The sequence below is a fragment of the Bradyrhizobium yuanmingense genome, assembly GCF_029167105.1.
GTDB classification, from domain to species: Bacteria; Pseudomonadota; Alphaproteobacteria; order Rhizobiales; family Xanthobacteraceae; genus Bradyrhizobium; species Bradyrhizobium yuanmingense_A.
The window spans coordinates 1-57,671 of record NZ_JARFML010000025.1 but is presented as its reverse complement, the minus strand read 5'-3'; the positions used below and the strand labels follow the sequence as shown (position 1 = coordinate 57,671).

At 57.9% G+C, this 57,671-nt stretch carries 40 protein-coding genes and 2 pseudogenes (1 of these 42 running past the window's edge); 29 read left to right on the top strand and 13 right to left on the bottom strand.

Annotation, left to right across the window (positions count from 1 at the left end; translation table 11 throughout):
- From P0R31_RS27870 to P0R31_RS27855, 4 genes are all read left to right on the top strand, one after another.
- Positions 1–536, top strand: the 3' portion of a protein-coding gene (locus P0R31_RS27870; RefSeq protein ID WP_157286115.1) for a hypothetical protein. The gene continues 214 nt to the left of window position 1, outside the view; the window shows 536 of its 750 coding nt (coding positions 215–750); its start codon lies beyond the left edge, outside the window; the stop codon is at positions 534–536.
- Between the two features lie 59 nt (positions 537–595).
- Complete coding sequence (locus P0R31_RS27865) at positions 596–1,309, top strand: hypothetical protein (protein ID WP_275501659.1); 714 nt, start codon at positions 596–598, stop codon at positions 1,307–1,309.
- Positions 1,310–2,924: 1,615 nt separating this feature from the next.
- On the top strand, positions 2,925–3,509 hold the full coding sequence (locus P0R31_RS27860; RefSeq protein ID WP_275501577.1) for an LLM class flavin-dependent oxidoreductase: 585 nt from the start codon (positions 2,925–2,927) through the stop codon (positions 3,507–3,509).
- Between the two features lie 27 nt (positions 3,510–3,536).
- Positions 3,537–4,292 carry a hypothetical protein gene (locus P0R31_RS27855; protein WP_275501576.1) on the top strand — a complete coding sequence of 252 codons (756 nt, stop codon included), beginning with the start codon at positions 3,537–3,539 and terminating at the stop codon, positions 4,290–4,292.
- 15 nt (positions 4,293–4,307) lie between these two features.
- On the opposite strand, the gene P0R31_RS27850 is transcribed toward P0R31_RS27855, so the two are convergent.
- Together P0R31_RS27850 and P0R31_RS27845 are read right to left on the bottom strand one after the other, a co-directional pair.
- Positions 4,308–4,625, bottom strand: a complete 318-nt coding sequence (locus P0R31_RS27850; protein WP_275501658.1) for a pilus assembly protein N-terminal domain-containing protein — start codon at positions 4,623–4,625, stop codon at positions 4,308–4,310.
- A 258-nt stretch (positions 4,626–4,883) separates the two neighbouring features.
- Positions 4,884–5,573, bottom strand: a pseudogene (locus tag P0R31_RS27845) (response regulator transcription factor).
- A gap of 2,041 nt (positions 5,574–7,614) precedes the next feature.
- Between P0R31_RS27845 and P0R31_RS27840 the strand changes: the two are divergent.
- On the top strand, positions 7,615–7,809 hold the full coding sequence (locus P0R31_RS27840; RefSeq protein WP_275501656.1) for a hypothetical protein: 195 nt from the start codon (positions 7,615–7,617) through the stop codon (positions 7,807–7,809).
- Positions 7,810–8,221: 412 nt separating this feature from the next.
- Here P0R31_RS27840 and P0R31_RS27835 read toward each other — a convergent pair whose 3' ends face one another.
- The 4 genes from P0R31_RS27835 to P0R31_RS41115 all read right to left on the bottom strand — a co-directional run bounded on the left by P0R31_RS27835 (position 8,222) and on the right by P0R31_RS41115 (position 12,505).
- Complete coding sequence (locus tag P0R31_RS27835) at positions 8,222–8,704, bottom strand: hypothetical protein (RefSeq protein ID WP_275501575.1); 483 nt, start codon at positions 8,702–8,704, stop codon at positions 8,222–8,224.
- Between the two features lie 955 nt (positions 8,705–9,659).
- Entirely contained in the window at positions 9,660–10,577 is a 918-nt protein-coding gene (locus P0R31_RS27830; protein ID WP_275501574.1) for a DMT family transporter, read from the bottom strand.
- Positions 10,578–11,327: 750 nt separating this feature from the next.
- The gene (locus P0R31_RS27825; protein WP_275501573.1) at positions 11,328–11,705 is read right to left on the bottom strand and encodes an ABC transporter substrate-binding protein; all 378 of its coding nucleotides are present in this window, start codon (positions 11,703–11,705) and stop codon (positions 11,328–11,330) included.
- Between the two features lie 401 nt (positions 11,706–12,106).
- Positions 12,107–12,505, bottom strand: coding sequence for a transposase (locus P0R31_RS41115; RefSeq protein ID WP_369292638.1), 399 nt, complete (start codon positions 12,503–12,505; stop codon positions 12,107–12,109).
- 1,007 nt (positions 12,506–13,512) lie between these two features.
- On the opposite strand from P0R31_RS41115, the gene P0R31_RS27815 reads away from it, so the two are divergent.
- The 5 genes from P0R31_RS27815 (at position 13,513) to P0R31_RS27795 (ending at position 19,439) form a co-directional block, all read left to right on the top strand.
- A complete protein-coding gene (locus tag P0R31_RS27815) occupies positions 13,513–14,433 on the top strand; it encodes a DUF692 domain-containing protein (protein ID WP_275501571.1) in 921 nt (306 codons plus the stop codon).
- Positions 14,433–15,377 carry a hypothetical protein gene (locus P0R31_RS27810; RefSeq protein ID WP_275501570.1) on the top strand — a complete coding sequence of 315 codons (945 nt, stop codon included), beginning with the start codon at positions 14,433–14,435 and terminating at the stop codon, positions 15,375–15,377. The genes P0R31_RS27815 and P0R31_RS27810 overlap by 1 nt, the downstream gene beginning before the upstream one ends.
- A complete protein-coding gene (locus tag P0R31_RS27805) occupies positions 15,364–17,139 on the top strand; it encodes a class I SAM-dependent methyltransferase (RefSeq protein WP_275501569.1) in 1,776 nt (591 codons plus the stop codon). The genes P0R31_RS27810 and P0R31_RS27805 overlap by 14 nt, the downstream gene beginning before the upstream one ends.
- A 171-nt stretch (positions 17,140–17,310) precedes the next feature.
- Entirely contained in the window at positions 17,311–18,675 is a 1,365-nt protein-coding gene (locus P0R31_RS27800) for a radical SAM protein (RefSeq protein WP_275501568.1), read from the top strand.
- Between the two features lie 23 nt (positions 18,676–18,698).
- Positions 18,699–19,439 carry a methyltransferase domain-containing protein gene (locus tag P0R31_RS27795; RefSeq protein WP_275501567.1) on the top strand — a complete coding sequence of 247 codons (741 nt, stop codon included), beginning with the start codon at positions 18,699–18,701 and terminating at the stop codon, positions 19,437–19,439.
- A gap of 362 nt (positions 19,440–19,801) precedes the next feature.
- Here the strand turns inward: P0R31_RS27795 and P0R31_RS27790 are convergent, their stop codons facing one another.
- Positions 19,802–20,365, bottom strand: coding sequence for a helix-turn-helix transcriptional regulator (locus P0R31_RS27790; RefSeq protein WP_275501566.1), 564 nt, complete (start codon positions 20,363–20,365; stop codon positions 19,802–19,804).
- A 2,171-nt stretch (positions 20,366–22,536) separates the two neighbouring features.
- Here P0R31_RS27790 and nodU point away from each other — a divergent pair.
- Positions 22,537–24,285 (top strand): nodulation protein NodU, encoded by a 1,749-nt coding sequence (nodU, locus tag P0R31_RS27785; RefSeq protein WP_275517587.1) that lies wholly within the window; start codon positions 22,537–22,539, stop codon positions 24,283–24,285.
- Between the two features lie 466 nt (positions 24,286–24,751).
- The gene (locus P0R31_RS27780) at positions 24,752–25,441 is read left to right on the top strand and encodes a methyltransferase (RefSeq protein WP_157287242.1); all 690 of its coding nucleotides are present in this window, start codon (positions 24,752–24,754) and stop codon (positions 25,439–25,441) included.
- A gap of 496 nt (positions 25,442–25,937) precedes the next feature.
- Here P0R31_RS27780 and P0R31_RS27775 read toward each other — a convergent pair whose 3' ends face one another.
- On the bottom strand, positions 25,938–27,731 hold the full coding sequence (locus tag P0R31_RS27775; protein ID WP_275517585.1) for a sigma-54-dependent Fis family transcriptional regulator: 1,794 nt from the start codon (positions 27,729–27,731) through the stop codon (positions 25,938–25,940).
- A 382-nt stretch (positions 27,732–28,113) separates the two neighbouring features.
- On the opposite strand from P0R31_RS27775, the gene P0R31_RS27770 reads away from it, so the two are divergent.
- The 3 genes from P0R31_RS27770 (at position 28,114) to P0R31_RS27760 (ending at position 31,780) form a co-directional block, all read left to right on the top strand.
- Complete coding sequence (locus P0R31_RS27770) at positions 28,114–29,589, top strand: benzaldehyde dehydrogenase (RefSeq protein WP_275501563.1); 1,476 nt, start codon at positions 28,114–28,116, stop codon at positions 29,587–29,589.
- Positions 29,590–29,673: 84 nt separating this feature from the next.
- The gene (locus P0R31_RS27765) at positions 29,674–30,774 is read left to right on the top strand and encodes an NAD(P)-dependent alcohol dehydrogenase (protein ID WP_275501562.1); all 1,101 of its coding nucleotides are present in this window, start codon (positions 29,674–29,676) and stop codon (positions 30,772–30,774) included.
- A 112-nt stretch (positions 30,775–30,886) separates the two neighbouring features.
- Positions 30,887–31,780 (top strand): alpha/beta hydrolase, encoded by an 894-nt coding sequence (locus P0R31_RS27760; RefSeq protein WP_275501561.1) that lies wholly within the window; start codon positions 30,887–30,889, stop codon positions 31,778–31,780.
- A gap of 466 nt (positions 31,781–32,246) precedes the next feature.
- On the opposite strand, the gene P0R31_RS40905 is transcribed toward P0R31_RS27760, so the two are convergent.
- On the bottom strand, positions 32,247–32,534 hold the full coding sequence (locus tag P0R31_RS40905; RefSeq protein ID WP_338025323.1) for a GNAT family N-acetyltransferase: 288 nt from the start codon (positions 32,532–32,534) through the stop codon (positions 32,247–32,249).
- 18 nt (positions 32,535–32,552) lie between these two features.
- Entirely contained in the window at positions 32,553–32,954 is a 402-nt protein-coding gene (locus P0R31_RS40900) for a hypothetical protein (protein WP_338025322.1), read from the bottom strand.
- A gap of 53 nt (positions 32,955–33,007) precedes the next feature.
- Between P0R31_RS40900 and P0R31_RS27750 the strand changes: the two genes are divergently transcribed.
- The 8 genes from P0R31_RS27750 (at position 33,008) to P0R31_RS27715 (ending at position 43,393) form a co-directional block, all read left to right on the top strand.
- Entirely contained in the window at positions 33,008–34,561 is a 1,554-nt protein-coding gene (locus P0R31_RS27750; protein ID WP_275501560.1) for a Wadjet anti-phage system protein JetA family protein, read from the top strand.
- A complete protein-coding gene (locus P0R31_RS27745; protein ID WP_275501559.1) occupies positions 34,554–35,195 on the top strand; it encodes a DUF4194 domain-containing protein in 642 nt (213 codons plus the stop codon). The genes P0R31_RS27750 and P0R31_RS27745 overlap by 8 nt, the downstream gene beginning before the upstream one ends.
- On the top strand, positions 35,195–38,632 hold the full coding sequence (locus P0R31_RS27740) for an SbcC/MukB-like Walker B domain-containing protein (protein WP_275517639.1): 3,438 nt from the start codon (positions 35,195–35,197) through the stop codon (positions 38,630–38,632). Before P0R31_RS27745 ends, P0R31_RS27740 begins: the two co-directional genes overlap by 1 nt.
- Before the next feature lie 34 nt (positions 38,633–38,666).
- Complete coding sequence (locus tag P0R31_RS27735; protein WP_275517637.1) at positions 38,667–39,809, top strand: Wadjet anti-phage system protein JetD domain-containing protein; 1,143 nt, start codon at positions 38,667–38,669, stop codon at positions 39,807–39,809.
- 1,476 nt (positions 39,810–41,285) lie between these two features.
- Positions 41,286–41,540: a FitA-like ribbon-helix-helix domain-containing protein gene (locus P0R31_RS27730; protein WP_157287250.1), complete on the top strand. Its 255-nt coding sequence runs from the start codon at positions 41,286–41,288 to the stop codon at positions 41,538–41,540.
- A complete protein-coding gene (locus P0R31_RS27725; RefSeq protein ID WP_157287251.1) occupies positions 41,537–41,959 on the top strand; it encodes a type II toxin-antitoxin system VapC family toxin in 423 nt (140 codons plus the stop codon). The genes P0R31_RS27730 and P0R31_RS27725 overlap by 4 nt, the downstream gene beginning before the upstream one ends.
- Positions 41,960–42,195: 236 nt before the next feature.
- Positions 42,196–42,633, top strand: a complete 438-nt coding sequence (locus tag P0R31_RS27720; protein WP_275517584.1) for an ImmA/IrrE family metallo-endopeptidase — start codon at positions 42,196–42,198, stop codon at positions 42,631–42,633.
- Between the two features lie 115 nt (positions 42,634–42,748).
- Positions 42,749–43,393 carry a hypothetical protein gene (locus tag P0R31_RS27715; RefSeq protein WP_275517582.1) on the top strand — a complete coding sequence of 215 codons (645 nt, stop codon included), beginning with the start codon at positions 42,749–42,751 and terminating at the stop codon, positions 43,391–43,393.
- A 604-nt stretch (positions 43,394–43,997) separates the two neighbouring features.
- On the opposite strand, the pseudogene P0R31_RS27710 reads toward P0R31_RS27715, so the two are convergent.
- Both P0R31_RS27710 and P0R31_RS27705 read right to left on the bottom strand, forming a co-directional pair.
- Positions 43,998–44,275: pseudogene (locus tag P0R31_RS27710) on the bottom strand (hypothetical protein); the annotation flags it as partial.
- A 52-nt stretch (positions 44,276–44,327) separates the two neighbouring features.
- Complete coding sequence (locus P0R31_RS27705; protein WP_275517580.1) at positions 44,328–46,286, bottom strand: glycoside hydrolase family 127 protein; 1,959 nt, start codon at positions 46,284–46,286, stop codon at positions 44,328–44,330.
- Positions 46,287–48,508: 2,222 nt separating this feature from the next.
- Here P0R31_RS27705 and P0R31_RS27700 point away from each other — a divergent pair.
- Positions 48,509–48,784, top strand: coding sequence for a hypothetical protein (locus P0R31_RS27700; protein WP_275517578.1), 276 nt, complete (start codon positions 48,509–48,511; stop codon positions 48,782–48,784).
- Positions 48,785–49,162: 378 nt separating this feature from the next.
- Here the strand turns inward: P0R31_RS27700 and P0R31_RS27695 are convergent, their stop codons facing one another.
- Positions 49,163–49,780 carry a hypothetical protein gene (locus tag P0R31_RS27695; RefSeq protein WP_275517577.1) on the bottom strand — a complete coding sequence of 206 codons (618 nt, stop codon included), beginning with the start codon at positions 49,778–49,780 and terminating at the stop codon, positions 49,163–49,165.
- A gap of 406 nt (positions 49,781–50,186) precedes the next feature.
- Here P0R31_RS27695 and P0R31_RS27690 point away from each other — a divergent pair, with 406 nt between their 5' ends.
- From P0R31_RS27690 to P0R31_RS27670, 5 genes are all read left to right on the top strand, one after another.
- Positions 50,187–52,112, top strand: coding sequence for an ATP-dependent nuclease (locus P0R31_RS27690; RefSeq protein WP_275517576.1), 1,926 nt, complete (start codon positions 50,187–50,189; stop codon positions 52,110–52,112).
- A gap of 44 nt (positions 52,113–52,156) precedes the next feature.
- A complete protein-coding gene (locus P0R31_RS27685) occupies positions 52,157–52,342 on the top strand; it encodes a KTSC domain-containing protein (protein ID WP_275517575.1) in 186 nt (61 codons plus the stop codon).
- A gap of 31 nt (positions 52,343–52,373) precedes the next feature.
- Entirely contained in the window at positions 52,374–53,654 is a 1,281-nt protein-coding gene (locus P0R31_RS27680; protein ID WP_275517574.1) for a DUF2130 domain-containing protein, read from the top strand.
- 552 nt (positions 53,655–54,206) lie between these two features.
- Complete coding sequence (locus tag P0R31_RS27675; protein ID WP_275517573.1) at positions 54,207–56,417, top strand: hypothetical protein; 2,211 nt, start codon at positions 54,207–54,209, stop codon at positions 56,415–56,417.
- A gap of 1,036 nt (positions 56,418–57,453) precedes the next feature.
- The gene (locus P0R31_RS27670; protein ID WP_275517572.1) at positions 57,454–57,600 is read left to right on the top strand and encodes a hypothetical protein; all 147 of its coding nucleotides are present in this window, start codon (positions 57,454–57,456) and stop codon (positions 57,598–57,600) included.
- Positions 57,601–57,671 lie beyond the last annotated feature (71 nt).

The window sequence follows — 57,671 nt, the reverse complement described above, 5'->3', positions numbered from 1 at the left end:
ACACCCTGAACTCAGGGCTCTGCGTCACAATCATTGATGCTCGTGCAGGCTTGTTGTCCTCAGCACTGGCCTCCTTGCGCGACATCGGCTTCTTGGATGCCGCGCGATCCGGCCAAATCACCTTTGCCGTATTTCATATCTTGGGCCCCTCCATAGCTTCGCTGGATGAGATCGCCGAGACCGCAACTTTCATGGCCGGCACGAAATATTTTTTGGTCAAGAACTTCATCAACGACACTCAGTTTTTCCAGTGGGACCAATCGACCTATAATTCGTATTTCCACCGCATCAAATACGCGACCGAGTTGACCATACCGAAGCTCAACGCGATGGCATATGAGCAGGTCGAAGTCGCTTCGGTCCCATTCGTGGACTTTGTCGCAAATAAGGGTCGGCAGGATGAAGCGGCTAACTACTCCTTCGTGCTGCGCGGCTATGTACGACACTGGCTGGCGAACGTCTGGAGCGAATACGATCGCATCAACTTGACCGAACTGGCTGGCGCCAAATCGGCAACCCGCAGCGGGGAGAAATAAGCGCTTGCTTCGCAGGCAAAGAGGTGCGCCCGCATGAAACTCTCGATCGAACGCTGGCGATGTTAGCAACGCCCGTCTACATCATCTGTTCTCCTTGCCCGCAGGTTGGTAAAACACTCATCGCTCGCCTAGTGAGCGAGTTCTTGCTGCTGAAGAACGGCACGGCGGCCTCCTTCGACGTCAGTCTGAAGGAGCCGTCTTTGCTCGATTACCTACCCAAAATCACGGAGACCGCAGATGTGATAGATACTTACGGCAAGATGCAGCTGATGGATCCACTTATCTTTCACGATCGCGTCGCCAAGGTGATTGACCTCGGCTTCCATGCGTTCGATGAATTCTTCAAGATGTGCCATGAAATCGGCTTCATGAAAGAGACGGTGCGCCGGTATGTTGCGCCGATCGTCCTATTCGTCGCGGGCAGTGACCGCATCTCCTGGCGTAATTATGAGATGTTGCGGCAACAGATTCCGCCAGGAGCGCTGGTCACCGTCCACAATGAATTCGTGCTGCGCGGCGAATTACCTGAAGCCATGCTTGGCGAGCATGTGCTCAGAATCCCAGCTTTGCCGGCATTTCTAAGAGTCTACATAGACCGACTGGGTTTCTCCTTCACCGGATATCTGCGCGATGAGAAGGATTGGTCCACGGAGCTCCATCAATGGATCCGACGAAACTACACAATGATTCGCGATTTGGAACTAAGCGTGGTGACGCAACAGCGCTACAAACCTGCATCGCCTTTTGGACGGGCCAGGTGGCACGAGCGCTAGGTGCCCCGTGAGCTAACCCCGACCGCGGGACTATCGAGGCCGGATCGTTAAGTGATCTCGACCGCTCCCAAGTGCAACGTTAGGTCGATGGCTGTCGCGCCTTTGCGACAAAGGCCATCAGCATGCGTCGTTTAGGACTTGGCAGAACTTGGCCTTGTAAAGCGCAACCGACGACACGAGGCCCGCTTCGGGCTCGCGCTCTCGGTATAATCCTGGAGACTCGTGAGTGGCGCGGGGCATTGCCGCCGCGCGCTACTTGAACCGCGTGGCTCATTCCGCCCCGTCATCCGTTGATCCCGCAGCCCAGACGGCGAACGGGCCTCGATTGTGCCGCTTGAGCGCAACAAAGGTCTACATCGCCGGCGTCTATCCTCGGAAACCGTTTGCATTTTCGCGTTGCCCCTCCTCGGTTATGTTTCAATTCGCCGGTTGCTGATGAGTCCGCACGGCCGGGTCAGCTTTTAGCGCTCCGATGAGACGAGGCTCAACCAATCGGATGCGCAACTTGTGCTCCCGTCGTGCCGATCGGCATGAGAGGAACCGTGCTAGCGAGCGGCTTGTAACGCCGAAGGCGCCCCGCTCTCGTCGCTTGGCGGGGCGCGGCTGGAGCGAGGCTTACTCGCAGGCCTTGCGTGGTCGCGACCGGGGAAGCCTGCAGCCTTCGCCGCCTTCGTCAGCTTGCGTACATCGGTGCGTTTAACACGGGGCGCCGAGCATGATGTTGTCACTGACGACGTAGCGCGCTGCCGCTCCTGCAGCCGATACTAGTTGGTGGAAGCATTCTTGCGGAGCTCCTATATGCGCTGAAGATTGCGATGTTGCTGACAAAAGCCGGCTCAGGCCGGTTCGGAAGAGGCGCAGATCATTCTACATGCTCACTGGCGATCCCGGCCCACCAATTTGCAAGCAAATCACGGTCGGATGAGCAGAATTCAGACCGGCATCACAGTACTGAATGACTGGCGACTACAGGCAGGGTCAAGGAGGCGAGTCACGAGGTGGGAATTTGCCGGCTGTCGCCAGTTTAGGTGATACGTCTGCTTGACTGCGGTTTCCGCTTGTCCCCAGAACTGCACCGGAAGACCGTAACGAGAGTACGATCGGGAGCGGGTGGAGGTGGCCAATAGCTGGCATGTACTACTTCTCAATCGAGTACACACACGATCTCGATTCGAGCGGTCAGCATCTCAGCCGCAAGTTTCCTCTCTTCAAGACTAACGTCGGTGGCGCCCGGTTCGTCTATTTATGCCGCAGTGGGGTAGGGTCTTTGACAATCCAGCATTTCGGACTTGATCTATTCTGCTTAAGACACCCACCTCGCGAAACCGAACGATGACGAGCTAGTATTGCGTTTGGGCGATGCAAGGGAAGTGTTTCCATTCCGAAAGGGTCAGCATAGCGCGATGTGGCACGGCAGTTGCTGGAAGATGGAAGGATGGTTCGCGGCACTAGTGGCAGTGCAGTGGCCGCCGAGGGCTTGGATGAGACGTCGTCAGCGGGGCAAAATCGGATCGACCCATGTGCAGTGTTGCAGGCGATGCTCGATCTCAGTGTTCCCGCGAGGTCATGGATAGGTCCGGCGACTGCGGTCATTTGGTATCGCGTTCGAGCGGCAATGGGGAAGCTGGTCTATCTGCCGGCTGGGCGAACCAACACGGAGAAAATTATGAAGCTTGGACTATTTTATGAGCATCAATTGCCACGTCCGTGGAAAGACGGCAGCGAGCAGGAACTGTTCTGCAACGCGCTGGAGCAGATCGGACTCGCTGACCGGCTTGGCTTCGATCACGTGTGGCAGGTCGAACATCATTTCCTTGAGGAGTACTCCCACTCGTCGGCACCGGAAGTCTTTCTGGGTGCCGTGTCTCAACGCACAAAGAACATACGCCTCGGCCATGGCGTTTGCCTTTCGCCGCCAAATTACAATCACCCGGCGCGGGTCGCCGAACGCCTCGCGACGCTCGATGTAATCTCTGGGGGGCGCGTCGATTGGGGAACCGGAGAATCTGCCTCTCTAATCGAGATGCATGGCTTTGGAATAGAGCCGGAAGCGAAGAGCGACATGTGGCGGGAGGGTGTCGAACAGGCCGCCAATATGATGACGATGCAGCCATACCCCGGATATGACGGCCAATTTTTCAGAATGCCGGCCCGCAATGTCGTGCCAAAACCAGTTCAGAAGCCGCATCCACCGATCTAGATGGCGTGTTCACGACGCGAGAGCATCTTGCGCGCGGCACGTCACGGGCTGGGGGCTCTGGTTTTTGGCTTTGTCGAGGCTTCCCAAGCCAAAGTCTGGCGCGATGAGTATTACAATATCATCAAGTCGGAAGAGTGCGTTCCCATTGGTCATTCGGTTAATGCCAATATCGCCGCGCTCAACGGGATGATGGTTCATGACAACGCCGAAGAAGCCATGCGTCGTGGGCTTGATGGCTTTAGGTTCTTTGGCTATTCGATCGCGCATTACGCGGTGTATGACGAACACCGTCCCGGACGCACGGATCTGTGGCGGCGATTCCAAACGATCAAGGCGGACATGAAGGACACGCCAGGCTCTGGCAGCATCGGACGGCCTCAGAGTGTTCGCGAGCATCTTATGGGATATGCGGATATCGGCATCGATCAGATGATCTTTATCCAGCAGTGCGGTATGAATAAGCACGAACATATCTGCGAAGCACTCGAGCTGTTCGCCACAGAGGTCATGCCTGCACTGAAAGAAAAGGAAGACCGGCGCGTCCGCCGTAAAGAGGAAGAACTGGCACCCTACGTGGAGAGAGCACTTGCGCGAAAGTTACGGAGGCCCAAGCTGTCTGAATCGGACATCCCAAGCGTTGAGGCGATCGGCGTCGTTCTCGAGCGACGTACAGGCAAGGATTACGCTTCAGCAGGAGGTGCCTACGCAGATCCGACCCGTGGCGGCGCCATCCCGATGGTTTCGCGGGAGGCCTTTATCAGGTCGGCCAAGGGCGAGCTATAGCAATGCCGAGATGGGTTAGAGACATTGTGAATTGAGCGCCGAAGCCCTGCTTAATAGTCTCAGCACTTCAATCTCTCCGAACCTGACCATCTCCCCGAGATCTGCACAGATCACAATACGACTCGCTGTCCTTAGCTTTAAGTATAGGCGCAGATCCTCGATCGGTTGCGTTATGACAACGCGCATCTCGGCAAGAGCCTGCCCATTGTCGTTCAAGGCGAACAGGCTGGGTTCGCTCTTGCCAAAAACGAAGATCGTCGTGTTCGATGGCACCTGGTGATCCGCGATCGTCGGACCAGCAAGAAAGATGCTCGCCGCCTGTGATGCAGTCAGATGAATTGACCTGCCCTGATAGGAAAGAGTCAGCCATCCGTTGATGCCGTCCGCAGCCGCAGGCCGCGGCGCTGCTTTTGCATCACGCTTTGTCTAAACGGCGGCAGTAAGTGGGAACAGCAGAGCAAGCGCGCTTAGGATGCAGGAAAGATCAGGACGGACAGACGTTAGGGGCTGGCGAAAGTCGATCGTCCATGGCCGCCGGCAGCGCTATTAGCAGCTCAAGCGAATCGTTGCTTTCACGTTCGAGGCTAGGCGCTAGGCACCCGATGCTGCGCTATTCAGTTCAAGAGTATAACCGATGCCGCGCACGGTCTTGATGATTAGCGTCGCACCCGATTGGTTCAAATGGGTGCGTAGTCGATAGATGCCGACTTCTAGCGCATTGGTCGAGACTTCTTCGTCAAACGCATAAAGCCCGTCCTCTAATGACGCTCGCAGCACGGTGCGGCCAGCGCGGCTGAGCAGGTGTTCAAGAATGCACACTTCGCGACGCGCGATCCTTAATAGCCGACCACCAACTGAGACCTGCCGGGCGATCGGATCAAAATGTAGATTGCCGAATGTGACGACGGGCGCCGTCATTTGCGTTGACCGTCGCAGAATGGCTCGCATGCGCGCAATGAGTTCATCGATAGACACAGGTTTGGGCAGGAAATCGTCCGCGCCGGCATTGAAAACCGCAATCCGGCGGCCGAGATCGTTGAAGCTGCTCATCATCATGACAGGGATTGGACGTCCCTCGCGTCTCAACTGCTTCAGCCAATCCAAGCTGTCTCCGTCCGGAAGAACTGAATCGAGCAGGAGAATGTCTTATTTGGCGCAATCCAGAGCGGCTTTCGCCTCATCCAGGGTGCGTGTCACATCAACTGCGAATCCGCAATCCAGTAGAGCGCCCTTCACGGTGCTCGCAAAATCCGCATGATGATCAACCAGGAGCATTCGCATTTCAGCGCCTCTTCTCTATCTACTAAGACCTGAGCGCATCACAGTCGATCAAGAGGTCCGGCGAATCTGAACAGCTCCCGCTTGGCGTAGACCGTAGAGGCGAAGAGCGACGAAGGAGAGCATGTCGATCATCCACCATTCTCTGGCGAACCATTCTCAGTCGTTATTGGCGCGACGTGTCGGAAAACTTACAATCTGACGTTAGGTGCGATTCAAGTCCTTTGAGGGGCTGGGTGCATTACCTTCAAGGCTTGCGGGGCTCCTGAAGCTGCGACCAACGCAGGCGGAGCCACGCGATAGGTCAGCCGTGGAGACCTCCCAACGCGGTGAGCATTTTCCGGCTCGTTCATTGGCGCATTCATGAGGCGCTGTGAATGGAAGTGGGCGAGAAGCGCTTTGCGGAGTTCAGGCAAAGCATAGTCATAAGACATGGCCTTGATCGATTCGCGTCAGCCATTGGGAGCCGACTGTTATTTTGCGGCCACATGCCCGGAGCTGAACCACGGAATCGGCGTCCTATAAAACCATGTGGCTGCCCAGTCGAATTCATCAGCAATCGACCAAAGTGAGAGAACCATCGTCACATGACACTTCGTGAATGCTGCCTCTAAAATCAGCTTGACCATGAGTCGTCGGCAAAATCGGTTGTTGAATGGAACGCATCTATGTGGCGGATAACTATGGCACAACACACCGGATGCTGCGGCATGGTCAGGGTGACGAACGGAGCCAACTACGAGGCCTATGGCGGCCGGACCACGCTAAAAGCCGTGCCAACAGAGCGTTCAGCACGCACACGGTGGTCAGAGACCGCAGCCCAGCCCGCCGATGATGTAGAGCATCTTACGAGGTTGGGCGCTGAGATCCCACTCGTCGTTTTCTGGCTGATACCTGAAGCGCTCGTCGCGGAAACAGTTCGACGACAACCTCGAACTGACTATCCGCGGCATAGGTCTGCTCCGACGAAGACCAGGATGCTGCGCGACTTCATGACAAGCCCGTCGCGATGAGCTGCATCCAGATATCACTTGGAACATCGAGCCACTGTGCTGCCGTTCTTATCGCCGAGCCAGCTGAAGCGCCTGATGAGGTCGACCGATCGACGAACCGCAGCATGGAGCAATGCGGCACGCCTCTACAAGTTGACTGACGATGCTCAGCCCTCGTCCTAGGCTGCGCGATCACCACCTTTCGCATCCGTAACAGCTCTGACAGGACTCCTGCACTTTCAGCACCGCTAGACGAGTTAGGATCGTCGGGTTCTTCTCGCCCCGCGCGGCCAGAGTTAGAATCTTCTCGGCGAGACAAGCCTTTAACGAAGACGTTCGCTTCGCTTCGGGCACCATCCGGACAGCATCCTCCAGAGCACCTCTCAGAACAGCATACAACTTGGTTTGAGAGGCCGGATGTGTCATGCGCAAAATCCTCGGAACGATTCTAGTAGTGTCTGGCCGGCCTGCCCCAGTCCTCCTGATGGGCTTGATAATGATGCTTCGTTTTGATGGCGGTGGCCGGTGGCTCAGCTCGTCCGTGTTGAATACAATGAATATGGCGGGTTCAATGTGACAGTGGAGCTCACATACAGCTTAATTTTCTGTTCTCCTCATTCCCGGCTGATCTTGACAGAAACCGGACCGTCAAATCGACGGCTTAGGCGTTGTGAAAGCATTCTGCCCTGATGGCGTCCAGATCAAGTTGAAGTGACGCCTGAGCTTCGCGGCCTCGTCTTTGATCGGACACGCAGTTAGTGTGTGTGTGTCATTGAACGGGAATGAGGACCAGCCGAGGCCGCACCGTCTCGACAGGTAAGTATTAAGACCAGGTAGATGTTGCGGTTCAAGCGGTCCAGCGGCATTGAGGCGCGGAACCTCACCTGGCGAGGCGGAAACGGCCCCGGGGGGCCGGGGCGGCTCCGCCAGCTCGGCGGTTGAAGCAGAAGTCTCGGAGCCGACCGGCGCAGCCGTTCTGGATGGTAAGCTGGTCGATCAGAATGACTGAAACAGTGTTCGTGTTTCCTTCGACAGGATTGGCGGGGCGAAAAATGTTTGATGTCTATCGCAATGGGAAGGGCGACGTCCTCGTTCTAGGCACAGGCTCCGCGATACCCGGCACTTACTCCGCCAATAAGTGGCGCAAGAGCAGAAAAAGAATTCTCAAAGTAAGCGACGAGATTAGGTCAACCGTTGCGCGACAAGGGTATTACGTTCGTAGGTTGCGGGCCATGAAAAACGGATGATTTAGTTCGAGCGCGTCCGGCGACAAGTGTCCTCTCATCTGCCACCATCATCACGACCAGCCGCTATCCTCCTCTTGCGGCTGTAGACCGCTGTTTGGCCAAGTTGCAGCAGAGGCCGGGCCATTCCCGAGCCAATGTTTGCCGAAGTTCGATAGCGCTCATTCAGCTTGATACTAGATACCGGCTGCTCGCAACCTCATAACAACTGCTTTGGCATAAATTCCGAACACTGACATTGTACAAATGCTCGGCGCGGCCATGTGATTGTGGCGACGACCAGTCCGAGTTGGCCTGTTCCGTGTCCGGCGTGTAGCTGCATTTTCGTCGTCGCTTACTTGACTACCTTGAACGCAATCTGGCGCGAACGGCGCCAAGGCGACCTTCGCGAAAGAAGGGGGCCACCTAACTCATCTCAAACCGTATTTAGTATCTGACCGCACTGGACCAGGCGCAGCGCGCTCGTCTGGGTCAAAAGCGTGTTGGCAATGGCCGCAAGGAGCGCGGGAAGGGCGCCGACGGTCGTCAGCAGAAGACCAAGGACGAAGAAGAACGTAGCGAATTCGTAGAGGGTCAGGACCATGCCGCGCAACACCTGCGTCGCCATCACGGCTCCGCGGTTAGCGACAATCGCCAGGATGGTTCCGAACACGGGAAAGCTCGCCAACACGCCGGCCGCTTTCGCGCCGACAAAGGCGGCCGCGGTCAAAGTAAGAACGATGGTCGTCCCTATCAGCATGCGCGCAGGCAAATCCCACCAGGATGTTGGGATGGCGCTGCGGATTGCCGTGCAATGTGGAATGAGGGTAACCGCTGCGGTGAGCGTGACCAGAACCACAAGGAAAAATCCCCAATGCGCCAGCGGCAGAGGCTGGAGCAGGGAGCCGGCGAGCCGCATAGGCTGCGGCGCCGCCCAACACGGCGGGCCACCCAGCCTTTCCGGGCAAGAAGCGCGTAGCCAAGGCTGAAGCAGGACTGAGCGGCAGTGCCGATCACCAAGCCGTTGATGGCAGCTGCGGCGAAATCCGGGCCGTACTGGACGGCCAGGAACGCAGCGACCCGGCCTGACATCAGCGGCAACCTGACCAGCCAGCCGCCGATGGCATCTCCCCAACGGCACCGGGCCAGGGAGGCGGCGAAGATGAGAAGGGGCCGCAGGATCAGGTTGAGGACGACGAGGCTCATTCGTCCGGCGCAGCTTCCTCGGGCCTTGCGCCGGTGCCCGCTGCAGGGGCGAGACCGATGATGATCAGGACGACGCCAGCGCCTAAGAGCAAGAGTGTACGCCGAACATCATAGCGACCGCCGCGATGCCGAACACAGGCTGAAGGTACTGACGCTCGCTGCGACGGGAGCCGACACCGTTCTCAGGATGTAGAACACAACCCTGCGACACTGACCGTCAGCCCGAGGCCGCCGCAGCTATCGCCCCGGCCACGAGACGGACCTCTCTGTGCGACAGCTTCCAGGCATACCATGGCATCATCGCGAGAAACCCGAAGAGCGTGCTCCAGGCCACGACGGCGGCGGTATCGCACTCGCGCGTAATCGACGCTCCAGATGTAGAAGGCGATCGCGACGGCCGAGAGCAGCATCCAGAACGCGCCTACCCCGCCGGATCAAGCCACCGAGCCGGTCGCCTGATCGCTTCCGAGCGCAACCAGACCGATGCCGGCGAACGCGGCCAGGAGACCAAGCTGCTGGCGGCCGGTGACGCACTGATTCCAGTCGAAAGGTCGCGAACACCACGCCGAAGAGGCCAGCCTATCGGCCTTTCTTGACGAGAGCTTGGCGCGGACGGGCTGAACGCGGAGACAGTATTCTTGCAATAGCGGGCATTGCCCCGCACTTATTCAAGGCTTTCGGGAGTGGGATGATACTTCCGAGCCATGCGGTTGGGAACGCAAGGCCATGGGAGTTCCAAGCGCCGATAGAAGAACGGCGGCGGCCCCAAGCCACTGTGTTGCGGTCAGGGTTTCCTGAAGGAAGATGGAGGCGAAAATGGCTGTAAACACGGGAACGAGCGGTAGCAACAGTGCGGCGGCGGTCGCGCTCATTCGCTGCAGCGCAATCCCGTAGAGTAGAAAGGGGATCGAAAGGAGCAACAATCCTGATCCGACCACCGGAACAACATCGCCGATGGTCACAGAGAGCGTCGGCAATGGGCGAAAGCCAATCCACGCAAATGCGACCAGCGCAAACGCGACGATCTGGCTCGCCGTTGTAAGGCGCAATGTATCTACGCTTTCCGACATCACACGGACCACTATGCTGTAAAGTGAGGCGAATAGCACGCCGGCGAGAACGAGAGCGACGCCCAATCCCCGAGCAGCGGAAGGATCAGGGTCAGAGGTCCAGCTCAAAAAGCCGACCCCGGCAACAGCCAACAAGCAGAGGAAGATGATAGCACGGTTAGGGATCTCGCCAAGGATGAACCACGCAAGAAATATGATCAATGGCGGTTCAACTGCAAACAGCATCGCCTCCACCGAGGCCGGCAGCATCGATAGCCCAAAGATCGACAGACCAGACGCAAGCGCCGGCTGCAGGATGCCGGGGAGGCCAGCACGCCAATCGCTCAAACGAGGCGGCGCGCCTGACCAGATTGATAATACGGTCAGGCTTGCGGCACTTACAGCCAGCTGCCCTGTTAACAGCGAGAGCGGCTCGATGCAGCAGAGCGCGGCCTTGGACAGAACGTTGCCGATGCTCCAGCTCACCGTCGCGAGTGTTCCGCAAAGGAGCGGTAGGAAGAGTGGTGGGCTGCTCATTCACGGCGTTCCACTTGGCTAACCTGTTTGACACCGGGCCAGTAAAAGCAGTGCTGGACACGGGTGATGGAGGATTGTGCTATCTAAAGGCAATTCGCTAAGATTAGATCGGGCTTGTTCAGGGCCGTATCGATCGCGCGTCCGATGATCGAATGGGTAGAGTTCAGGAAGCAAGAATGTCGATGACGCCCGAGATGAATGACAGCTGCGGTAGCAATCTACTAAGCGGCAGCGATGATGTGCTGGTCACCTTGCGCACCAACAAGAAGAGCGCTGTCGTTTCAGATCCAATGTCCGCGGGGGTCTCCTTTCACCACTTGTCGTCAATGCTGCCATCGTTGAAAAGCGAGGTCCGGGACGCTGCACCAAGAGCAGCGCCAACCGCGATCCCAACAAGATCACAGATTAGAACGGCCCCATCATGTAGGCAGCCAACTTACTGACCTTCACCAGACTGGACGACTGTGACCAGTCTCCCTGGCTTGCAGCGCGTCTTGAGCTGCGCTGACTTCATATCGTCAAGGCCGCACGAGAGACCTAAAGGCAGGTCGACGGGCCGCCGATCCCCTTACTGCGTCTTCAGGAGATCGCAGGAACTCTTCGCGGCTGCCCCCCACGCATTTTCGGCAGGAATAGTCTCCGTTATCTCGTAGTAGTCGTTGATAATTCGATTCGATCGGCGCCTTTATGCGCGCGGCGTGGAGTGGCCGCATCACCTGGCCACCGGGGCGGATTCTAACATTCTTCATTTTAAAAATCTTTGATCGAGGTGTTCCTCATCTGTCGCACCACCGCCTCACCTTCATCGGTCCGTATCGCAGCAATTGCCTTGAGATAGTGCGTGACGGCACTGTACGTGCTCGCCTGCGCCTCGTTCGGGATCCTGCCATCGAATGCCGCCTTGTAACGCTTCGCGAAGGCGCGCGTCTCCTCCGTCATGTCCCAGTAGAGCCGACGCTCGCCTCGTAAATAGCCAACAAAATCGTCAACCTGCGCATGAAGCTGATCACTTCCTGAAGTAAGTGACATCATGTCTGCATGGTGTGATTTTTGCGGTCTTTGGGATGGAGCTGGCGAGGACAACGGGCAGACCAAAAAGGCTGGTCTGGTGTTGCTACCATCAGCCATGCGGCCTTGTATCTCCGACAACCTCGCGCAGGCACCTACCAGGAATGGTGGCTGCAGGTTCGCGCGGAGCACCATCCCGACGCCGCCTGCCTTCCCATGCTCGACGGCGATGTCGCCGCGATTGCGGCCGCGCCGGTGTCGATGAGTGCGCTCGATTGGGAGCTCAGGTACACAATATCTTTGGCCAGTGAAGGAAGGTGTACCTGAATGTCCGACGACAGACCCAATATCGATCCGTATCCGCTCAGCTCTTATGTCGCCTGGGTGGGCAGCCGTAATAAGGGGTCGATCCTGAAAACGTCCAACAACTGTTTTCCACGAAGGGTGACGCGCTTGAAGTAGCATCTGGGTTGCGAAAGTTTCCACCGGCTGTGCCGCCAACATCCCCTTCAGCGCGGGCCTTAGCGCAATCCACAGAACGCCCTAAGCGTCCACAGCACGGTCGAAAGCGTCCCAGCTTCACGCCTAGCTCGAGGCGGATGACCGCTCCACTCACCCTCTCGATCACCTCGGAGGGTTTGCTGGCCGAGCAGCGATCGCACAAGGCGTCGTTTGCCGTCGAAATACGCTCGGATCTGCCGGCTGTGCCGCCACCGCTTCCGGAGCCAATTTCGGTTAGCACGAAGTGCGGTGCCTTGCCGGGCACCGCAGCCGCACCTGGCGTCGCCACGCCGTGAGAGCCCGCGGGAAACGCCATTGAGCCGCGCTGCCTCGGAGATCTTCGCGCTATTCTCAAAGCTCTCCGCAGCGACCCTTGCTTTCTTCTCGCCCGTCCACCGCTGCCGGCGGCGCTCCCCCAGTGATCACGTCGAGGCGACGATAGGAGTCACCTTCCTGCTCGGCATCAAGCATGCATTTGCCATCGCTTGACCCCCACCGATCGGCTCATGCCAGGCTGTATCGCAGGCGAGCCATAGTGAGCTGGGATCTGATGCGGTTATTATCGCCCGCGAGCAGCAGTGCGCAATCGCTCCCCGTTAAATCGACTCCGTGAATATGCTCAAGCGACGCGAGCCGGTTTCGCTGGCGCAACCGGCTAGGTGGTGCCTCAAGTTGGCTAACTGTCCGCTGCAATTGGCCAATGCTGGACTCCGTCGCACGATCATGGAGACATCAATAGGGACGGTGTGAGCCGGGCAGCGATGCTGGGCGAGAACGGGGTGCGGAAGCTCGCCCGGAACTTGCATCAGCGGTTGTCCCTGGAAAAGCGTCACGAGAGAAGCTCTGACCGTGTCATGCACGAATGTCAGCTATCAGTGGACCCAAGGGAGAGTCTGCCTGACTCGCTTTTGCCGGACCTGATGTAGGTGTTTTCCGAGTATCTTTCTGTGGTGGGCTTACTCGAAGTCATATTCTGCTTTTGTGGCCGTCCTGGCAAAATAATGCTTTTCCTATCTCAAATGGGACTGGCTCCCGTGTCTGGATGGGGTAGTTCTACTAGTGATTGAGCTGGGTCCTGCCGAGAAGCGATTTTGGCAGAACTTTTATTCCAACGTGGAGAGAATTCATGGACGTTAAAAAACTGTCGGTGAAAGAAGCGGCGGCAGCGGCCGCTAAATGTGCGGCGACGGCTGCGCAATGCGCCGCTACGGCTGCCAAATGTGCGGCGACTGCAGCGCAAGCACAAGCAAAAGCCGCCGCAGCGCGATGCTCCGCAACCGCTGCGCGGTGCGCTGCGACCGCAGCGAGATGCGCCGCAACTGCGGCGAAGTGCGCGGCAGAACATCCGTGACTGACGGACTCTGATCCGGCTTGGCCTTGGCGCATCGCCGTCGGCGTGGTGCCAAGGCTATTGGAGACCTCGGAAATGAGCGTTCCCCGCTTGGGCGTTGGGCTTCAGTTCAATCCTGAATTGATTGGTTGGTTTCCGTTTCTGGACCAGCCGCTTGATGCGCTGGAAATATTGTTCGACTCGATCATGAGTCCTCTTGATGGGCCGGGGCTTATTTCTCCCCGCGCCGTCGATCTTATGCGCGATATCGCGGATAAATATCCGCTCCTCGGACATTCGAACTACGGCGGTGACTTCGGCTTCGACGATCTGAAGAGCACGGCGGCCGTGCGGCGGCACGTTCCGCTCTCTCAGAAACTAAATGTTTGCTCAGTTGCGAACCACTGTTTTTATGGCGACGCCTCCTGGTCCGATGTTTGGAGCAGTCCGTTACAGTTCTCGCGGGCTGAGGCTGTTCGTGTGGCGGCAAGGGCGCGCGCGCTTCAAGATCTTTACGGCGTTCCGCTCGCGCACGAAAATGCGGCGTACTACCGCGTGTGCCCCGGCAGCGATCTGCCCGAAGAGGAATTCCTTGCGCGAATGCTTGAGCTATCAGGCACCTACTTGCACCTGGATTTGCACAATCTGTATGCGAACGAGCAGAACCACCGCGCGAAAGGCTATTCCATTGATCGATTTCTGAGCACTATACCGCTCGACCGTATCATCACCATTCACATGGCGGGAGGGCGTTGGATCAACGGTCAGTATCACGACCTTCATGATACCCAGGTTGCGGACGCCGTTTGGGATCTGCTCGACGATGTTTTGTCGCGCGCCCGTCCTGGCGCCGTCATCCTCGAATATGAAACCCAATCCCTCTATTGCAATGGGGAAATGGCTGATACCGGCCGTACCACCGATCTAATCCTCTCGGATCTCGAGCGGGGACGTGTGGCATGGGATCGCGCCTACGGCCGGGCGAGCAGGCGCACCACCCGCAGCGAGGCTGCCTGATGGACGCACAGCTGGTTTGGGATACCTGGCGCCGCGTATTGACAGACGATCGCCTTGCGAATTGGGTCATGGATCCCAACCCAAGGGCCCAAGATCTCCATGGCTGCACGGCGACTGAGCTAGCAATACTGGCCGACTATGCGGGCACACCCGCGCCGACCGAATCCAACATTGGCATGTATCGTCGCGGATTGGTCAGGAATGCTCTTGGTGCGCTGGACCTTGTCCCGCTCACCCGCCGTCTGCTGCACGCGAGTGGACTCGATATCGAGGCAGTTGCGGCAGAGTTCGTGCAGTCGTCCGGTTACGCTGACAACGGGCCTTACTTCTGGCGGACCGCGGCGGCTTTTGTTGCATATTTGACCGGTCGTCCGGAGTTCTTCGCCCGCGCGCGTCAAGACGTGCTGGCGATCGACGCGGCGGCGATTGCGCTTGCCCGGGGGCTTGGTGAATACGCTCCCCCGACATGGCCGAATACCGCGGCGGAGGCCTTCTCGGCAGGGACGAGCCCGAGGAATTTGCGGTCAACCCGCTTCGTCGCCCATCCGGCGGCAACGATGATTTCGTCATCCTGCGACCTCACCCCATGGATTGAAAGTCCGTTCGACTTCGACCCCGGCCAGGACCTTGAAGCCTCTGAGCGACATTGGCTGATTTATCTTCCGGCTGCCGAAGCTGGCCACGAATATGCGGAACTTTCGCAGCGGGCCGCCCGCCTCTTTGACGTTCTTCGCTTCCCGAAGAGCTTGGTGGAGTTGTCGACGGCTCTGAACGATGTCCCCTACGCTAATGTGCTCTCGCTGATCGATAGTTTGGCGTCGCTCGGCGTCATCGTAGGCGAATCGGATCTGCGACAAATGTCTATGGGACAGGGAAGGCAAAAAGACGATCTCGATCTTTCTTGCCACCGGATTTGCGGCTCTGCGCCTCATGAAACTGCTTGAGCGCCTTCAGAACCCCAGTGCGGATAGCCTTTCCGGCGGACTGCCGCACGATGATTTTGTCATGCTCGATCCGGCTGTCGAGGTTCTGGACGTCGAGATTGCCGAACATCGATTGCTCAGTCACCGCTACTTCGAAACCGGCATGGTCGTACCACCCGGCGATGGCTTAATGGATTTTGTCACTACGCTCATCAACGAGCCCGTTAATCTCACGGCTCTGCGCGCTCAATTCGACGATCAGCACATTGTCGACAAGATGCTAGCTTCGCTGCGCCAGCACGGCTTTATGCACGTTACCTCGCAAGCGAGGCCGTCGGTAGAACAGCTTGAGCATCTGAGATCTATCGCGGAAAGGGCGCGCACCTCAACCTTGCGCCGCTCCATCGTGATCGACCTGGATGCCGAGAGTTCAATCGAGCAGATCTCCACACGCCTTAAGGATGAAATACATCCGCCGGAGCTGCTGCTGTGTTGCGCGCAGCTGGCGGATCATAAGTCAATTTTGGGCGAACTGGCCCGCCTTCGTCAGACCGGTATCACTCGAATGCACCAGACCGTGGTGCAAACGCGACACCTGCCATGCGACCGTGAACTCCGTCGTTCGCTTGTCCGGCTCGGCGCCTCGCTCTACCTTGATAGAATCTCTTGGCCCGTGCCGAACCACCCGATTCCCGGGCTGGAGGAGATGGTCAGCGATTGCGTTGCCGTCCATCTCATCATGACGCCAGACCTATCGATCCTGAATACGACCGAGCGGGCCCGCGTTCTGACCTGGGCGGCCTCGGCCTTCATCTCAGGTCTGTGCTTACGGTTGGATCCGGAAGCTCTCTGGCCAGTGAGCGATGCCGGCGAAGATGATTTTGTCGCCATTTTCAACGCTGTCCGGGCGATCGAGAACACGCTGGGCGATGTCCTGATCCTTGATTTACCAAGCGATGAAGTGCTGCTGGGCCATGCGGCGTCTTCTACGCCTCCCGTCGGGCTGTCTGATTTTGCCAAGCGGTTTCGCGCGGCCTATTTGCGATGGCGTTTGCCGTTGTTGAAGGCGTGCGAGAACGACAACAGCTGGAGCCAAGTACCAGAAGTCGAGGACAAACTGGTCCGCGCGCAAGAGGATCTGATCCCAAATCACCCGGAATTGCTGCTGCTCAAGCCAGGGAGCATCGTCGTCGACGTGTGCGGCGGCTTAGGACGTGTTGCACGGCGATTGTCGCCATCGGTTGGCAAAGACGGACTCGTTATTTCGGTCGAGATGTTTCGGTGCCTGAGCGATTTGGCGCGCCGATTCGCCTCCGAACGAAACTTCACGAACCTCCATTTTCGTCCTGGCCTTGCGCAGCGTCTGGCTCTGCCCGATGCGTCAGTTGACGCTGCCATCAATGAATGGACCGGAGGCATCTGGGAGCTTGGACTAGGACCGAGCATGGTCAAAGAAATGGCGCGGGTCGTTCGCCCAGGAGGGCGCATCGCGATTACCCATCGTCTCGTGCAGCTTCATCTTGCCTCGCTCGCCCAGCCGTGGGTCCAGTATAACGAAATCTATGATTGGATTCGCAAAGCCTGTGTACATCCGGACCTGACCATCATCGCGGAGCGCATTTGGGGGCAAATCGTTCCGTCGCTGGTGGGCGAGCATGCAAGCCTTTGGCGCAAGCAGTATATGCCCCGGCTGATAAATCCCTTCGACGTGATCTACAGATTCGACGACAGTCCAGATACGCGCGCCGACGTTTATCTGACGATCATCGCGCAACGGCAATGATCTATTCAAGTGGCAGGCTCGACAGCGTGAGGTCCGACAATGAGATCGCGAGAATCCGCTTTTGAGGAAGCACGCTCTTCACTGCGACGGCTCGGAATTCCAGCTTCGCTACCGGCACTTCATGCCGCCGGCATTGGCATAAGTCGTGCGGTGCTGGGCGGATCGCACTCAGTGGCGATCTACCCGCCCATCGATTCATTGGCACCGCTCGATCCAACGACCCTGGTGGATAAGATTGCGTGGAGCGGAGAAACGAGCCTGTACGTTCACGTAGCATTCTGTGAAACACGCTGTACATTCTGTCACTACACGGTCGATCACTATACCGGCCGAGCAAAAACCTCTGCCGATGACGACACTAAAGTTGCTCGTTATCTGACGGCGTTGCATCGTGAACTCGCTTTTTGGGGCGCACGGCTTGCTCGGGCTGGAACCGTCGTGTCATCGGTCTATATCGGCGGAGGCACGCCGCTCGTTCTCGATGAGCCGGCGTTGCACGGTTTGATACGTACTATTCGAAACGAGTATGACTTGCGACCCGGAGCAGAGTTTTGCATCGAAGGTAGTCCCCTGACGATCGCCGCGCCCGAGGGGGAGCACAAGCTGCGGTCCCTCAAGGCTCAGGGCGTCACGCGCCTGAGCTTTGGAGTGCAATCGTTCGATGACGACGTACTCAAATATGCGGCCCGCGGCTACAAGCGCGACATTCCCATCCGCGCATGCGCAATTGCAACGCGAATTTTTGAAAACTGGAATCTCGACTTGATCCAGGGGCTCTATAAGGGATCCAGTTCGGAAGTATGGGACAACCTCGAAGCAATTGCCGAGATTCGTCCGCCACACCTCACTTGGTATCACGGACGGTTTGGAGATCGTCCTCAAGGGCACTGGTATAAGACAGAAACAAAGCGAGCGGCGTTCGAGGACGAGTTCGCCACGCTTCTTGGCCGGATGCTTATGTGGCAGGAAATGGCAACGCTCGGCTATCACCAGACCGACGGCAATCGCTTTGTACGAGCCCATGAATTTACCGATCCGTTCAAGAAGATCCGGACCTCGGCCTCGAGCGATCTTCTTGGAGTGGGCGCGGGAGCCTATTCCCACGTCGGGGTCGACGTGCGGAAGACAGGCGACCTCGGGTACGTGTTTCGCAACGCCCCAAACATTCCGTCTTATGTTGATGCCGTTTTGACAGGCAGCGTTCCGATCGCCACCGGACGCTGCGTCGACGAAGAGGAAGTACTGGCTGGGTCTTATTCGACAGGGCTTCGGATCGGACGCATCGAGGACGAAAGCCTGCGGTCGATCCGCGCCGCTCACCCCCAGCTTTCGCGATATTACGACGCGCTTGTCAATGAGCTGAACAATGCCGGCGCATTGGAATCCTATCTCGAGACTAGCGGCCAGCCTGGACTGAGGCTTTCATCACTGGGTCAGCTGTTTGAAGATGAAGTCTTGTCCCTTTTCTTCAGTCCCGCGGTCAAAAGCGCATTGACCACAAAACCGACACGAGAACGCAAGCTGCAGCTTGCATAACCGAAAACTACAAAAGAGTTATCATGGACAGCTTGGAGCATACGACTGCACGGGAAAGAGGGCCTACGGGAGACGGCATACGGGCCGAACGGGCCGGCTGGAGCTTCGGTGGGGATACCCCTCAATATTTTGATCGCCACGTCGCAAGGTCTGTTCCCAACTACGAAGCCGGGCATAGGCTGATCGAACAGGTGAGTGACTTTTTCGTCAAGAGTGACTCCGTGGCTTATGAAATCGGTACTTCAACCGGAACGCTTCTACGGCAATTGGCGAAGCGGCATTCACAGGGAACGCGCTGGATCGGAATCGATAGCGAACGTGCCATGATCGAGTACGCGCGCAGCGCTGAGGGCAAAGCGTCGAACGTTGAGTACCTCCTCGCAAATGCGTGCGAGGTAGATTACGAAGCCAGCGATTTTATCGTCTCCTATTATACGATTCAGTTCGTTCCGCCCCGGCACCGGCAGAACCTGATCGATCTGATCTATAAGTCGCTCAATTGGGGCGGAGCATTCCTGTTTTTCGAGAAAGTCAGAGCACCAGATGCACGGTTTCAGGACATCGCGAGCGCCATCTATATCGACTACAAATTGGACAACGGTTACTCTCCGGAAGAAGTTTTGGGAAAAGCAAATAGTCTGAAAGGCGTACTTGAGCCGTTTTCCACCAAGGGCAATCTCGATATGCTGCATCGGGCAGGTTTTGTAGATACCATGACCATCTACAAGCATGTCTGTTTCGAGGGATTTCTTGCGGTCAAATAGGATTGCATAGCTTCTAGCTGCTTCGAGCAGACCGGCGCCGGGAAGAATAGCCTTGGTGTTTGAAGAGGTGCTCACCTCGCCATTTCTCGCAACATCGCGAGCGCTTCTCGATTTCACAATCATCACCGTACAAGCATGGCCTTGCGGGGATGATCAACGTGAGCTCCGGCAACTGGTCATGACGCCAAGGCACCGGTCCCGCTCATCCTGTTGATCAGCCCGCGCGGATCTCGGCTTGGGAAACATCGCCCTATCTGCCAAGGTGAGGGATTGAGCGCAGCTGCAGTGAAATGATCTGGAAAAGGACCAGCGCGAGCGTCAAACTCGAAAACGTCACATCCGGCAGGCCTGATCCAGCAAAATTATCGCAGGCGCGACAACAGAGATACCAACTCGGCTTGCCGCCTTGTCCCGGTTCGCAGGAAAACAGCCTTGAGATGATTGCGGGCTGTCCCCGGCGAAATCCTCATATCACAAGCAATCTCCTCCAGCGTTTTTCCCTCGACCAGCAGCGATGCGAGACGAGCCTGAGCTGGTGTCGTTCCGAAAATCTCCATCACTGAGCTCTGCGACACCTGATGGTTTTCGTTCAGGTCGGTGAGGAGAAGAAGAGCGCCCACATCCGGCAACAGGTTCTCGTCTTCCAACCCTGGCACAAAGGCGTCAACGACGACCGGAAGGCCCTGGCGCTTGGTAATCACGGTTTGAAGGCTTGTACGACCCGGCTTACTCAATGCGAGACGGATATGGTTGACCAGTCGCTCCAGTTTCATTCGCGATTGTGGGTCGGCCGCGAACAGACGTTTTCCTTTGATCCAGAGGTCATCATCGAAAAGCTTCAAAGCGTCTTCATTGACGTCGAGCACCATGCCGTGATGATCGATTACAATCGCGGGCCGATTCAGCAATCCAAGCGCACCAATCATTCTGCGCCGTTCCCCACTCGTGATGCGCAGTTCGGTCGAGAAAAATGTAGACTACGTTGGATTACCCCGGTTTCCTCTTCACCTTTGCGCATTTGAAATAATCAAATCGTGCTCGCCAAAATGTGCGTTAACTTACCGTGCGTGAAGTCCGGGTCGTTCAAGTCAGTTTCGGATCGCGTTCGCGTGCAGTCGAACACCCGGTGCACCGTCGGATCGTGCTGCGTTCGCTCGTTCGATCTGCACGTTATTCGGCGACATTCGATTGTAATTGATTCACAGGTGAAAGATCGAATTCATCACCTGGATGATGGGTGGCAAGTGTACAATCCTCGCCTGCATATATCAGCTGAACTTCATGCCTTTCGCGACGAATTTCATTGCAACAGGCCTCATCACGCGGAAATTCTTAGTCAAAGCGCCTGCCAGCTTTGCAAGTCAGATCCGGAATATCGACAACGCTTCGAAAACTGCCGAGAACTATAGAATCGATCTCGATGTTCTCGCACAGGACGCGGCAATGCTGGTGGATGCGGTGCGGCACGAGCCTAGGGCGGTCAGGCTGATCTTAATTGGCTGTCGGATCGCAAGCGAGGGATTACCGGGGGGCACCGAAACGGTGCCGATGGGCGTCCAGCGATCTGGCCGTCAGGGTCGCCGGCTTCCGTATCATTGGCGGTGGTGGGCCATTGCACCCGCGAGTGCCCGGTCAAGCAGCCCCGGATTTCGGACCAGTTGACTAGGAATTTCGTGCCGTTCCGTCGCAACAGCCGGAGCGAGGAACGACGCGAGAGGACGAGACGGAAGTTCGAATCGGCCCTAACGGCGCAGATCGCGCTGGAAGCACTGCGGGAGCAGGCGATGGTCGCCAATCTCGCGCAGCGCTAACCGTTGCACGAAGAGTAAGCGTCCAAGAACGTCCAGCATGAGCCGCTTGCAGATGACGAGAGATTTGACTGCCATATTGAGCAGTTTTGGACCTTGCGTGGTTGATGCCTCTGGTCAGGGCTTTGCGCTCCTGAGATCAAGAAACGGTCGGCGAGCTTGAGGACGATATTCGCGATGGGTTAAGGGAAAGTCTGCGATCCGACATAGGGATGATGAAGGATTGAATCCCAAGAGGGCAAAACAGCGAAAAGCGTCCGGCCGACGTTATCGGTGCTCCAATCTTGCCCGGCCGGATCGCAACCGGCCGATGTTGAGGAGTCCACTGGCAAAGCCCTAACGGCGGTCAGGGCGGTAAGAGGGGACTCGTCTGCGCAGGGAGTCTGTCCCCACAAGAGTGGTCTGAGATCGGTGGAGGGGCAGCAGTGGTCGCTTCAAAAAAGGTTTGATCCCCAATTTCAAGCTGCGACAGGGATCGCCGTCGCTCAATAGCTCCCAACGTCTGCGTGCCGTGACACGGCGCTGGCGCACAGGGGACTGTTCATCAGGCCATACCGCAAAAGCAGGCCGTTATCGGCGGCCGACTAGCCCATCAGCACAGCACATCTTGCAACAACTCGCGGTCGGCACCGAGCGAGGCATTACCAGAAGCCGGTCCATACGCCGGGCCTCGCCCGCTGGGCAGCTTTCGGGAGCTCAACATGATCAGGCAAGCGCAGTCTGAACTTCTGTCCGAAACCAAACGTGCCAAATGTCAGCGAATCGCCAGCATGTCTGCACACGCGACATTCGGCCAAAAATCCCGAGATATTCCTCTAGCTCGCACTGGCCCAAATCGTGCAGCTGCTACCGGCGAGGACGACAGAATGGGACACGGCCTTTGAGTTTTAATCAGCCAAGCGACGATGACGTCGCCGGTCGGCTATCACAAGGCTGCCACCGAGGATGTGAGGTAAAGATAAGTCGGGATCCGAAATCCGACCGCGACCAGGCAGGGGGGGCGAACGCGATGGCCGAAGGCCTCTCTTACCTGGTTGACATGGCTCAGATGCGTACTGGTCACCCAAAAACTAGGGCGAGCGATCACGCCGGGTGGCCATCCGTTACACGGTCGGCGCGTAATGGCTTCCGCGGGAGACTTGGCGTGACACCGCTGGTGTAGAGGCGGTTCAGCAAAGCGCTAAACGAAGGCTTGATCGTGTCGAGCGCGTCTGCTTGCTCGCCCGCTTTCAGCATCAAAGTCGATCTTCAAATCAATCGAATCGTTAGGGTCCAAACATGGAGACACTATGCGCATCTGCGGTATCAAGCTGACGCATGACGGATCAATCGCTCTTATCGAGGACGGACGGCTTGTCTTTTGTGTCGAGCAGGAGAAGCGAAACAACAATCCGCGATATCAAGCCATCGACAATCTCGATGCAGTTGTCGTGGCCTTGGCGGAGCAGGGGCTGGATGTGTCGGATGTTGATCACTTCGTCCTTGACGGCTGGTGGGGAGAGGGAGAGTCGCAGTTGCAGGTCCTCAGTGGGGCGACGCCACTCAGTCTCAAAGGTGCGCCGTATATTGAAAGTCGCGCCGATGGCCTGCTAACGTCGCGTGACGGCACTGGCCTGATGCTGGACGGCAGGTCCTTCCCATACAAAAGCTATCCGCACGTCACGGGCCATGTGGCCGCCGCATACTGCACCAGCCCCTTTGCGGAAGCCGGGCAACCTGCGTTCTGTCTTGTGTGGGACGGTGGCACCTTTCCACGTCTTTATTATGTAGAACGCCGCGGAGCCCGGTTCGTCGAATGCCTGTTCCCAATGATTGGGCACGCCTATGCTGCCGCGGGCTATCACTTCGGACCATATAAGCAGGCGAGCCGCACCAATTGGGACCTCGGCGTTGCCGGCAAGTTGATGGCCTACATCGCGCTAGGCTCGGTTGATGAAAACATAGTCACGGTGTTTCAGGAACTCTACGATGAACACTTTGGGACCAATACGGCGCTTACCCGTCCCGACACTCCGGAGTCTGCGCTTGAAGCTGTGCATGATTACGTCGATGCCAGCGCGCTGCGGTTGAAGTCCAAGGCTTGCGAAGATGTGCTTGCATCATTTCATTCTTTCCATGAACGTCTGCTCGTGCGCGAAATGGCGCTTGCTTTGCAGCGGCATTCGCATTTGCCGGCACGCAACTTGTGTATAACGGGCGGCTGCGCGCTCAATATCAAATGGAACAGTGCACTACGTGCTGCCGGTCTCTTCGATGCTGTCTGGGTGCCGCCCTTTCCGAATGACAGTGGATCAGCAATCGGTGCCGCTTGCTGCGCTATGGCGGCGGACAAAGGCTTCGTGCCGCTACGATGGTCAGTCTATAGTGGTCCAGCCCTGAAGCCGAGCGACGTGCCGCCCGAATGGGACGCAGCGCCGTGTAGCATGAGTGAACTTGCGGCCATTCTCGCCAGCAACAAGCCGGTGATTTTCCTTGCCGACCGCGCCGAGCTTGGGCCTCGAGCACTGGGCAGCAGAAGCATTCTCGCAGCCGCGACGTCGCCGCGAATGAAGGATCATCTCAACGACATCAAACTTCGCGAACACTTCCGGCCGGTGGCTCCGATATGCTTGGAAGATCGTGCCCCGGACATTTTCAGTCCTGGAACGCCGGATCCTTACATGCTCTTCGATCATCAGACACGACCAGAGTGGCGGGACAAGGTACCCGCCGTTGTACATCTGGACGGAACGGCGCGATTGCAGACCATTTCCAGAACGTCTCAGCACAAAGTCGCCAAGCTTCTCGTCGAATATGAAAAACTGACCGGTATTCCACTGCTTTGCAACACGAGTGCTAACCACCGCGGGCGTGGGTTCTTCCCGAATGTCGCAGCGGCTTGCCAGTGGGGAGGCGTTGAGCATGTGTGGTGCGATGGCATGCTGTGGACGAAACTTAGTGAACAATTGGCGGTCCAACCGCATCTTCCCGCTAAGAATGAGCGCATGTCTACGGTAAAATCCATCTTGCTGGGGAGAGATATGACGCCGAGCCTTTGACCACCGGACGTCGGCCAACCTTACGCCGGGAGAGGACTTCGGGCTGTGTCGTGCGGGCAAGAAGACGATTCCATGTATGGCCCTCGGCATAGCTACCACTGGACCAGGCAAATCACGGTGCCCGGCGAGCCAGTGCCGGCATGCCGCAAAGCGTCATCATGAGCTTGCTGCGCTTGGCGTTCTTGGCACGGTCATTGCTATTGGGAGGTAGTAACACCGAGTATGGCAGTGCATTCAGACGTGTAAGACAGATGCTCGCTAAAGCCGTGTGTCCATGTGCGAGAGAACAGGCTCGGGAACAGCCGCGCTATCGTTGCCAGTCGGTTGAGGGAGAGCACCATGAGTCCGCCTATCCGGTTTCCCAGCTTGCCTGCGGGCCGCTGTAGCAGTTCGCCCAGACCGGACTGATAGCCGGATCGGGTCCGACGACTCGCGATGTTGTTTTCGCCAAGAGATGGAGAGTTAGATGAATGCCCCGATCGCCGTATCTGTACGGCGCCAAACGACGGACGTAGATGCAATGCTAGCTGAACTGCGATTATGCGAGCGCCCGCACGACGTGGAAGTAAGCGGCCTGCCCTTACACGTCCTGCCTGGCGTTCTGTCACCGCGCCTAAGTCACGGTCCGGACGCCTTGATGTCGAAGTGGCACATCGAACCTGGTGCGACAGTCCTCGATCTGGGATGCGGATCAGGTGTGCTGGGGCTTGCAGCCCTCCGTGCCGGCGCAGGCTGTCTCGTGGCTCTCGACATAAATCCGCAAGCCGTTCTCACGACGAAGATAAACATCGAGCGATTAGGCTACTCGGACAAAGCCGAGGTGCGCTATAGCGACACCTATTCTGGGCTGCAGTCTGGAGAAAAATTCGACATCATTCTCTTTGCCGCCCCCTATTGGAATCGTAAAGCGAAAGATGACCTGGAGCGCTCTTGCTTCGATGAAGAGCACAATGTCATGGCCTCGGCGCTGAAGGGTGCGCACCTCCACCTAAATGATAACGGCGTGATGTATGTGCTTTTCTCTGATCAGGGAGATGTCGGCCGAGTCCTGAATTTGATTGATGAGAGTGAGCTGCGCGTCAGAGATATGCATATTTTCCGACCCTCGATTCCAGATGGGCACGTCCGGATCATTTGGGAACTCACGGCTCGATGAAAGCTCGTCGATCTCGGGTACCTTTCGGGCCGAGCATGCGCCCAAAAAGGAGGTCGAGACGCTACACGGCTCGGTTCGTAAAAGTCATAAAGCTCGCGGTACTTTTCCGGCCGACGAGCCGCGCTCAACATTTATGTCGCGGTAACTGACGGCGATGATGACCGAATCCGTGAAAAGCCCATTCTGGCGTACCTTCACGTAGGTAGCTGTTAATCCACGGTTAGCCTCGCGCTTCGAGTAGTCGCTCGAGACTTCAGCTTGTCTTCGAAACTCATCGCGCGGTCGTGATGCCCTGGCTCTTGGAGAGGCCGATCATGGCCTATCGCCTGTAGTGAAAAGGAGAGGAGCAAGGCTAATGTGCCTCCTTTGAAAGTTCCTGGATTATCATTGCGGACAGCCAGGTTCTTCAATGGGATCGGCTTCGCAAAACAGGAACACCACAGTTCGATACCAAGTAAAAAGCGCGTTCCACTGATGTGAGTGGAAGAATGGATCGCTATGGCTTTATGCCAAGACGGCGAAGTCTATAGTCGAGTTTTGGTCTGCTGATCTTCAAAAGGCGCGCGGCTGCCGATACGTTACCGTCTGCTTGGACCAGCGCGGAGCGATAGGCGGCGGCCTCCATTTCTGCAAACGAGCCGTCCGGCAACGATCCGCCTCCGTTGACCGAAACGGTGTTGTTGCCTTGGGCTGAAGGTGGATCCACTCCAAATAACGGCGTGCGTCCCAGTCGTCCCTCACTTGTGAGCTGGATTGCGAATGGCGGCAGCAGCTCCGATGCGCTGAACAGATGACCGATGTCTATGGTGCTGCCGTCGTCGGCATAGACGACGCCGCGCTCAACCAGGTTCTGCAGTTCGCGGATGTTGCCCGGATAGTCGTATTTGAGTAGCGCCTCAGTGGCGCGACGGCTGAAGCCGATAAGCTGCCGGCCGTGGCGCGTGCAATAAATACCGAGAAAATGCGCCATCAACAGTGGGATGTCGTCGCGCCGCTCCCTCAGCGGCGGAATCGCAATCGGAAACACGCATAGCCGGAAATATAGATCCTGCCGGAAGCGGCCGGCCGCGACCTCGGCGGTCAGATCGACGTTGGATGCCGCCACCACACGAACGTCGAGCGAGATAGTCTTCGTGCCGCCGACTCGTTCGATCTTGCGCTCCTGCAGCGCCCGCAGCAGCTTGCCCTGGGCCGAATAGGTCAGCGACGCGATCTCGTCGAGAAACAACGTGCCCCCAGAGGCGCGTTCGAAATAGCCGGCGCGCGAGGCGATGGCTCCGGTATAGGCGCCTTTCTCCACGCCGAATAATTCTGACTCGACGAGCTGCTCCGGGATAGCCGCGCAGTTGATCGCTACGAACGGACCGCTGCTGCGCCGGCTCATGGCGTGCAACTGACTGGAGAACAGCTCCTTGCCGACCCCCGATTCTCCAACAAAGAGCACGGTGGCGTCGGTCGTGGCGACGCGTTCGAGCTGACGGCGGGTGCGGACGAACGCCGCCGAGACGCCGACCGCGACTGTGCTGTCATCGCGTGCGGCGGCGGGGCTTTGGTCTGCTGCGACGGGGACCTTTCCGATCGCGTGCATCGAGCGGCTCTTCCATTCCAAGCCGAAATAGTTGCGCTCCGGCGCGTCGTCGCCCCATGCCTCGGCGTGCTGGCCGACCACGACGCAACGTGGCGCGCCCATGCCGACGCATTCGACCTCGCGGAAGATGACGGGCCAGCCGCACAGCTTGGTGGTGTAGCCGGAGGGGTAACCGATCTGAAGCCAGCAGACCGGTTCGCTGGCGAGGCCATAGCTCGCAAGGTGCTCAGCGGCTTCCGTGGAGTCCTCCCACAGGAATTCGCCGAAGTATGTGCACTTGTCGCTGTCAAATTCAAAATGCCGCGTCGTCACCTTGACGAAGCCCTCCAGCGTATGCACGCGCGGCCCGGCCGCGAGCGCGTGAGTGAGGTCCTCGTTCGGAAAGCGCTTCTGAATCAACTCGGCGTCGCGCATGCCTTGCATGTAACCCACGCGCATGAACAGCGCCTTCGCGGTCTCGACCCCGAAGGCGTCAATGATCTCGGTGCGCAGGCGCCCGAGCACCTGTGACTGCATCAGCACCATGCGCTGATCGTTGAGCCAGATGCGACCGTCGCCGAGCGCGAAATGAAGCGACTCGGCGAGATCATCGAACGTCGGCGCAGCGCCGGTCTCGAGCTCGCTGCTGGCGCCGCGAGTGAGAATCCGCGCTGCGCGGCGGGATGCTTCCGCCAGAGAAATCCGGGTTTCATCCCTCCTCATGAGGCGCCTTTGTGTTCATGAAATAGTGAATGTCTCGACGAGATCCTTCATTATTTCATAATTTTCGAGGGTGGAAGACCCTTGGCCAAGAGGAATTGTGTGGAGCGGTAAGAGAGCTAACCAGCTGGTCTGACTGGGAAATTAAACGAACTCGCTATTTGGTTGGAGTCACCCGCGTTGGCTGGCACCGACCTTGCTAATTGCTGAGCCGTTCGCGGGAGGAAGCGAAGCAAGAGAACCGGCTTACGGTCTCCTACCAGCAGTGCGGCGCGCCATAGGCCGCCGCGCGCGGGGCCGCCCTTGCACCTCTTTCTCCCGGCAAGCCGCGGTCGCAACGGCCGCACCATTAATTATTCCGCGCGAAGCGGGGGAGAAACTATCCATGAATATGCAGGCGCGCGATTTCATTGCCATCGACCGCTGGCGCGGCAAGGCGTTCTTGGGCGAGTGGAGCGTCACCGACGGCGGCGTCATGGACATCAATGACCTGGCGACGCGCGCGGTGCTGGGTTCGGTCGGCATCGCCGATCCCAAGGACATCGCGAAGGCCGCGCGCGAGGCGCGCCAGGCCCAGCTGGCATGGGCTTTGAGACTGCCGCAGGAGCGCGCAGCAATCCTCAATAAAGCGGCCGATCTGCTCGAGCAGAACGGCGAAGAGCTGATCGGCTGGATCATGCGCGAGAGCGGTTCGACCAAGCCCAAGGCTGCGATCGAGATCGAGCACGGTGCAGGGTTCGTGCGGCATGCGGCTGCGGTTGCGGTTGAGCCGAATGGCATCCTGCTGCCGTCGGTGGAGCATGGACGATCCAACACGGCCAAGCGCGTGCCTCATGGCGTAGTTGGCGTGATCTCGCCATTCAACTTCCCGCTGGTGCTCTCCATCCGGGCCATCGCCGCAGCGCTCGCGGTGGGTAACGCTGTCGTCCACAAGCCTGATCCCCGCACTGCGGTATCAGGCGGTATCATCATCGCGCGCGTCTTCGAGGATGCGGGCCTGCCCAAGGGAGTGCTGCAGGTAGTGCCCGGCGGGGCGGCCGCAGGTGAGGCGATGTGCGCCGATCCCAACATCGCGATGATCTCCTTCACAGGGTCCGCCGAGGGCGGCAGCAAGGTTGGTGAGGTTGCAGGTCGTCATCTCAAGAAGGTGCAACTCGAACTCGGCGGCAAGAATTCGCTGATCGTTCTCGATGATGCCGATGTTGACGTCGCAGCCTCCAATGCCGCCTGGGGTGCGTTCCTGCATCAGGGACAGATCTGCATGTCGACTGGCCTCGTGCTCGCGCATGCAAACATCGCCGATGCGCTGGCGATGAAGATCGCCGCGAAGGCCCGACATCTGCCCGCCGGCGATCCGTCGTCCGGCCAAGTTGCGCTTGGCCCCATCATCAGCGACGCACAAGTCGCGAAGATCCAAGCAATCGTCGATGATGCGGTGGCGAAAGGCGCGCGGCTGATGGCCGGCGGCGGCCACGAGGGGCGATATTACCAAGCGACCGTGCTGGCCGGCGTGAAGCCAGGTATGCGCGCATTCGAGGAGGAGATTTTTGGCCCCGTTGCCTGCCTCGTCAGTTTCGCTAACGACGATGAAGCCGTCGAGCTCGCCAACCGTTCCGACTATGGCCTGGCGGCCGGCGTGATTTCCGGTTCGATCGCGCGGGCGCGCGCCGTGGGCGATCGCCTTGAGGTCGGCCAGCTCCACATCAACGACCAGACGGTCAACGGCGGGCCCTTCGCTCCGTTCGGCGGGCGCGGCCGTTCCGGCAATGGCAGCCGGCTCAGCGGTCCGGCGATCTGGGAAGAGTTCACACAGTGGACGTGGACCTCGGAGAAGCCTCAGGCGACGCCGTATCCGTTTTGAGCCCCTTCGCAGATACCACACAGCTTCCGGCGCTTGCGTGCCGGAAGCTTGCGCCTCAAACCACCTGACTTTTGGAGGCTAGGCATGAAGATTCGTGCCGCCGTGGCCCGCGAAACGGGCGCGCCGCTCAAGCTTGAAACAATTGAGCTCGAACCCCCGCGCCCCGACGAGATCCTCGTCAAGGTCAAAGCCACGGGGGTCTGTCACACTGACCTGGTCGTCCGCGACGGCATGCTGCCGACGCCCTTGCCGGTCGTGCTCGGTCACGAAGGAGCTGGCGTCGTCGAAGCGGTGGGGGATGCGATCACCAAGGTGCAGCCCGGCGACCACGTCGTAATGACCTTCAATTCCTGTGGCAGGTGCCCGAGCTGCAAGGATCACGCCGCAAGCTACTGCCATGAATTCTTCCCGCGCAACTTCTTCGCCACGCGCGCGGATGGATCGAGCGCGTTGTCGGCGGACGGCGCTCGAATAAATGGCAATTTCTTCGGCCAGTCGTCGTTCGCAACGCACGCGCTTTGCCACGAGGTTAATGTGGTGAAGGTCACGTCCGAAGTCCCGCTCGAACTGCTCGGGCCGCTAGCTTGCGGCGTGCAGACCGGCGCTGGTGCGGTGATGAACGCTCTGAAGGTTACCGCCGGGCAATCCTTCGTGGTGTTCGGATCCGGATCGGTCGGATTGTCGGCGCTGATGGCGGCCAAGGTCATAGGTGCAAGCACCATCATCGCGGTAGATATCAACCCGGCAAGGCTCGAGATCGCCAGATCACTTGGGGCCACCCATGTGATCGATCCGCGCCAAACCAACCCGGTCGAGGCGATCATGCAGATCACCGGCTCGGGCCTGAATTTCGCACTCGACACGACCGGCCAGCCCGCGGTGATCCGCAACGCCGTGGAGAGCCTTGGCCCTCGCGGCACCTGCGGCATTCTCGGCGCGTCTGGGCCGGATGCGGAGATCGTGCTCAACGAGACGCATTTCATGAGCGGTGGCCGCCGCCTGATCGGCATCGTCGAGGGTGACTCCGATCCTGCATTCTTCATCCCGGAGCTGATCGATCTCTACCGAAGCGGCCGTTTCCCGTTCGACAAGCTCGTTGAGTTCTACACCCTCGATGAGATCAATTCTGCGATCTTCGATTCCGAGAGCGGCGCCGTAATTAAACCGATCGTGCGAATGGACTGAAAAAGATCACTCCCAGCGCGCGAGGCGCCGGGCCTGGCGCCTCGCCGGCCTTCAGGAAAAATGGCACAGACCGATCCACCGGCATTCCGCTCATCTTCGAACAAGAGGAAACATGTCCAAGCAGCAGCTCGCTGCGATTTTGCAAACGAGCGCGCAATTCCCGCCGCCCGGCAATGGCAGCCCGGCGGACATGCGCGCATGGTTCGAGGCGATCAACGCGCAGACGCCGATCCCAGCCGGCGCAATGATCAAGCGGGTATCATCGGGGCCTGTCGGGGGCGACCTGATCCACTATCCTAACTCGAACGACAAGTACTTGATCATCCATTACCACGGCGGCGGTTTTTTCTTTGGCTCGTCGCGCTCGCACCGCGTCGTCGCCGCTAATCTCGCGCGTGCCTCGGGCGTTGCCGTCCTCGCCGCGGACTATCGGCTCGCGCCTGAACATCCGGCGCCCGCCGCCCACGACGATGCGCTCGCCGTATACAAATGGGCGCTGGAGCATGGCTTCGCGCTATCCGCAATTTGCCTGTCCGGCGACTCGGCGGGCGGTAACCTCACCATATCGACCGCGATGCGTGCCCGCGATGAAGGGCTGCCCATTCCGGGTGCGTTGGCTCTTATGTCGCCGGCGCTGGACTTTACCGGACAGAGCAAGTCGTTCCGCTCCGCCACCGACGCTCCCCTGCTCACCCCCCAACTGGTCGAGCTGTTCAGGCACGCCTATTTCGGCGCCAGCATTCCAACGTCGCCTTATCTTAGGCCGCTGAATGGTGATCTGTCGAAGCTACCGCCGACGTTGATTCACGTCGGATCGTGGGAACTGCTGCGCGACGACAGCGTGCAACTCGCTGAGCGTCTCCGTCAGGCGGGCGTCTTTGCTGAGCTGAAGGTCTGGGATGGCATGTGCCACTCCTGGCAATTGTTTGCGCCGATGCTCGACGAAGGTATGACCTCGATCGAAGAGGTAGCGGCCTTCGCGCGAGGGCACCTTGTTGATCCCTGAAGGCGTTCACGGGATTTTGGGCGTAAGGAGTCCCCCTGAGAGACGTCAGTTCAATAGTCCGTCAAGCGGATCGCATTCGGATACATTACAGCCGCTTCACTGTAGCGACGACAGCGGCTGCATTTGATTGTGTCGTGCCGTAAATTGCCAGCTCGCTTGTCCAGTCATGGCGTTGTCCGCTTGCGGCCGCCATGGCGACGCACTCTCTTCCCGCGACTAAAAAAGTTTCTTGCGGTTGCTTCAGCTTGAGCAGAACATGGGACGCCGATAGCCTGCTGGGGTCTTGACGAGCGCGCTGTTCGCGCGATCACATGTGAGCTGCGTCGGCTCTATGCTGGCTTGGCCTCCGAGGGTACCGCGCGGAGGGTGAAGCCAATAAGCGCTGCGCCTGGCAGATCAGCAGTGGCGTGACTCGTGCGTCTTCGTGAAGCAACACCTCGGCCCAAGGAAACTAAGTGCGGAGATATCACGTCAGTTCAAGAACCATATACTTTGCCCGCGCATCATAGCTTGCGAGCTTCTGGTTCAAATCCGCGTCCAGCGTTCGGAAAGCGTGTCCCTCCCAGAACTTCACTGAATTGTTGACCGCCACCAGCGAGAGGTTGGGAAATCGCGCGTTTTTCGCGTGCCTGACCAGCTTGAGCACGGCTTCGGAAGCCGAACCATTGCTGCGTGCCTCCGGCAGCAGCGCGATGTCATGAGTATAGTAGGTGGAAGCGGGCTCGGCGACCGCGCCCAAAAGGACATTCAGCACGGGGGGCTTCTTGAAATGTCAAGGATGGCTGATGATGTAGCCGGTCAAGCCGTCCCGCGCGCGCTCGAGCACGAAACATCCCTCAGGGTACAGCTCCAGCCGTTCGGAGAAAACGGCCTCATCCTCAGGGTAGTTCAGGTGGACGCGATCTGCGATACCGCGAACTCCGGGAAGATGGTCGGGCTCCATCGCTCGCCAGGGCATGGCAAATACTTTCAATGAATCTCCCAGCGTATGGAGAACCACTAGCAGGAAATTCTTATCAATGACAGGCGCGGATCCGCCGTTAAGCTGCTCAAACCGGGTGCGAAAATACCGTCCTCCATTGGCCCCTAAGCGGTTGCAGAGCTGAACCGCGACGATCAGGCGCGGTTTCTTCCGCCGGACGCCGTGGTCGATTGGTCTTAGTCCGATGGACAACCGCTGCTTGTCGTTCTAGCATGAACGGAAAGGGAACGGGGTTTAGCTGGTAGGTGGGGCTTCAGGCCGAACCAGCCGCTGGGGGCGAAGCGTTGTTATTTAGATACCTTCATGACGATGCGTTTTTGGCCTTTTCGCGGGACCATAAGCACCTGTATTCGCTGGTTTTGCTGGATCTGTACGAACGTTTTTTCACTGGCGCTCCCGCGTTCCCGACCCCGCAGGAAGTCACGCATGCCGTCTACGACGTCATGCGGGCCAATCCGTCGCTTTGGAACGAAAACGACGACTTCGGCGATCCGTTGCCGGAGGTCATTTCCGCGGGGCGCAGGCGGATTAAACGCGCTGCAGCAGCGAAGACGGAACAGGCGGATCGGGCTCTGCTGATCGCCCGCCAAGTATATCAAAGGCTTATCTCATGGGGCTGGCTCGAAGAGGAGGAGTACGGCCTTCGCGTTACTGTCGACATGTCGATGGGACCGCTGTTGGTGATCCAGCGTCTGGCAAGCTTGAATAAGGACGTCTCACAAAGGTTTGGCGGGCTCATAGTGACTGTCCGCGTGAACCTCGAGGCAGTGGAGAAGCTCAACCCGGAGATTGTTGACCCGAAGCAACGGGAGGTCGCCCTTGCCCTTCGTGAAGCACGCAACCAGGTCGATCAGTTCACCAAGAGCCTTCGGGCCATTCTTTCGGATCTGAAGAGAATCCGACGGACCGTGATGGAGTCGAAGACGGTCGGCGACCGGCTCGAAGCCTTCTTCGAGGAATTCGTCGAGCAACTTCTGCTGCGCGACTTCCAGTCCATCCTAACGTTCAACCATCCGTACCGGTTCAGGGATGCCATTGTCGATCTCGCAAGAAGGATCGCTCATACGCCCGCGACGATGCAGGTATTGTCGGAGGAGTACGTGAAGGCGGGTGTTTCGCCGTCGATGTCGGAGGCCAGCCTCGACGTTGAGGGTGATCTGCTAGCGATCGAAAGCACGTTCGGTCATATCGGGGAAATGTTTGAGCGGATCGAGACCTTCCGCCGCCAACTGGAGGCGCGCGTCCGCAACACCATTAAATACGCGGAGCGAGGAACCCACGGCCTGGTAGGGCGGGCGGGGGATCTGGTGCGCCGCCTCGACGACCTCATCGCGCGAGGGCGCCACGCAAACGCTACAGTCGAATGGAGTCTTGAGCCGCTTCGGTCGCCGTGGTCGGAATTCCATCACGCGCCGAGCCGCGAGCCGCGCAAGCCTATCGAACTGAAGCCGTTGCGCGATTGGCCCGACGATCCTCTCTACGAACTCCGAAAGAAGTTGCGCAGACAATACATCGAGAGAATTGCGCCGAGTCCCAAGGAAGTTCAACGCTTTCTCGAATCCCAGGTGCCTGTCGCGGGGACGAGAGAAGCGCGCTTCATGGCGCTCGAGACGGTTGACGATTTCCTTGCATTTGATGCCGCACGCAGATTTGCGTTGAGCAACGAAATTCCGCCGGAGGTTGGCCTTCACTTCGAGCTCGAGTTTTCTTCGGATTCGCCGCCCCATGACAGCGAGTGGCTAAGGTGCTCTAACTTCATCGTCAGGCGCCATGCCGGTGCGAGGCGTCGCCATGCTTAGTGAGTTCGAAGCGATCGAGCGCAGTCTGGGCGTCGAAAAGGCGGCCGACCTTAGAAAGGCGGTACACTTCCTGTTGAGGCGACAATTCCTGTTTGCCGGCGATCCGCGAACCGGCGCGATCTTCAACGTTATCATGGATGGTCGCTTTCGGTCGGTGATCGACGAGTTCTTTGATAGTTGTGGGTATCGCGTGCACCGCGACACTGAGGCCCAGTGGGCAGGCATCACCGCTGTCGGCGAGGACGTGCCGTTGCCGCGAATGAAGCTCGACGAGACGATCGTCATTCTAGTGTTAGCCGCCCACTGGCAAGATGAGGTGAATGTTGGCGCGGTCGAAGATCGTGCGATAGTCGTCACGACGCTGAATAATCTGTTCGATCGCTACAAGGACATGGTTCAGCCGAACGGCTCGAGTGCGATCTCTTTGAGCCGTTTCCGAGAGATTTTGAAAGAGGCATCCCAAAGGAGCCTCGTCGATATCGGTGAGTTCGACAGCGAGGCGCAGGACGTCGAGGTAGCGATCCGTCCGATGATAAAATTGATCAGCGGCTCGGACGCCCTGCAACGGATCGAGCGGTACGTTCGATCTCAAGAGGTAAGTGCGCCACAAGCTGCCGACGGAGACGAGCCGTGATGGAGTTGCGTCATGTGTCTATGGTCCAGTGGCACCTGTTCGATGTCGAGGATTTCGATTTAACAGGCCATACCGGCGTGTTCGGCGAGAACAGGTCTGGCAAGTCGACCATTCTCGACATGGCCCAAGTGGTGCTGACCGGCGGGAACAAGAACATTCAGCGGCTCAACGCGGTCGCCGGCGACAAGGGAAAAAGCCGGAGTGCCTCCAAGCGAACCATTGTGGACTACTGCCTCGGTGCCCTAGGCGAGGACGAACGCAAGAGAGAGCAAGCTCGCACCTATATTTGTCTCGGGTTTGTCGACACTGAAGGCAAGCGGCCTCCGGTGAGCATCGGAATGGCGATAGAGGCCAGGCGGTCGGAGACCAACGAGACTGTGCTCGGTCGCTTCGTCGTTACCGGTAAGATTTTGAAGGCGCAGGACTTCGTCGAAGTGAGGGACGGCAAGCGATTTCCGGCAGAATGGGACGATGTCCGCAACCGGATCGTCTCAGCTGTCGGGCAAGAGAATTTCGTCAATCACCGGGACAAGGCGATCGATTATGTCAGAGAATATATGCGAAAGCTGGTTCCCCACGCGTCCGTCGTAGGAGAGCAGAACGCAAATTCGCTTCAAAAGGCCGTTGTGAACGCGATGACGCTGGATCACGATCAGACTGCCACCGAATTTGTACGAAACTACATTCTCGAAAAGAACAATATGAAGGTGGGAGAGCTTCGGGAATCAATCCGCACCTACCGAAAAATCAACGATACGATCCGCACCATGCGCGAAAAGCTGGAGGCGCTGATCGAACTGAGAGCCATTCTTGTCGAACTTGCCGACTCTCACGAGCGCAGATCTCTGGAACAATGGATATTGAAACGCGCCAATTGGTTTGGAGCACGTACCGCTTATCTGGTAGAAGTCAGGAAGTTCACGGAGGAGGCAGCCAAGCGGGATGCGGCCAAGGCGGAGATGGATTCTATCGATCAAGACTTGAGCGCGATCGAGACCGAAATCAGAAGACTGGACATCGCAATCTCCGAGCATGACGCCAAGAGCGGCCGGACTTCGCTCGCTCAATCGCTGACGTCCTCCTTGCAGGCCGGACAGCGTGCGACAATCGAGTTCGAGAGAAGGCTAGAGTCCGTCCGTTCTCTGCAGGCGCTGAGTGCCATGAGGGAGTTTGGCTTCGACGAGTTCATTACGTTGATTTCCGGGCTGACCCGGGCCGCGACGGGCGTTTCGCTTGAGCGGCCCGTCGGAAGCTTGCTGGATGCGGAAACGCGACTTCTTGCTGCGGATCGGACGCTGATGATGAAGGTGGATCAGGCGCGCCGCGATCTGATCCGGAAGGCCGAAGACGAAAAGGAACGAGCTCGGTTGCTTGAGGATCGGATTCGTCAACATTTGAGTGGTGGAAGCTCGATCTATTTGCATGAAGACACGGAGCGCTTGTGTCTCAAATTGCGGCAGGCTGGGATGTCGCCCCGCGTGCTGTGTAACCTCGTTGAACTGTCGGATGTCTCTTGGACCGCCGCGGCGGAAGGTCTCTTGGGCCGAGACCGGGAGGCGGTTCTCGTAGATCGGCCAGACATCGCTCGTGCCACGGCTCTTTTCAAAGAAGGGCGTCGGGACTTTCGGCGTGCTTCGTTGGTAAGCCTGAACAAGCTCGACCCGAACGGGCCAGGGCCGCGTGCTGGAACGTTTCCAGCACTTTTTAATTCCGACGATCGGGATGCCATCGCATTTATAGTCCGAAGGCATGGTACGGTGCGCCTGGCGGATACGATCGCCCAGTTCAATGAACCGGGGCGGGCGATTATGAAGGACGGTCTCTACGACGATGGCTTAGTAAGGACGCATCGTGCGGCCGAGCCGTCGGATTTCAAGATCGGCAAGGCGGCACAGACGCAAGCGTTTCATGACCTCAAGGAGAAAGCCGAGCAGCTTTCGGATGCGCATACAAAGTCTGATGGTGCAGCCAAGCTGGCTGACGCCGCGTACGTCCAACTCGGAAGGATATTCGACGACAAGTTGCCTTCCTTCAAGGCAATCGTCGAAGACTTTGAGAAGTCTGCCCGAGAGCGGAACGAATTCGAGCAACGGATCGCCGCGCTCGACGGCGCTGGTGATGGCGGGTTGAAGCAAAAGCGGCAAGCCCAGTTGGAATTGAAGCGTCATCGTGCAGGACAGAGAGCCCTTCAGGAGGAAGCTCATCGCAAGCATACAAGAGCGGCCGATATTGCTATGCACACCATCGAATCTGGAGAGGGTACTTCGGGTTCGGAGCTGGGAGCAAAGATAGCTTGGGCTTCGTACGGGCAGTACCGAAAACTCTACAACCGTATTTCCGGTCGTGCGGCCTATGGGTCTCGGTTCGCCGACCTTTCGACGCGGGCGGTCCTGGATAGGCATAGGATGATCGCCTCCGAGGCATCGAAAGCAGTGGCGGCGGCAGACGATGATAGGTTCAAGATTGAACGACGGGTTCGAAAAGCGCTCGGAGACTATTTTGATGAGTTCGGTGTCGTGTCGCAGGTGGGCACCGAGAGCGAGCCTCTGCAAGAGGTGCGGCCCTGGATCGAGACGTTGATCCAGGAAATGGAAGAGAATGAGCTGCGCCGGTATGAACGACAGGCTGCTGAAGCGGCCGACAAAGCGAAGACCTTGTTGCGGGGCGAATTTATCAACGCCTTAACGTCTCGCATCAGCAAAATGGAGCGCGAGCTCTCTGCGATGAACTTTGGTCTAGCCGATCACCCGTTCCACAATGAGCGGTATTCGTTTCACCACGCGCGCCTGGCCGAGTTTCAACCGATTTTGAAGGTCGTTGAGATCAGCAAGACGTCACCGGAGGCGCTCGACATGTTGTTCAAGGGGAATGAGGTCCCGGAAGACTTTCCTCATCGCGATACCTTGCGCGAGATCGAGGCGCTGCTTGAGGATCCAGATAAGGATTTCGGTCTCTTCGAGGACTATCGCAACTTCTTCACGTTCGAGATCCACATGCAGGACATCATCACCGGCCGGACGACCCGGTGGGAGACGCGGCGCGGTACCGGGTCCGGTGCCGAGCAACAGGTGCCGATTTATGTAGCTATCGGAGCGTCGCTCGCGTCGGTTTACGGAAGCGGCAAGTCCGGAGCAGGGCGACCCTCGGGGATGTCGGTAGCTATTTTCGACGAAGCGTTTTCCAAGATGGACGGGAAAAATCAACGGCAGATGATGAGCTTTTACAAGAAGCTTGGGCTCCAGATCATCATCGCGGCACCCAATGAGAAGAGAATCGCAGTTCTCGAGCATATCGATACTGTGGTCGAGGTAGACCGAATTGGTGAGAGCGCTCGGGTCACGGTGGCCGAGCTCAAGGAGCGTGCTCGCAAGGAGCTACAAGCGATGGATCCCGATCGCATGTCGGATGATGAGCTCAAGAAGATAGCCGCGGAATAGGATGCCAAGGCAATTCACTGACGCCCGCTTGCTGATGTCGGATCTTCTAGACCGTTATGAAGGCGGCGCCGAAAGCCCGATCGCCTATCCTGACTATGACGGGTTTATCGATGTCGCTCAGATGGACAAGTTTGTCAGGGAGCTCCGCGATGTGGAACGACGCGGCGGAATCCGCATAACCAGGGGGCGGGGGCTCAAAAGTGAGCAGATCAAGCACGCTAGGCTAGAGAGCCCCCCGCTGTTGTACGAACTGCTCGGACGGCGGCCGGTAGGACAGCTCATGGAGGCAGCGACGGGCCGCCTGCTAGAGGGGCTCGAACTGCCGGTCCAATTCGAGACGTCGCTGGACGCTCTTCGGTCAGCTTGGTCGCGCGGCCGGGAATGGCAAGGGTTCTCGCTCGACGACGCAGATCGCCTAAGGCCGGCCTTTGTCATGGCAAAGGCAATCTTTGAGCAACGTCACGTCGGCCTCGACTACCGAACCTTTTCACGGCGCTTCGCCGGCGATAGTAAGGCCCTTGAACGGCTCGAAGGACCGGTTGTTCGGCTCTTGAGCGAGCTGGTCGAGGTTCCGCCGGCCGCGCGTCCACGGGATGCCCTGCGGACATTGGGGCTCGAGAAGTTTGCGCCACCAATTCTGTTGTCGGGACGTCTCGATTTCGATGTAGCCGAATTGTCAGCCGCAGCGCCCAGGTATTTCGGTATACCGCCTGCAGAGGCTGAGCGTCTGCGGTTTCGCGAGCGGCCAGAATACGTGCTCACGGTCGAGAATTTCGCGAGCTTCAGTCGCCACATCATGGAGGCCGATCCTCATCGCGTGGGCATCACCATCTATGTGGGTGGATATCCGTCGCTTGCGACCCAGAGCGCGCTAAAAACGATTGCGACGGCACTCCCTGCGAACATTCCATTTTTTCATTGGTCGGACATCGATCCCGACGGGACCTGGATCTTCCGTACCATAGAGCGTGCGATAGCGCGGGAATTGAAGCCTCATCTTATGTCGGTAGACTTGGCCGATAGGCTGGGCAAGCTGCCGGCTGATCGTACTAGGCTGCCGACTGGCACCATGCCGTCTGCTATGTCCGATCTCGTCGCCTACCTTAGGCGTGATGACGCCAAGTGGCTGGAGCAGGAGGAGCTTGATCCCAAGCTCCCGCCCGCGAATGCCTGGTGAAATCTTGGTGGTGGCCAATAGCGGGAATTGATGTGACAGAGCGTGGTCAGGCCGTTTTTTACTATGATTTGTCTGTCTCATTGAAGCAAAACCGAGAGGCCATTTATCAGCACCGACGTCATCCGCTTCCCAATGAACGGCAGTCAGCGAACTAAGAACCGTCGGGGCAAGAACTCCATGTCCTGTTACGTATCCGGACGCTGGCTTTCGTTTCCACGCAGAGGTGGGGATGGTTGAAAATTCCTTGCGAGCCGTAGTTGTTGACGTCATGGCAGACAATTTCGGTGAGACGCCCGCCAAAAAGATTTGTAAGCTTGTCCTGGACTTGGATGATTTGCGCGCCATCCTGGACGTTACGACGCCAAGCCGGTCACGAAATAACGACCGTCGCGCCTAAGACTCATCCCTGCTTCCAATCGACCGTCACCTGTCCGTATTGTGCCGCCGCGCAAGAGGAGACGACGCCTACCGATGCGTACAGGTTCTTCTACGAATGCACCGGCTGCAGGTCCAGCGCTCCGGCAAGGAGGGCGCTCCAGGGTGTCGCGCCTAGTTGATTTGCTCAAGAGCAGCGAGTTCTTCTCGAGTGAGGACAATTTATGCACTCCGGACGTTCGCTCTCAGTTGCTCCTTAGTCGCGCTTGGAATGACGCGGATTGTCGCGGCCTTGGACAGCAGCCAGGCAAGAGCCATTGAGGCCGGTGATGATCGGGCGGTAGCGATCTGCCAGAATGGGGCAAGCCGATCGACGAGCCCGGGGTGTGTTTCGGGCTGAAATCGAGCATCTTTGATCCGGTAAGCCGCTCGCTCGCTACGGCGCTCTGGAGGGCGCGCTTCGCGAGCGGCTTGCTCGGACTCGCGGCAGCTGATTCGGGAGACACTAGGGTGCGTTTCGGTAACATTTTCATCTGAGGCAATATGAGGGGGCAGTTTTCCATGTTGCGCGACACGTGATCGTGATCGACCGGTTGAGGTTTCGGTGCGGGCTTTGCGGAGCGGGCCGCGCTTCAACCAGTGGACTATCGGTATCGAATGACTGAAAGGTTGGTCGAGCGTATCCGGATGGAGGCGGTCCGCCGGCCTTTCATGGCCATCGGTGCGGATTGCTGGGTCCACGAAAAGACCGTGCGTCGGATACTCAAAGACCAAATTCCGCAGCTGACCTTCCGTGCTCGGACGACTGAGGACGATAATCCGGCTTAGAGCCGGATCAGGCGATATGCGTGGCGTCTACGGCCAACGACAGTAGCCTCGCGGACATTGTCAGCAATCGCCTGCATCCGCGAGTTCAGGTCACCGCGCGACACCACCCAATCCGCGGGTGAGAAATGTCGGCTATCCGAATTGATGAACAAAGTTCGTATTATCCGCAGCTGGAGAGCTGAGGTTCGGCGACGCGTGAGCGCCGCAATCACTCTTGAAAAATGCTATCAAACACTCTACTTTGATAGCATCGCAGTCAGTCTGGATGCCATCATGGCCGCTGTCACCATCCGCAATCTTTCCGAGGAGGCACATCGCGCCCTGAAAGTCCGCGCCGCGCAGCACAATCGCAGCGCGGAAGCGGAAATGCGTGCCATTCTGGAGGCCGCCGTGCGTCCCGAGGGCCGGCTGCGCCTCGGCACCGCCCTTTCGGAGATGAGCCGGAAGATCGGCCTCACCAATGCCGATGTCGAGGCACTTGAACATGGCCGCGAGGCGCGTCCTGCCGAGCCGATGCGCTTCGAATGATCCTGCTCGACACCAATGTGGTCTCCGAGGCGATGAAGCCCGATCCGCACTCATCGGTGCGTGACTGGCTCGACGCCCAGGCGGCCGAGACGCTGTTTCTTTCCAGCGTCACTATCGCCGAACTGTTGTTCGGCATCGGCGCGCTGCAGCGCGGCAAGCGCAAGGATAGGCTGGCAGCTGCGCTCGACGGTGTGTTGGACCTGTTCGCGACCCGCATCCTGCCCTTCGATACCGCCGCGGCGCGGCGCTATGCCGAACTCGCGGTCAAGGCGCGCGCGGCCGGAAAAGGCTTTCCTACGCCGGATGGCTACATCGCTGCGATCGCCGCTGCGCATGGGTTCGCCGTGGCATCGCGCGACACGAGTGCGTTCAATGCCGCCGGTCTGACGATGATTGATCCCTGGACCGTTACCAGCTGAGAGAGTTGTCGAGCGGGGGCGTTACCGGGACGGCAGAAAGCGCAAGGAATTGCTGATCTCGGTAAAAACCACCCCCTTCCCAAGCTTGAGCGAGACTGTTCGGAAAAACGTCGGTTGATTGCGAGTTCAACATTGTAATCTGAACAGCCGAAATGTAGCCCGGATGACGCCGATGCCGACTTGAAATCGATTTGAAGGAGGGGAGTCGCCAGGCTGTATCTTCCTTTCGGCGCCAGATGGCGTTCGGTCTTCGCGTCCAGGTGGACGGCATCCGAGTTATTCCCGTCGGGAAGGCTGACTGTTTGGAAGCTCGAACCATAAGCCAATTGAGGAGAAAAGCCGCCGGCGAATGGTCCGCAATGAGCGTGCCTCTTGATCCTGATCACGAGAATTGGGCGGTGCTCTTGAACGATACCCACACCGTGGAGCGTCAGCGGGTTACGCTGCTGGAGGAGTTCTGGCACATCTTGCTCGGGCACAAACTAACTAAGATTGCCAGGATCGCTGACGCTTACGGGCGCACCTATGACAAGTCTGAGGAACACGACGCTTACTATCTCCGCCTCGGCGACGCTCCTACCGAGAGCTGCCATCGTTGCTGCCGTGAACAAGAAACGCTCTTCGGAGCAGATCGCTTCTGCATTTGGGACCTCATCGGAATTGGTCGACTATAGAATCAAGCGACTCGGCCTCTGGCGGGAGCATGTCGGAAAGCGGATCAGACTATCGTCAGACTGAGAGCTGCGACCTGTTTGAAACCTTTATCGCCACAAATAGAACGGGCAGGAAATGCAATTGACTGAAATTCTCTCGCGCGCCACTCCGCCGGAGGATGCGCGGGCTACCATGGAGTTTGAGAAAATGCGCTTCGAGCTGTCGTGGCGCTATTTCGATTTCCACGCGCGGCAACGGACCAAGCTATTCCACTTTTTCATTATCCTGGCGCCATTCATGTTCGGCGGATGCTTCTATCTGTTCAAGGGACGGGAGATGGTCGGCTATATGCCGGGGCAGATTGCAACGTGCGCCGGGGCGTTGTTGGCAATCTTCTTTTTTGGCTTGGATCGACGCAACCGGCAAATCATTCACCTGAGCGAACGGGCAATCCGGCTCATCGAAGCGCAACTCTTGTTCACCGATTTTCGGTCGATCAATGAACAAGGATCGGTCTTTAAAGGCGTGCTCACGACCGAGAAGACAGATAACGACAAGCGGACGCTAAAATCATTGCGGAGCCATAGCTTCTTGGTCGGCGCCGTCTACTTGCTGGCATTCGCGGCATTCGCTGCGCTGCTCACCTACTTCGTGGTTGTGCAGAACGGCTACGTCATCCTGCCTAAGCCTGTTCCCTATGCACCTGCGGTAGGCTCCTTAGCGACAGGCTCCAGGCTCGCAATCGGATGCAGAGCATACGGGCGAGAACCGCCATCTTGAGCCGCCTATAGCGTTCCGTCAATCATAAACGCTGGTCTATCCTGAAGACATACTTGGCATCGCAGGACTCTCCCTGCATTCGACGCTCGCTTTCATCACGGCGGTTTGGCCGCCGTCTCAAATTGCATGTTTTTCGTCGAAGGCAAAACCCGGTGCAAAGATTGAAACCTTGTCGCTGGAGCCAATGTTTCCAGGTTAAGGTAAATCCATCACAATCCGTCCTTGCGCTCCCTGATGTCGAAGGGTGATGTGCCAATCGTGCGAGCGGAAATCGCAGCCAAATTCTTCAAGCATTCGAAGCTGAGCTCAATTGTCTTCGTAGACTCGAAGTTGGGGACCTAGGAAGCCCTTCTCAAAGCTGCTTGCCGGTCAGCAGCGTTTTGGCGACCAACGGCGAGTCTGAGCCGCAGTCCAGAACCTCCTGTTGCGAGTTTGGCACATTGATATTGGTGCGATGAGGGGTATTGGCTGAGCGCTTACTATCTTCGCGTAATCGTATTCAAAGCTCTTCTCTAGGCACTCCTTGAGCGTCCGTGCCACCCCGTGAATGGGGGAGCCAATTGGTCCACAGAGCGCAATTACGAGCTCGCTAGTGTGGGTATGCTTATTTCGGAAATGTTTGTTGGCCTGAGGCTTGTCCATTCGTTCCGCAGCGGCTGTTCACGCCGCGGGCGATGTCCTCAGCGCCCCGTCTGACAGGGGCCGCTGCAACTTCAGGGCGACGTCCCAAGGCGCGGTCTTCTCTCGTCAGGATCACCAGCATAGCCTTCTGGTGGATAGCACCGACTTCGTCCTGGGCTCCGTCGTAAAGAACGCGTAGAGGTCGTTGGCCGTCTCGCCCCCCTCGACCTTGCTCACCGACGTCCAGTTGGTCCAGATGCCTGTGCCCTCCTTTCCGGCCGAGATGCTGTCAAAGCGCCGATCATGGCCTCAGTCACCACTCATTAATCCAGATGCGCATTTCACCTTCGTTGCGGTTGGCCCGGCTGAACCACGGAATGAATGTCAAACGTTGCGGTTGCCGGTTTCCAGGCACTTTGTCGTAGTGATAAAGCGGCGCTTCCTCAGAGAGCGTGTGTCGCAAACGAAAGCCCTCAGCCTGCAACAAAATTTTGCCGGCAAAGAGGTCCTTGCCTTCAACGAGCGAAAACCGGCTGTCTGCATCCAGCCAAACATTATGCAGCTCCCGCCCGTTGTCGGCTTCTTCCAGACAATAAATCAGGGGGCCACGCTGAATAGCCACTTTGCCGGCCAAGTGGCGAAGTTGTGGATGACCATATACGCGGCGTGCTTTCATGGGCAGTTGCAATTTGCAACAATCGCCCTGCCGCCACGTGCGGTGAATGTGCCAATAGCCCTTGCGCGGCTCGCATTTGACCGGTTCGCCGTTCAGCTTGACCTCCGGCGCGCTGCACCATTCCGGCAGGCGCAGCGCGAGCGTGTGGGTGATTGGCTGCTCCGATTCCACGGTAATCTCCACCCGATCCTCCCAGGGATAGTTCCCGCTCATGCGCAATCGTAGCGTATGCTCTCCAATCGCGAATGCCACGCTGTTGCCAATGTAGAGATTGACATAGAGCGCCTCGGAGCGTGGCGTGTAGATGTAATGACCAACTGATGTGAAAAGTCGCGCGATGTTCGGCGGACAGCAGGCGCAGCCGAACCAGCCCTGTCGTACCGGCGAGATATGACTGTAGCCGCAATTGGACCTGAGCGTTTTGGGATGAACTTCGAGTGGATTGGCATAGAAAAAATGCCGTCCATCCAAGGCGATACTGCCCAAAACCGTGTTATAGAGAGCACGCTCCATCACATCGGCATAGTGACTGTCCGCCTCCATCTCCAGCATCCGGCGGGCAAACATCATCAGGCCGATCGACGCGCAGCTTTCCGCGTACGCAGTATCGTTCGGCAGATCGTAGTCGCTGCTGAAGGCTTCGCCCGCGCTTTGCGAACCAATGCCGCCGGTGATATAGATCTGCCGCTGCGCCATGTTTTGCCATAGCCGCAGGCAAGCTTGGCGTTGTTGCTCGTTCTGAAGCAGACGCGCCAGATGGGCAACCCCAGTCATGAGGTATACAAACCGAACCGCATGACCTGTTGCAGTTCGCTGTTCGGTGACCGGCAGGTGCGCCTGGCTATAGTCTTTCCGTCTGACCATCCAGGATTTGTCGTGTGCTTTCCGATCGCGGGATCGCTTCTCATATTCTAGGTCATAGAAGTGCGGCTCTGTGCCGCGTTGCTCCACGAAATAGTTAGCTAGCGTGAGATATCGCGGCTCCAACGTCACTTCATAGAGGCGTGTCAATGCAAGTTCGATTTCCGGATGGCCATCATAGCCCTGTAAACGATCGCGCTCCCGGCCAAAAACCGAGCAGATGTGGTCAGCGAGCCTGCAAACGACGTCCAGCAGGCGCCGTTTACCTGTCGCTTGAAAGAAAGCGATGCCCGCTTCAATCAAGTGGCCGGCGCAGTAAAGCTCGTGACATTCGGTTAAGTTGGTCCATCGTTTCCCAGGCGCCTTTACGATGAAATAAGTGTTCAGATAGCCGTCGCCGCATTGGGCGGCCTCCATCAGCTCGATCAGGTCATCGGCTGTTTTCTCCAGTTCCGGATCGGGTGTGGTGCACAACGACCAGGCGACTGCTTCCAGCCATTTTGCCACATCACTGTCCTGAAAAACCCGGCCGTAGAATTCGCCACTTGCTCGGTTTGCTGCGATCCGGAGGTTTGCTATCGCATGGCTCGGTGCGAGTTCGGGAATACGATCGTTCAGCGCCTCCCACTGATGGGGTATCGTCACCTCCCTCACCAATTGCTGGTATTTTCCAAAGAGCGGATCGGTGATCCGTAAGTCATGGAGATTGACTTCCGTAACAGTCGGCCGATTCATCTGGCTCTCCATCGTGGCGGGTGCACGGGCCGGTAGTTCACGAAAATCATGCCGTACCGCATTGTCGAGTTTGCGGGTGCGAATTGGCAGCCTGTATCCTTGCCTGCTGTGGTCAGCTCACCCGTCCTCCCGGGCTTCAAGATCTCGGCATGATGAGCGATTGAAGGCCCTCTGGTGATGCTTCTGGCCGCGGGGCGGAGAGAGAACTCAGGTTTTTCGAATAGAATCGGACGTTCCATGACGCTCGACACGAAAGACATTGTCGATCTCCGTACATCGCTCTGACCAGCACGCTCGAGGCTCAAGACAGCAATTTTCGTGCCGGCAAGGCGCAAATCGTTCTTTTGCAACGAGCTCGTCTTCAGTATCCATCAGTCCGTCGCCGCTTCGACGTGGGATTCTGCGCTCCGTCTTCCGGTTCGCTCTGCGTTGTTGCTGATCCCGTTCCGAGCAGGGCCTCGTACGCTTTAGCCGCGCTCGATGCCGGTTGACCGCGGACCGATCATGACCGCTCCGGTAAACTCGAGGCACGCGGATAGTGGCGCCTAGGTCGGTATCGAGGCGAATGCGTTATCGCGTCGCCCGCTGACCCTGCTGACTTAATGAATTGCGATCATTCTCGGCTGGGGAAATCGAGAGGCCGATGCGCAGGCGCGCCTGGCCGCCTTGGACGACGCAGGCGACGGGGCTTGCGAGAGAAAGAGGACCAAAACAGAAGTAAGGGGAGGAGAATCGACGAGCGACGACCCGGCAAAGTGCGTTCAACCGGCCTCCGTGCGAAATCCAACTGCCAGACCGGACGGGGCAACGGCGAGAACGCGCCCGCCTCCGACCTCAGCCTGCGCGTGGCTTGATCTGGGCGGCGGCGATCAGGTGAGACTCGCTCTCATCCTGATTGTCGCGCCATACTTGATCGATGTTCCGCAACGTCTTGCCGCTCTATGCTCCGAGAAGGGAAGGAGCGTCTACCGCACGTCTTGATCTCTCCTGCAGCAGTATGCGCTCGACATGCAGCATGGCCGACAAGACAACGAAAGGATGTCGACGTAGCTGATGCAGAAGGAGTGCGCAGTCAATCCGCAAGTTTCCATACGACGAATTCGAAGGCTTTGAAATGGGTTCGCAGGCCAGCGCGCGCAGCAAAGCAAGGGCCAATGAGGCGGAGGATGGCAGAGGCGCGGCTATTTTGTTGCGCGATACAAGGCTCGGCTTGCGCGAGTGCGTGCTGCAAACAAGCAGGCGGAAAATAGCCGAGACCTCTGCCATGGCCTGCGCCGTATCCTTGCCGTCCGATCGCTTTGTAGAAACTCGGGGAGGGCGGCTCTATCGGCAAGGACTAGCCCACGGGAAGCGAACATGACGAGCATCGCGAGCCGTCCGCACAAAATCGACCTCCAAATGCGGCCGAACGCATATTCCCGCAACGTAGCGATATTCATCTGGACTGAAGTATGCATCTCGTTGAGATGCCAGATGCTCGGCATGCCGGTCGGGATCCGGCAAGACGGCGCGTCCTCGCGAGGATGGCGAGTGTGCGCCGTGTTGGTTGACGCCGAAAGCAATGGCGCGGCAGTATGCGATGAGCGAATCGGTGGGGCCAAACCTTCCTCCTCACTTCCTTGGAGCGCCATTTTTGCGTCGGCACTAATCTGCGCAGCGTGATGGTCCGATCGTTGCCATCCCAGCGTGGGCGCACGCACATAGCCGGCCGTGAAGCCATCCGGGCGCTTTCAGCTATGCTGGCTCTGATTGGAACGCCTCCCTAAGCTTCCCTGTACGAAATAGCGAGGCTTTCGCAGATCGACGCGAATGCCTTTTTCGCCTCGACGCTCTCGAAGCAAAAGCGTCTCCCTTGGTCACCATGCTCGATCCACCAGTTCGCCTTGTGCCCTCGTGAAACGAGGTACGCCTCCTCGCGCAGCTGATCCAATAGTCTTCCTGATGCACGCACGATCACACAGTTTTCCATTTCAACGCTCATTGGAGGGAAGCAACACAGGCTAGGCAACATGTATCCAGAAAACGCTGCCACAACAAATGCGAATCCTCATCTTGCACCGCCAAATGTTCCTTCTTGGACGAGATTGAAGACGATGCGTGTTTTCTTCGCGCGTCCAGCGTTTTGCGCCGAGTTCCTGCAGCTACCGATGCGGGGCCGGCGAAGAGCTTCGACGTCGCCTCGGAACGCACACCCTTTCGCCGATATGCGATTCCAACTAAACATGAGCCCACAGTCAGAAGAGGCAATCAATATTGTTCAAGCGGAAGAAAGCGTGGTGCAGCAGATGCTCTCATCAATGACAATTAGCGCCCTACAGAATCGCCTCGCTCCTACCCCCGAAACGGTGATGCATCATTTGAAGCTTGCTTACAAAAGAGCCGGTTTTATTGCTACGCGAGCATCTACGATTCGGATATTGAAGCGTATCTCACGTGAGATCGATCACGCTGAGACGGTGTTGGAATTCATCAGCCGAGGCGACGGGCAACCGCACTGAGTTGGCGAATGAATTTCATCGTGCGCCTGGCTTGCACGCCGCGGCTTCAAGCAAAGCAACCGCAGCGCCAAGGATAACAAAACCAAGCGTGACGTCGATCGAAAGCCAAAGATCAGCGCCGGCGCGAGTGCGATAATTGCCACGGGGATCTTGATTCCGATGCTGTTAGGAACCACAGGCTAAGAGGAAGGAGGGGAGCCAGGGACAAGAACAGGATGCCCAAAACGTGCATCGCGCAATTCCATGGGGCGCGATGATACTCCTCGTAGTCCGCAAGCCAGCGCCGGAAATAGGAGTTCATGATGCTTGCTTCGCCATCCATGTCAGACATGGCACAATTACCTTCTGCCAAGCGCATATGCTGGCGCCCACATATAACTAAACGCGGGAAACCCTCGCGTCAAATCTCCCAAAAACAGCACATGCGTTAGGTTCGTGGGCTTGGTGCTTGCCGGACCTGTTTGAGGGAAGGCTACGCACTCGTTCGGGTCGTGGCGTAAGATCGGTCAGCGAGAGGCCGAAAACATTCACGCGCGGCTTCTCCCAACCGTGAGCGCGGCGCAGATCCGACCAGGCCGTGGCGCCGGGATAGTTGCAGTATTCCACCAGATTGCGCGCAGCGTCGCCGTCGCGGGTGTCGAGATTGACGGCCAGCATCGACTCCAGGCCAGCAGCCCTACACCAGTAGATGAAGTCATTCGCGCCGAAGCGGTTGTTCTCGGTGCTCAACCAGGCGAGATCGAGCCGTGCCGGGGCGACTCTCCACGGGCCGACGCCGTCCTCCCAATTGTAGCCGGAGACGAAATTGCCTCCCGGATATCGTACGAGGGTGGGACCAAGTTCCTTCATAGGCGCCAGCACGTCCCCGCAGCGAAATCCACGCTCGTCCGCCGTCGGATGACCCGGCTCGTAGGTGCCGCCGTAGACGCAGCACCCAAGATGCTCGATGAAGCCGCCGAACAAAGGGGGATCGGTGTAGCCTATGACAAACGACATGCGCGTGGCCTCTCGGGCTCGTCGTTGCGACCAACCTCCTGGAGTCCGAGGATCTCGAGCCAGACCTCGGGGTCCACAAGCGACCTTGGGGGAACGCTCGTCTCAAACCGCAGGAGGCGCGCGAAAGCTGCGCAAATCAACCGGGCGGACGATACGTTAAGCTCGGTAGCCCAAGAATTGGGTGAAATGCAGCGCAGCAAAGAAGCTAGGCTCAACGGCAGGAGAGCCGGCCGCCCTTTGAGAATGGACGGCGAGAGCGCACGGCGGGAGCTACAATTGCAGGCCCGATTAACTGTCCCTGACAGCGTCTGGGCCAGGCTGAAGTCACCACAAGCACTTACTGTTTGAAGTCCCAGGGGCTCCTCTTAGATGCGACCTTTGATTGTCTTAGATGAGGGAACTACTTTTGAAGATTAAGTCTATCGCCGTTAAGAATTTTCGGTCCTTCAAAAACATGGTGGTTGATCTGGATGATTACACGGCCTTCGTGGGACCGAATGGCGCTGGAAAGTCCACTGTACTTTGCGCACTGAACATCTTTTTCCGTCAGACGGAGGAAGCTCCGACAAATCTCATTGAGCTTGACGCCGAAGATTTCCACAACGGCAACACCAAAGAGCCGATCGAGATTACATTGACCTTCCACGATCTCGAGCCCGAGGCGCAGGCGGATTTCTCCGAATACTACCGGTCAGGCATCCTGGTCGTATCAGCGCTTGCGGAATTTAGCGACACGACGCGCAAGGCGACGGTTCGCCAGTTCGCCAAACGCAGTGCCATGAACGAGTTCAGCGAATTCTTCCGCAAGTACAACGACGGGGCTGCTGCCGGTGAATTGGCGGGGATCTATGAGGGGATACGCGAGACTCACCCCGAGTTCGGTCTTCCCAAAAAGGGCAGTAAAGAAGCCAATCGCCAAGCGCTTCGATCATACGAGGAAGATCACCCGGAACGATGCGTTCTGATTGATAGCGAAGATCAATTCTACGGCTTCAGCAAGGGCGGCGACCGTCTATCCCGCTATGTCCAATGGGTCTACGTCCCCGCAGTCAAGGATGCGACCAAGGAGAACGTTGAAGGTCGCAACACCGCACTGGGCAAGCTCCTCGCACGGACGGTGCGCTCAAAGGTGACTTTCGATGGAGAGATCGCCTCACTCAGAAACACCACACTCGATGCGTACAAGAACATCATCCAGAAGCAGCAAACTGCGCTGGACGACCTCTCGCAAGCACTGACAGCCAAGCTCGGTGAATGGGCGCATCCCGAGGCGGTTGCACGGCTGGAATGGACCGAGGACCCGCTCAAGTCCGTGCAGATTGCCGATCCCGCGGCGCGGCTATTCGCGAGCGAGGGAACGTTTTCAGGCGATCTCGCCAGATTTGGGCATGGCCTTCAGCGATCCTATCTTTTGGCTCTCCTTCAAGAGCTCGCCGCGACGAACGAGTCGGCACAACCTCGGCTGATCCTGGGATGCGAGGAGCCGGAGCTCTATCAACACCCCCCGCAAGCGCGTCATTTGGCCTCGGTTTTCAAGAAGCTGAGCGAAGCAAATGCGCAGATCCTGGTTTCGACCCACAGCCCGTACTTTGTGTCCGGAAGGCATTTTGAACATGTGCGTCTGGTTCGAAGGGATGAGACGAAAAAGGAGTCCAGCATACGCTGGACCACCTGCGAAAAAGTCGTCGCAAGGTTATCCGAGATATCCGGAGAGAAGGTGAGGCCGATTGAGGCGGAGCGGGCGCAGCTCCATCAAGCTCTGCAACCGCATCTCAACGAGATGTTCTTCACCCAGAAGCTGGTGTTGGTGGAGGGTCTGGAAGACACGGCTTACATCACCGCGTGGATGACATACTCAGATCTTTGGGATGTTTATCGCAAGTCGGGCTGCAACATTGTTGCCGCGAACGGCAAGAGCTCGCTAATTGAGCCCCTGCTGATCGCCAAGGAACTGGGCATTCCGACGTTTGTCGTCTTTGATGCCGATGGCAACGAGCAAAACCCGGGGCGCCGCAACCTTCACAAACTGGACAACCTGAAAATTCTCGCCCTGCTGGACGGTGATGTAACCACGCCTTTTCCGGACAATCCGGTGTGGACGAGCAGCTATGCCATTTGGCCGGAGAATCTCGGCGCGATCCTCAAGCATGAGGCAGGAGCCGCGCTTTGGGACAGTTCCTATTCGGCGGCCACCAAGGGATTGGGCAGCCCCTCCGGCAGCTTCGTCAAGAACACCGTCCACATTGGGGATCATCTGGCAATCCTGAGAGAGAAAGGTGCAAAGATGCCGACGCTCGACAGCCTTTGTGCAGCGATCCTGGCGCTGGCTTGAGACATGGGGCAATAATGGATTACGTGAGAGTGCGATCCAGCACGGTGAGCGCCGTCGGATACGACGAGGACGCAAGGGTCTTGGGCGTACAATACCTCAATGGCAGTGAATATCACTACTTTGCCGTGCCCAAGGCGCAGTTCGAAGGCCTCAAAGCAGCCGCTTCGGTGGGGAGCTACCTGAACGCCTTTATCAAGGATGCCGGTTTCCGATTTAAACGAGTCAGATAGAGGAGAGCAGCGAGGAAGGACGGACGAGCCAATGATCGAGCCAACTATCACCTGCCCAAAATGCAGCAGCGAGATAAAGCTGACCGAATCGCTCGCGGCGCCATTGCTTGAGCAAGCCCAAAAGCAATTTCAAAGCCAGCTGGCAGCCAAAGAAGCGGAATTCGCGAGGAGATCCGAAGAACTGCGGGCACAGCAGAATGAAGTTGCGAGAGCGCGGGAGCAGATCGACGAGTTGGTCGCCTCCAAGTTGAAAGGTGAGCGGTCACAAATCGCGGCCAGCGAAGCCAAGAAGGCCCGTGAGGCGGCAGCCCTCGAGCTCGAGAACAAGGACAGGGAAACGGCTGAGCTGAAGGAGCTGCTGGCCACAAACAACGCGAAGCTTGCCGCGGCCCAAAAAGACCAGGCAGAGCTCCTGCGCAAACAGCGCGAAATCGAGGACGCCCGGAGAGAGCTGGATCTGACGGTCCAGAAGAAGGTCCAGGAGGAACTTGCCGGCGTGAGAACGAAGGCCAGGCAGGAGGCTGAGGACGAGCTGAAGCTCAAGGTGTCGGAAAAGGATCAACAAATTTCGGGCATGGCCCGCACGATCGAGGAATTGAAGCGAAAGGCCGAGCAAACCTCACAGCAGGCCCAAGGCGAGGTCCTGGAGCTTGAACTGGAGGACGTGCTCAGGGCGCGGTTTCCGACGGATGTGATTGAACCGGTGGCGAAGGGTGAACTCGGCGCTGATGTCATTCAGCGTGTCAACGGCGCGATCGGGGTGCCTGCGGGGGTGATCTTGTGGGAGTCAAAACGCACAAAGAACTGGTCCGACGGATGGCTGCCCAAGTTACGGGATGATCAACGACGCTGCGGCGCCGATGTTGCGTTGGTCATCTCGAACGCTCTTCCAAAGGATATTGAACACTTCGATTTGGTGGATGGCATTTGGATAGCTCATCCGCGCTGCGCAGTCCCGGTCGCGATAGCTCTTCGGCAGTCGCTCGTGGCCGTCAACGGTGCGCGCACCATGCAGCAGGGACAGCTCAGCAAGGCTGAGGAGGTTTATCAGTATCTGACCGGAAAGAGATTCCGGCAACGTCTCGAGGCCATCGTCGAACGCTTCAATGACATGCGCGAGGATCTGGATAAGGAACGCAAGTTCATGACGCGCTTATGGGCAAAGCGCGAAAGCCAATTAAACAGCGTCATTGAGGCCACGATCGGCATGTATGGAGATTTGCAAGGCATCGCAGGGAAAGCCATGCCTGAAATAGAGAGCCTGGACACGCCACTGCTGGACGGTCCCGGAGCTGAGGCAAAGCAATCGTAAGATGACCGCAAAAGCGCTTTGGGCGATGTGGAAACGCGAAGCCGAATCGGGCTAAAGTCCAGCATCTTCAACGGCAATCCCTCTGCAGCCGGCCTAACCGCCGGGCTCCCGCGTCGGGGACTCCGCGTTTCGCGAGTCCGAGCCGGCGGGCTGTAACCCGCTCAAGCAGAAAGGGAGGCGGCTATGGCAAACCATGGCGGCCAGCCAAAGTCTGTTTAGGTCAATGCCTATCTGCGTCGGCGTTTCGGCAAGTTGGAGCATGTGTGCTCCCACTTCCGGTCCCTTCCGGGACAACTTGACTTCGGCTTTTGACAATTTGGGCACGGCTCAGATTGGCCAGTGACGACGCCGGGGATATGTTCCCGGCGAGTGTTGCGTAGCGAGACCTGACCTCTCGGTCGGGTCTCGTTTCCTAGCTCTGCGCGTTTCAATCTCGGCCTCTTGTCCGTTTGTCGAGCCTTGCTTTCATCCGCACCAGTGCATCAAAGTTGTTCATCTTTCGACTTGGCAAACTAAATCTGTAACGGCAGGTCAAAGCGGATTAGTTAGCAAATGACGTATCCTCTGCATCTTCTCGGCTGGAAAGCATTTCAGGATCTCTGCATTGCACTTGCCGAAGAATGCCTCCGTCGTCCCGTTCAGAACTTCTTGCCGGGCAATGATGCCGGCCGCGACGGCGCCTTTGTTGGCCGATGGGACGGAGACGATCCGGGAGCTGGTGCATCAACGATCCAATGTAAATTTGCGTCCAAACCCTCGAATTTGTCCTTGAGTATTCTCACTGAAGAGTTGGAGAAGGCAAGAAAGCTTGCGAAGCGGCGCTTGGCAGCCGACTACATCATTCTCACAAATCATGCCGTATCAGGCGCAAGCGAGCTAAAGATCAAGGAAGCGTTCGAAAAGCACGGGGTGGGGCGCTGCCGCGTGTTTGGTTATGAGTGGATCGTAAGGCAAGTCAGGTCCTCTCCGCGACTGAGGATGATGGCGCCCCGCCTGTATGGTCTCGGGGACCTCAACGAATTCCTGGATGAGCGGGCCTACGCCCAGGCGCAGTTGATTCTATCGGCCATGGGCAACGACCTTCAGCGCCTGGTCGTCACCGAAGCACACCGCAAAAGCGTGCGAGCTATCAGTGCGCACAATTTGGTGCTCCTGCTTGGTGCACCTGCTGCCGGCAAGTCTACAATCGGCGCAAGCTTAGCTATAGGCGCCGCCGATATTTGGCAGTGTGCTACGATCAAGGTGACTTCTCCGCAAGAACTTCGGGAGCGCCTGTCGCCCGGCGACCGGCAATTCTTCTGGATCGATGATGCGTGGGGAAACACCCAGTATCAGCGGCAGACTTCCGAGCTCTGGAACCAAGTCTTCCCGCTGATGCAGGCGGCGGTGGCCTCGGGCGCGAGATTCTTGATGACCTCCCGCGACTACATTTGGCAGGCAGCAAGAGGCGACTTGAAATTTCAGGCGTTGCCGATCCTCAGCAAGAGCCAGGTGGTCATCAACGTACACGAGCTATCCACGCAGGAGAAGGCTCAAATTCTCTACAATCATGTCAAGCTTGGTGATCAGCCGCCCGCCTTCCGCGCGGAGATTAAACCAAGCTTGCCTGAGATAGCGGAGCGGAAAGACTTTTTGCCTGAGACAGCGCGACGCTTGGGATCGAGTTTCTTCGCGGGGGCCATAGATACCTCAAGAGAATCGTTACTGAAGTTTTTCGCAGAGCCTGAACAGTTTTTGTTGGAGACGATCACAAACTTATCCGCCGACTGTCGAGCGGCCATCGCGGTCGTATTCATGAATGGTGCGCAAGTGAGATCCCCCGTCTCCGAGAAGGACATCGCGCCAGCGGCGAACGCATTCGGCGTCACGATCGGCGCGGTGCGTGAGCAGCTCGTTGCTCTCAATGGCAGCCTGCTGTTGCTGTCAGCCGACGATCATGGTCAATTTTGGACGTATAAACATCCGACTGTCAGTGATGCATTCGCTCATTATGTTGCGCAGAACGCCGAACTCGTGGACATTTACTTGAGAGGGGCGAAGCCTGATTCAATCGCGAGGGAAGTCGTTTGTGCGGGGTGTATCGTCACCGGCGCTCCAGTGATTGTGCCTGATAGTTTGCATGGTCTGCTGGCGAAGCGTCTCTCCTCCCTCGAAGATTATCGAATTGCAAGCTTCCTCTCGTATCGCGCGAACAAGACCTTTTCCCTGCTAATGCTTGGAAAACGTCCGGATGTCTTGGATCGCCTTCTCCACTATCACATACCGATTAAAGACGACACTGATGCCGATCTCGCAATCAAGCTTCACGATCAGGGCCTACTTCCCTCCGAGCACCTTCAGAAGCTCAAGAGCGCTTTGGAGAACGCCGCAATCGAGCATGCAGACGCAAGTTTTCTCCAACAACCACGACTAGGAGCAATCTTTACAGACGATGAGCGCGAGGCTCTCCTGGACCGGATCGAGACGGAACTATTCCAACGCATTGATGATCAAATAAGCCATTTGCGAGGGGAGTGGGATTCCGATAGCCCGCCCGACGAATATTTCGATCTCTTTGAGTCTGCCTTGAGAACTTTCGTAAGCGCATTATCTTGTAGGGGAGATTATAGCAACGTTCTGCGAGCTGCGTCAGATGGGATAAGCCGCGCGCTCAGTGATATGTATGACGATTATCGGCCGAGTCCGTCAACAACTGCGCCGACGAGTTCTTCAACTCCTCAACATGCTGCTCTTTCATCCCTTTTCCGAGACGTTGACGAGTGAGCGATCTGGCCCTGATACGTTCGCGCAAGCTATTGTCAGGACTGCCGAGATCGGCGGGCATGATCGGTTGCTTTCGCCTCCGCCATAATCTGATTGGCCGTCCTGCGCTTCGTAATGCGTCCTATAGGGTGACGCCCGCGCACCTCGCCCAAGACTGAATAATGTTGTCAGAGGCATGCCTATACTGGATCATACCAGTGATCGTGCCGAAGGGACGGTTGGCTATACCTGCAATCGTCGGGGGATAGCCCCGACGTTCGGCCAGTTACCGGTATGGCGCACGCGAAATTCGTGGCCTCTCCGTTCAATCCGGCGCTAGTCACCAGGAGGTACCGGGCGCGGGAATCCTTCAGCCGTTCTGCCCCCGACTCGCGTGCCTCGCCATGTTCGAGGAGACGCTTCAAACTGGCCACCGTCCATGAGGTCCTTGTCCGCAGCTTGGCCTGGACGATCAACCGGTAGCCGTCGAGCGCCGCAGAGCCGCCGCGGCTCGAAGCTCGTCGAGATCGGCTTCGATGTCGTCCTCGCTGGCGGACTCGAGGATGAGTTGTTGAGCGAGACGGCTTGCCAACACCAGTTCAACCGCCAGCCAAACCGACACATCGATCAGGTATTCGTATCCAGCGGCCGCCTGCGCCCCCGCCCTCCGATATGCCGCTCGACTTTCTGCGACGCGACTGGGGCCTGTGTTTAGGTTTCGCCTTAGGTTTGGCCGTGGACTTCGACGATTGTTCGCCACGTTGTCATAGTCCAGTCTGATGGCGTCCCGGAGTTCGCAGCTTTACATCGTGGCCATGCCGACGGTGGGGCGGACTGTTCGCTGGATCGATGATGTCGTGCGGGCTCGACGAGGCAACCAGCTCGATTGCTCGCTAGTGCCAGAATGAGAGCTGGTTGCTGAACAACTGGATCCTGAGCTCGGCGACGCTGGTGCGGCGTCAGGTCGCGACCTGATCCAGTATCCGATTCTGCAGATTCCGAAAGTGATCCTCCCGCGGAGGAAAGTACGAAATACACGTTCTCGGAGTAGCTGATAGTGAAATCGAAGACGCTTGTCTTCCATATCGCCCCGCTTCTTGAGCAGGACGAAGACGAGAAGCTTGTCGATGCTCTTGACGAAGTTGGCTCCCCGACGGTCGGTCAAAATCCCCCGGGTGAGGTCACCTCAAACTCCTCCACCTGATTCCGCCTGGCTGGGCGGCTGATCGGCCGCAAAGCGCGCAGCAGGACGTTTATTTTCGTCCCCTTTTAGGG

Coding starts and splice junctions, on each gene's coding strand:
- P0R31_RS27780 (WP_157287242.1), top strand. CDS start 24,752: ATGAATGCCCCGATCGCCGTATCTGTACGGCGCCAAACGACGGACGTA.
- P0R31_RS27810 (WP_275501570.1), top strand. CDS start 14,433: ATGGACGCACAGCTGGTTTGGGATACCTGGCGCCGCGTATTGACAGAC.
- P0R31_RS27725 (WP_157287251.1), top strand. CDS start 41,537: ATGATCCTGCTCGACACCAATGTGGTCTCCGAGGCGATGAAGCCCGAT.
- P0R31_RS27830 (WP_275501574.1), bottom strand. CDS start 10,577: ATGAGCAGCCCACCACTCTTCCTACCGCTCCTTTGCGGAACACTCGCG.
- P0R31_RS27705 (WP_275517580.1), bottom strand. CDS start 46,286: ATGAATCGGCCGACTGTTACGGAAGTCAATCTCCATGACTTACGGATC.
- P0R31_RS27775 (WP_275517585.1), bottom strand. CDS start 27,731: ATGAGGAGGGATGAAACCCGGATTTCTCTGGCGGAAGCATCCCGCCGC.
- P0R31_RS27865 (WP_275501659.1), top strand. CDS start 596: ATGTTAGCAACGCCCGTCTACATCATCTGTTCTCCTTGCCCGCAGGTT.
- P0R31_RS27720 (WP_275517584.1), top strand. CDS start 42,196: ATGGCGTTCGGTCTTCGCGTCCAGGTGGACGGCATCCGAGTTATTCCC.
- P0R31_RS27740 (WP_275517639.1), top strand. CDS start 35,195: ATGGAGTTGCGTCATGTGTCTATGGTCCAGTGGCACCTGTTCGATGTC.
- P0R31_RS27770 (WP_275501563.1), top strand. CDS start 28,114: ATGAATATGCAGGCGCGCGATTTCATTGCCATCGACCGCTGGCGCGGC.
- P0R31_RS27745 (WP_275501559.1), top strand. CDS start 34,554: ATGCTTAGTGAGTTCGAAGCGATCGAGCGCAGTCTGGGCGTCGAAAAG.
- P0R31_RS27675 (WP_275517573.1), top strand. CDS start 54,207: ATGACGTATCCTCTGCATCTTCTCGGCTGGAAAGCATTTCAGGATCTC.
- nodU (WP_275517587.1), top strand. CDS start 22,537: ATGCGCATCTGCGGTATCAAGCTGACGCATGACGGATCAATCGCTCTT.
- P0R31_RS27805 (WP_275501569.1), top strand. CDS start 15,364: ATGAAACTGCTTGAGCGCCTTCAGAACCCCAGTGCGGATAGCCTTTCC.
- P0R31_RS27795 (WP_275501567.1), top strand. CDS start 18,699: ATGGACAGCTTGGAGCATACGACTGCACGGGAAAGAGGGCCTACGGGA.
- P0R31_RS27860 (WP_275501577.1), top strand. CDS start 2,925: ATGGGGAAGCTGGTCTATCTGCCGGCTGGGCGAACCAACACGGAGAAA.
- P0R31_RS27840 (WP_275501656.1), top strand. CDS start 7,615: ATGTTTGATGTCTATCGCAATGGGAAGGGCGACGTCCTCGTTCTAGGC.
- P0R31_RS27735 (WP_275517637.1), top strand. CDS start 38,667: ATGTCGGATCTTCTAGACCGTTATGAAGGCGGCGCCGAAAGCCCGATC.
- P0R31_RS27715 (WP_275517582.1), top strand. CDS start 42,749: ATGCAATTGACTGAAATTCTCTCGCGCGCCACTCCGCCGGAGGATGCG.
- P0R31_RS27700 (WP_275517578.1), top strand. CDS start 48,509: ATGAGCCCACAGTCAGAAGAGGCAATCAATATTGTTCAAGCGGAAGAA.
- P0R31_RS27835 (WP_275501575.1), bottom strand. CDS start 8,704: ATGCGGCTCGCCGGCTCCCTGCTCCAGCCTCTGCCGCTGGCGCATTGG.
- P0R31_RS27730 (WP_157287250.1), top strand. CDS start 41,286: ATGGCCGCTGTCACCATCCGCAATCTTTCCGAGGAGGCACATCGCGCC.
- P0R31_RS27695 (WP_275517577.1), bottom strand. CDS start 49,780: ATGTCGTTTGTCATAGGCTACACCGATCCCCCTTTGTTCGGCGGCTTC.
- P0R31_RS27790 (WP_275501566.1), bottom strand. CDS start 20,365: ATGATTGGTGCGCTTGGATTGCTGAATCGGCCCGCGATTGTAATCGAT.
- P0R31_RS27760 (WP_275501561.1), top strand. CDS start 30,887: ATGTCCAAGCAGCAGCTCGCTGCGATTTTGCAAACGAGCGCGCAATTC.
- P0R31_RS27765 (WP_275501562.1), top strand. CDS start 29,674: ATGAAGATTCGTGCCGCCGTGGCCCGCGAAACGGGCGCGCCGCTCAAG.
- P0R31_RS27680 (WP_275517574.1), top strand. CDS start 52,374: ATGATCGAGCCAACTATCACCTGCCCAAAATGCAGCAGCGAGATAAAG.
- P0R31_RS27815 (WP_275501571.1), top strand. CDS start 13,513: ATGAGCGTTCCCCGCTTGGGCGTTGGGCTTCAGTTCAATCCTGAATTG.
- P0R31_RS27825 (WP_275501573.1), bottom strand. CDS start 11,705: ATGGCTGATGGTAGCAACACCAGACCAGCCTTTTTGGTCTGCCCGTTG.